Annotated in this window: 54 protein-coding genes and 1 other RNA gene (2 of these 55 cut by a window edge); 25 read left to right on the top strand and 30 right to left on the bottom strand. The window is 54.7% G+C overall.

Annotation, left to right across the window (positions count from 1 at the left end):
- Positions 1-690, bottom strand: the 5' portion of a protein-coding gene (locus KGP26_RS06545; protein WP_223665172.1) for a metal ABC transporter ATP-binding protein. 3 nt of this gene lie to the left of the window's left edge; only the first 690 of its 693 coding nucleotides appear in the window; its start codon is at positions 688-690; its stop codon lies beyond the left edge, outside the window.
- Between the two features lie 379 nt (positions 691-1,069).
- Between KGP26_RS06545 and KGP26_RS06540 the strand changes: the two genes are divergently transcribed.
- The 3 genes from KGP26_RS06540 to KGP26_RS06530 all read left to right on the top strand — a co-directional run bounded on the left by KGP26_RS06540 (position 1,070) and on the right by KGP26_RS06530 (position 2,202).
- On the top strand, positions 1,070-1,423 hold the full coding sequence (locus KGP26_RS06540) for a hypothetical protein (RefSeq protein WP_094981218.1): 354 nt from the start codon (positions 1,070-1,072) through the stop codon (positions 1,421-1,423).
- A gap of 156 nt (positions 1,424-1,579) precedes the next feature.
- The gene (gene tomB, locus KGP26_RS06535; protein ID WP_021180141.1) at positions 1,580-1,948 is read left to right on the top strand and encodes an Hha toxicity modulator TomB; all 369 of its coding nucleotides are present in this window, start codon (positions 1,580-1,582) and stop codon (positions 1,946-1,948) included.
- 50 nt (positions 1,949-1,998) lie between these two features.
- The gene (locus tag KGP26_RS06530; protein ID WP_021180142.1) at positions 1,999-2,202 is read left to right on the top strand and encodes an HHA domain-containing protein; all 204 of its coding nucleotides are present in this window, start codon (positions 1,999-2,001) and stop codon (positions 2,200-2,202) included.
- Positions 2,203-2,283: 81 nt separating this feature from the next.
- Here KGP26_RS06530 and KGP26_RS06525 read toward each other — a convergent pair whose 3' ends face one another.
- Complete coding sequence (locus tag KGP26_RS06525) at positions 2,284-3,210, bottom strand: LysR family transcriptional regulator (protein WP_059200026.1); 927 nt, start codon at positions 3,208-3,210, stop codon at positions 2,284-2,286.
- A gap of 137 nt (positions 3,211-3,347) precedes the next feature.
- On the opposite strand from KGP26_RS06525, the gene KGP26_RS06520 reads away from it, so the two are divergent.
- Entirely contained in the window at positions 3,348-5,135 is a 1,788-nt protein-coding gene (locus KGP26_RS06520; RefSeq protein WP_094981190.1) for an adenine deaminase, read from the top strand.
- A gap of 74 nt (positions 5,136-5,209) precedes the next feature.
- Here the strand turns inward: KGP26_RS06520 and ffs are convergent.
- An RNA gene (gene ffs / locus KGP26_RS06515) (signal recognition particle sRNA small type) lies at positions 5,210-5,306 on the bottom strand.
- Positions 5,307-5,515: 209 nt separating this feature from the next.
- On the opposite strand from ffs, the gene KGP26_RS06510 reads away from it, so the two are divergent.
- Entirely contained in the window at positions 5,516-5,830 is a 315-nt protein-coding gene (locus tag KGP26_RS06510) for an MGMT family protein (RefSeq protein WP_021180150.1), read from the top strand.
- Between the two features lie 53 nt (positions 5,831-5,883).
- On the opposite strand, the gene KGP26_RS06505 is transcribed toward KGP26_RS06510, so the two are convergent.
- A complete protein-coding gene (locus tag KGP26_RS06505) occupies positions 5,884-6,372 on the bottom strand; it encodes a YbaY family lipoprotein (protein WP_021180151.1) in 489 nt (162 codons plus the stop codon).
- Positions 6,373-6,607: 235 nt separating this feature from the next.
- Between KGP26_RS06505 and tesB the strand changes: the two genes are divergently transcribed.
- Entirely contained in the window at positions 6,608-7,471 is an 864-nt protein-coding gene (gene tesB, locus KGP26_RS06500; protein ID WP_021805471.1) for an acyl-CoA thioesterase II, read from the top strand.
- A gap of 53 nt (positions 7,472-7,524) precedes the next feature.
- Here tesB and amtB read toward each other — a convergent pair whose 3' ends face one another.
- From amtB to KGP26_RS06475, 5 genes are all read right to left on the bottom strand, one after another.
- Positions 7,525-8,811 (bottom strand): ammonium transporter AmtB, encoded by a 1,287-nt coding sequence (gene amtB / locus KGP26_RS06495; protein ID WP_021180153.1) that lies wholly within the window; start codon positions 8,809-8,811, stop codon positions 7,525-7,527.
- Positions 8,812-8,848: 37 nt separating this feature from the next.
- Positions 8,849-9,187, bottom strand: a complete 339-nt coding sequence (gene glnK / locus KGP26_RS06490; protein WP_004949337.1) for a P-II family nitrogen regulator — start codon at positions 9,185-9,187, stop codon at positions 8,849-8,851.
- A gap of 273 nt (positions 9,188-9,460) precedes the next feature.
- Positions 9,461-11,239 carry a SmdB family multidrug efflux ABC transporter permease/ATP-binding protein gene (locus KGP26_RS06485; RefSeq protein WP_223665171.1) on the bottom strand — a complete coding sequence of 593 codons (1,779 nt, stop codon included), beginning with the start codon at positions 11,237-11,239 and terminating at the stop codon, positions 9,461-9,463.
- Positions 11,232-13,007 carry a SmdA family multidrug ABC transporter permease/ATP-binding protein gene (locus KGP26_RS06480; RefSeq protein ID WP_223665170.1) on the bottom strand — a complete coding sequence of 592 codons (1,776 nt, stop codon included), beginning with the start codon at positions 13,005-13,007 and terminating at the stop codon, positions 11,232-11,234. Before KGP26_RS06480 ends, KGP26_RS06485 begins: the two co-directional genes overlap by 8 nt.
- Positions 13,008-13,087: 80 nt before the next feature.
- Positions 13,088-13,549 carry an Lrp/AsnC family transcriptional regulator gene (locus KGP26_RS06475; RefSeq protein ID WP_223665169.1) on the bottom strand — a complete coding sequence of 154 codons (462 nt, stop codon included), beginning with the start codon at positions 13,547-13,549 and terminating at the stop codon, positions 13,088-13,090.
- A 122-nt stretch (positions 13,550-13,671) separates the two neighbouring features.
- Between KGP26_RS06475 and KGP26_RS06470 the strand changes: the two genes are divergently transcribed.
- Positions 13,672-14,721 carry a PLP-dependent cysteine synthase family protein gene (locus KGP26_RS06470; RefSeq protein ID WP_094981194.1) on the top strand — a complete coding sequence of 350 codons (1,050 nt, stop codon included), beginning with the start codon at positions 13,672-13,674 and terminating at the stop codon, positions 14,719-14,721.
- 79 nt (positions 14,722-14,800) lie between these two features.
- Here KGP26_RS06470 and cof read toward each other — a convergent pair whose 3' ends face one another.
- Positions 14,801-15,622 (bottom strand): HMP-PP phosphatase, encoded by an 822-nt coding sequence (gene cof, locus KGP26_RS06465; RefSeq protein WP_223665168.1) that lies wholly within the window; start codon positions 15,620-15,622, stop codon positions 14,801-14,803.
- Positions 15,623-15,754: 132 nt separating this feature from the next.
- On the opposite strand from cof, the gene KGP26_RS06460 reads away from it, so the two are divergent.
- Both KGP26_RS06460 and queC read left to right on the top strand, forming a co-directional pair.
- The gene (locus tag KGP26_RS06460; RefSeq protein WP_223665167.1) at positions 15,755-17,461 is read left to right on the top strand and encodes an SgrR family transcriptional regulator; all 1,707 of its coding nucleotides are present in this window, start codon (positions 15,755-15,757) and stop codon (positions 17,459-17,461) included.
- A 164-nt stretch (positions 17,462-17,625) separates the two neighbouring features.
- Entirely contained in the window at positions 17,626-18,324 is a 699-nt protein-coding gene (gene queC, locus KGP26_RS06455) for a 7-cyano-7-deazaguanine synthase QueC (protein WP_024528383.1), read from the top strand.
- A 36-nt stretch (positions 18,325-18,360) separates the two neighbouring features.
- On the opposite strand, the gene KGP26_RS06450 is transcribed toward queC, so the two are convergent.
- The 9 genes from KGP26_RS06450 to bolA form a co-directional block, all read right to left on the bottom strand.
- On the bottom strand, positions 18,361-18,774 hold the full coding sequence (locus tag KGP26_RS06450) for a thioesterase family protein (protein WP_039995774.1): 414 nt from the start codon (positions 18,772-18,774) through the stop codon (positions 18,361-18,363).
- Between the two features lie 196 nt (positions 18,775-18,970).
- Positions 18,971-19,348 carry a ComEA family DNA-binding protein gene (locus tag KGP26_RS06445; RefSeq protein WP_223665166.1) on the bottom strand — a complete coding sequence of 126 codons (378 nt, stop codon included), beginning with the start codon at positions 19,346-19,348 and terminating at the stop codon, positions 18,971-18,973.
- 210 nt (positions 19,349-19,558) lie between these two features.
- Positions 19,559-21,439 (bottom strand): peptidylprolyl isomerase, encoded by a 1,881-nt coding sequence (ppiD, locus tag KGP26_RS06440; protein ID WP_223665165.1) that lies wholly within the window; start codon positions 21,437-21,439, stop codon positions 19,559-19,561.
- A 170-nt stretch (positions 21,440-21,609) separates the two neighbouring features.
- A complete protein-coding gene (hupB, locus tag KGP26_RS06435) occupies positions 21,610-21,882 on the bottom strand; it encodes a nucleoid-associated protein HU-beta (protein WP_004954599.1) in 273 nt (90 codons plus the stop codon).
- Positions 21,883-22,099: 217 nt separating this feature from the next.
- Positions 22,100-24,454, bottom strand: a complete 2,355-nt coding sequence (lon, locus tag KGP26_RS06430) for an endopeptidase La (protein WP_021805482.1) — start codon at positions 24,452-24,454, stop codon at positions 22,100-22,102.
- 193 nt (positions 24,455-24,647) lie between these two features.
- Complete coding sequence (clpX, locus tag KGP26_RS06425; protein WP_021180166.1) at positions 24,648-25,919, bottom strand: ATP-dependent protease ATP-binding subunit ClpX; 1,272 nt, start codon at positions 25,917-25,919, stop codon at positions 24,648-24,650.
- A 207-nt stretch (positions 25,920-26,126) separates the two neighbouring features.
- Positions 26,127-26,750: an ATP-dependent Clp endopeptidase proteolytic subunit ClpP gene (clpP, locus tag KGP26_RS06420; protein WP_021180167.1), complete on the bottom strand. Its 624-nt coding sequence runs from the start codon at positions 26,748-26,750 to the stop codon at positions 26,127-26,129.
- Between the two features lie 421 nt (positions 26,751-27,171).
- Complete coding sequence (tig, locus tag KGP26_RS06415) at positions 27,172-28,476, bottom strand: trigger factor (protein WP_021805483.1); 1,305 nt, start codon at positions 28,474-28,476, stop codon at positions 27,172-27,174.
- A 364-nt stretch (positions 28,477-28,840) separates the two neighbouring features.
- Entirely contained in the window at positions 28,841-29,155 is a 315-nt protein-coding gene (gene bolA / locus KGP26_RS06410) for a transcriptional regulator BolA (RefSeq protein WP_021805484.1), read from the bottom strand.
- Positions 29,156-29,508: 353 nt separating this feature from the next.
- Here bolA and KGP26_RS06405 point away from each other — a divergent pair, with 353 nt between their 5' ends.
- From KGP26_RS06405 to KGP26_RS06370, 8 genes are all read left to right on the top strand, one after another.
- Entirely contained in the window at positions 29,509-30,087 is a 579-nt protein-coding gene (locus KGP26_RS06405) for a lipoprotein (protein WP_021180171.1), read from the top strand.
- Positions 30,088-30,140: 53 nt separating this feature from the next.
- Positions 30,141-31,619 (top strand): muropeptide MFS transporter AmpG, encoded by a 1,479-nt coding sequence (ampG, locus tag KGP26_RS06400; protein WP_021805485.1) that lies wholly within the window; start codon positions 30,141-30,143, stop codon positions 31,617-31,619.
- 445 nt (positions 31,620-32,064) lie between these two features.
- Entirely contained in the window at positions 32,065-33,018 is a 954-nt protein-coding gene (gene cyoA, locus KGP26_RS06395; protein WP_037375261.1) for a cytochrome o ubiquinol oxidase subunit II, read from the top strand.
- A gap of 4 nt (positions 33,019-33,022) precedes the next feature.
- The gene (cyoB, locus tag KGP26_RS06390) at positions 33,023-35,014 is read left to right on the top strand and encodes a cytochrome o ubiquinol oxidase subunit I (RefSeq protein WP_021180174.1); all 1,992 of its coding nucleotides are present in this window, start codon (positions 33,023-33,025) and stop codon (positions 35,012-35,014) included.
- Complete coding sequence (locus tag KGP26_RS06385; protein WP_223665164.1) at positions 35,004-35,618, top strand: cytochrome o ubiquinol oxidase subunit III; 615 nt, start codon at positions 35,004-35,006, stop codon at positions 35,616-35,618. Before cyoB ends, KGP26_RS06385 begins: the two co-directional genes overlap by 11 nt.
- On the top strand, positions 35,619-35,957 hold the full coding sequence (locus KGP26_RS06380) for a cytochrome o ubiquinol oxidase subunit IV (protein ID WP_021180176.1): 339 nt from the start codon (positions 35,619-35,621) through the stop codon (positions 35,955-35,957).
- A gap of 17 nt (positions 35,958-35,974) precedes the next feature.
- Positions 35,975-36,865, top strand: coding sequence for a heme o synthase (gene cyoE / locus KGP26_RS06375; RefSeq protein WP_021180177.1), 891 nt, complete (start codon positions 35,975-35,977; stop codon positions 36,863-36,865).
- A 203-nt stretch (positions 36,866-37,068) separates the two neighbouring features.
- Positions 37,069-38,433: an MFS transporter gene (locus KGP26_RS06370; protein WP_024483938.1), complete on the top strand. Its 1,365-nt coding sequence runs from the start codon at positions 37,069-37,071 to the stop codon at positions 38,431-38,433.
- A gap of 32 nt (positions 38,434-38,465) precedes the next feature.
- Here the strand turns inward: KGP26_RS06370 and KGP26_RS06365 are convergent, their stop codons facing one another.
- Positions 38,466-38,957: a YajQ family cyclic di-GMP-binding protein gene (locus KGP26_RS06365; RefSeq protein ID WP_021180179.1), complete on the bottom strand. Its 492-nt coding sequence runs from the start codon at positions 38,955-38,957 to the stop codon at positions 38,466-38,468.
- A 169-nt stretch (positions 38,958-39,126) separates the two neighbouring features.
- Here KGP26_RS06365 and panE point away from each other — a divergent pair, with 169 nt between their 5' ends.
- Positions 39,127-40,038 carry a 2-dehydropantoate 2-reductase gene (panE, locus tag KGP26_RS06360; RefSeq protein WP_021805488.1) on the top strand — a complete coding sequence of 304 codons (912 nt, stop codon included), beginning with the start codon at positions 39,127-39,129 and terminating at the stop codon, positions 40,036-40,038.
- Positions 40,001-40,591, top strand: coding sequence for a protein deglycase YajL (gene yajL / locus KGP26_RS06355; RefSeq protein WP_094981200.1), 591 nt, complete (start codon positions 40,001-40,003; stop codon positions 40,589-40,591). Before panE ends, yajL begins: the two co-directional genes overlap by 38 nt.
- Before the next feature lie 40 nt (positions 40,592-40,631).
- Here yajL and KGP26_RS06350 read toward each other — a convergent pair whose 3' ends face one another.
- Both KGP26_RS06350 and thiI read right to left on the bottom strand, forming a co-directional pair.
- The gene (locus tag KGP26_RS06350) at positions 40,632-41,423 is read right to left on the bottom strand and encodes a DUF4198 domain-containing protein (protein ID WP_209554969.1); all 792 of its coding nucleotides are present in this window, start codon (positions 41,421-41,423) and stop codon (positions 40,632-40,634) included.
- A 173-nt stretch (positions 41,424-41,596) separates the two neighbouring features.
- Complete coding sequence (gene thiI / locus KGP26_RS06345; RefSeq protein ID WP_037375262.1) at positions 41,597-43,045, bottom strand: tRNA uracil 4-sulfurtransferase ThiI; 1,449 nt, start codon at positions 43,043-43,045, stop codon at positions 41,597-41,599.
- Positions 43,046-43,329: 284 nt separating this feature from the next.
- Here thiI and xseB point away from each other — a divergent pair, with 284 nt between their 5' ends.
- The 5 genes from xseB to dinQ all read left to right on the top strand — a co-directional run bounded on the left by xseB (position 43,330) and on the right by dinQ (position 47,954).
- Entirely contained in the window at positions 43,330-43,593 is a 264-nt protein-coding gene (gene xseB, locus KGP26_RS06340; RefSeq protein WP_024483932.1) for an exodeoxyribonuclease VII small subunit, read from the top strand.
- A 5-nt stretch (positions 43,594-43,598) separates the two neighbouring features.
- Positions 43,599-44,501 carry a (2E,6E)-farnesyl diphosphate synthase gene (gene ispA, locus KGP26_RS06335; protein ID WP_059200010.1) on the top strand — a complete coding sequence of 301 codons (903 nt, stop codon included), beginning with the start codon at positions 43,599-43,601 and terminating at the stop codon, positions 44,499-44,501.
- A 21-nt stretch (positions 44,502-44,522) separates the two neighbouring features.
- Positions 44,523-46,385: a 1-deoxy-D-xylulose-5-phosphate synthase gene (gene dxs / locus KGP26_RS06330; RefSeq protein WP_021805492.1), complete on the top strand. Its 1,863-nt coding sequence runs from the start codon at positions 44,523-44,525 to the stop codon at positions 46,383-46,385.
- 120 nt (positions 46,386-46,505) lie between these two features.
- Positions 46,506-47,480 (top strand): aldo/keto reductase, encoded by a 975-nt coding sequence (locus KGP26_RS06325; RefSeq protein ID WP_223665163.1) that lies wholly within the window; start codon positions 46,506-46,508, stop codon positions 47,478-47,480.
- Positions 47,481-47,858: 378 nt separating this feature from the next.
- A complete protein-coding gene (gene dinQ / locus KGP26_RS30390; protein ID WP_368443917.1) occupies positions 47,859-47,954 on the top strand; it encodes a damage-inducible type I toxin DinQ in 96 nt (31 codons plus the stop codon).
- Between the two features lie 57 nt (positions 47,955-48,011).
- Here the strand turns inward: dinQ and thiL are convergent, their stop codons facing one another.
- The 5 genes from thiL to nrdR form a co-directional block, all read right to left on the bottom strand.
- Complete coding sequence (gene thiL / locus KGP26_RS06320; RefSeq protein ID WP_179252240.1) at positions 48,012-48,992, bottom strand: thiamine-phosphate kinase; 981 nt, start codon at positions 48,990-48,992, stop codon at positions 48,012-48,014.
- 45 nt (positions 48,993-49,037) lie between these two features.
- Complete coding sequence (nusB, locus tag KGP26_RS06315) at positions 49,038-49,454, bottom strand: transcription antitermination factor NusB (protein ID WP_021180188.1); 417 nt, start codon at positions 49,452-49,454, stop codon at positions 49,038-49,040.
- Between the two features lie 21 nt (positions 49,455-49,475).
- Positions 49,476-49,946 (bottom strand): 6,7-dimethyl-8-ribityllumazine synthase, encoded by a 471-nt coding sequence (gene ribE, locus KGP26_RS06310; protein WP_021805495.1) that lies wholly within the window; start codon positions 49,944-49,946, stop codon positions 49,476-49,478.
- A 120-nt stretch (positions 49,947-50,066) separates the two neighbouring features.
- On the bottom strand, positions 50,067-51,173 hold the full coding sequence (ribD, locus tag KGP26_RS06305; RefSeq protein WP_024528648.1) for a bifunctional diaminohydroxyphosphoribosylaminopyrimidine deaminase/5-amino-6-(5-phosphoribosylamino)uracil reductase RibD: 1,107 nt from the start codon (positions 51,171-51,173) through the stop codon (positions 50,067-50,069).
- A gap of 10 nt (positions 51,174-51,183) precedes the next feature.
- Positions 51,184-51,633: a transcriptional regulator NrdR gene (gene nrdR, locus KGP26_RS06300; RefSeq protein ID WP_021180191.1), complete on the bottom strand. Its 450-nt coding sequence runs from the start codon at positions 51,631-51,633 to the stop codon at positions 51,184-51,186.
- 196 nt (positions 51,634-51,829) lie between these two features.
- On the opposite strand from nrdR, the gene KGP26_RS06295 reads away from it, so the two are divergent.
- The gene (locus KGP26_RS06295; RefSeq protein WP_037375327.1) at positions 51,830-52,372 is read left to right on the top strand and encodes a DUF3251 domain-containing protein; all 543 of its coding nucleotides are present in this window, start codon (positions 51,830-51,832) and stop codon (positions 52,370-52,372) included.
- 50 nt (positions 52,373-52,422) lie between these two features.
- Here KGP26_RS06295 and ttrA read toward each other — a convergent pair whose 3' ends face one another.
- The 3 genes in view from ttrA to ttrB are tightly spaced (each overlapping or abutting the next) and all read right to left on the bottom strand, a layout consistent with a single transcriptional unit that may run on beyond the window.
- Positions 52,423-55,506, bottom strand: coding sequence for a tetrathionate reductase subunit TtrA (ttrA, locus tag KGP26_RS06290; protein ID WP_179250776.1), 3,084 nt, complete (start codon positions 55,504-55,506; stop codon positions 52,423-52,425).
- Positions 55,499-56,557, bottom strand: a complete 1,059-nt coding sequence (gene ttrC / locus KGP26_RS06285; RefSeq protein ID WP_223665162.1) for a tetrathionate reductase subunit TtrC — start codon at positions 56,555-56,557, stop codon at positions 55,499-55,501. The genes ttrA and ttrC overlap by 8 nt, the downstream gene beginning before the upstream one ends.
- On the bottom strand, positions 56,554-57,139 hold the 3' portion of the coding sequence (gene ttrB, locus KGP26_RS06280; protein ID WP_021805500.1) for a tetrathionate reductase subunit TtrB. Its footprint extends 149 nt past the window's final position; 586 of the gene's 735 nt are visible here — the last part of the coding sequence; its start codon lies beyond the right edge, outside the window; the stop codon is at positions 56,554-56,556. The genes ttrC and ttrB overlap by 4 nt, the downstream gene beginning before the upstream one ends.

Below are 57,139 nucleotides of genomic sequence, written 5' to 3'. Positions count from 1 at the left end.
CGCTACCCCCCTCTGATTAGCCGCCGTCGAATAATGCGCTAACACGCGCTCGGCGTTATCCCAATGGCAGAGTTCAGGGGTGAGCAACAACGCTTCGGGGAAATGGTTGGCTACGGTAGACATATCGTGCAATACGGCAATCACCGTCCTTCCCTGCCGGTGTAACTGCGCAATGACCTGCAGCAACAGTTGAGTGGTTGCCGCATCGATGCCGGTGAAGGGCTCATCCAGTAAAATCAGTGGCGCTTGCTGGACCAGTAAACGGGCAAATAGTACGCGTTGCAGCTGCCCACCGGATAACTCCCCCACCGCCTCACGCGCCATGGAACTCATGCCCACGGTGTCTAACGCGCCAGCAATAAGCTGCATGGAGCGTTTATTCACACCGCCAAACAGGCCGCTTTGCGGCCAGCAGCCCATAGCGACCAAATCCTGAACCAGAATAGGAAATTGACGATCCAGCTCCGCCAGTTGTGGCAAATAGGCCATCGCCGGAGCCTTCCCGCCCGCAAAATATAGCTTGCCGCCCAGCAGCGGGTGCAACCCGGCCAACGACTTCATCAACGTAGATTTGCCGGCGCCGTTAACGCCAATCACCGCCGTTAATGAACCGGCGGCAAAACGACCGCATAACGGCGGAAACAGAGGAACGTGGTCATAACCCACGATGGCATTTTGTAGCGTTATCATGGCAGCGCAACCGCCCACGTAATGGCTAGCCATAGTAAGGTCAGCAATACGCTAACGGCTCCGCAGCGCAAGACTGCGGCTGAGGTAAACAGGGTAACGGGAAGGAAAGGCAGCATGGTTATCGCCAAAAATATTACGTAAATGTAATGATATAACATCACATAAATTGAAGATCCTCAAGTCGTTCAAGTGCCAATAATGCAACGGAACGTAACATTTCCAGGTTATCGAGCCGATGCTGCTGAGTGAGCGGCAGAACTATCGAGCGGTAAAAATCTCAAAGCTGGGTAAAAAAGCGTTAATCAGTGAAAAGTTTGCCCATCAAGGCTGGAAAAGGAGTAAGATAGAGGCATAGAATGTGATACAACCAGATATCCAAATGCTAGTAACGCTAAGCCGTTGTTCCGAAGTAGACACACTTTCTGTGAAACAATTAAGGAAAGTGGTCGATAATCAATTATCTGACTTGGTACCGGCGCTCACCAGTGGGCTAAGCTTTTACTCCGAGAATGCACGCTATGTGGAAGGCTCATTAGAAATTATTGAGATTAACTGCATCGGTAATAGCGAGTATTCAATGAGTTACCGCTATCAGTGGTCGATTTTTAACGCATGCCTGGATATCAGTGGTGACGAATACATAAATGATTCTGTCACTTTTACCGTGACGGAAAAGGGTTTGGTGTTTGAGGTTATCGACAACTCACGGCCATCAACCGCTGACGAATTGTAAGTTTCGGTAATAGTAACAGGCTAAATGGCAAAAAATGATTTATATTTAATATGCTGAAAGTTTATTAAGCCTGAGCTAAGCTTCACAACATATGATGTAAATCAATGTACTCACAGAGTGTTATCAACACCGAAATTAAGACTGACGGGGGATGATATGGATGAGTATTCGCCTAAAAGGCACGATATTGCTCAACTCAAATTTTTGTGTGAAAATTTGTACGACGAAGGCATCGCTACCCTGGGTGACAGCCATCACGGCTGGGTAAACGATCCAACGTCCGCCGTCAATCTGCAGCTTAATGAGCTGATCGAACATATTGCTTCGTTTGTAATGAGTTTTAAAATTAAATACATGGACGAAGGTGATTTATCGGAACTGGTCGAAGAGTACCTCGACGATACCTACACGCTGTTTAGCAGCTACGGTATTAATGACTCCGATTTGCGTCGCTGGCAAAAAACCAAGGCACGCACATTCAGATTGTTCTCAGGAGAGGGCGTCTGTACCACAATGAAAACTTAGGGGATAATTATCCTCAAATAAATTTATGGTTAATAAGACTAAAGGTTATCATGACAAAAATTGACTATCTGATGCGTTTGCGTAAATGCACCACGATTGAAACCCTTGAGCGCGTGATCGAGAAAAATAAGTACGAACTTTCTGACGATGAGCTAGAGCTGTTCTACTCTGCCGCCGATCATCGCCTGGCCGAACTGACCATGAACAAGCTATACGATAAAATTCCGGTCGCCGTTTGGAAATTTGTAAGATAATCAAAGTAGCCTTGCGTTGAGCCGATAATATTATCGGCTTCAATGGTCGCTCAGATTAAGCATTATCTTAAAAACTCAAGTTTACTTGCCCCTGAGTTGAAAATCGTGCAGTAGCAACTGGAAACAGTTTTCAATTAAAGGTGAGTGATTTTGTTTTGCGCTGCGCATAAGTGCCACAGTGCGGTTAAGTAATGGCTGTTGTAATTGAATAACGGTTAATTCTTCATCGTTTAAATGCGTCGTATAAAGCTGCGGCAAAATAGCCACCGCTAATTGTGACCGCACCAAACCATACAGCGTTTCCAGAAAATCGACCTGATAACGCGCCGTTAAGTTCAGACGATGGCTTTCCGCCAGTGCCGATACCAATCGACTGCTATTCCCTTTCGAAAATACCGCAATATCTCTGTTTGCCAATTGCCGCCAGGGCAGATGATATGGATCCGCCAAGGGATCGTCCCGGCGCATCACCGCCACAAACGGATCTTCCTGCAACGGATAAATCTCAAGCCGATCTGGCACCGAGCTGTCCAAAGCCCCTATGCCGAAATCTATCTGCCCATTTTCCAACTGTAGCAGCAGGGAATCATTGGTTTGATCGTGGAATTCTACGCGTAACCGCGGGAAATGTTGCGCCAGCAATCGCGGTACCGCAGGAAACAGCAGGTTGCTCACCGAAGGCACCAGACCGATACGTAACGTGCCATCCCCTCCGGCCAACATGACGCGCTGCATATCATCAAAGGTAGCGTGAGCCACATTCAGCAGCCGTTGCGCATGCGGCAGGATCGCCGTGCCTAGTTCCGTCAGGGTCACTGCAGAGGCCGTTCGATTGACTAACTTCCCGCCAAGCACGGTTTCGACTTGCCGCAGCGCACTGCTTAACGCGGGCTGGCTGATCGCCAGACGGCTGGCGGTATCAGTGAAATGTCGTAGCTGCGCCAGGGTTACAAAGTACTGAATTTGCTTGAGGGAAAGCGCGGGTAACCGTCGCCATGGCTCGGACATAGGCCTAACCTGCCAGGAAAAGAGGTAAACGTTTGCCACAGCATAAACGTTTCTTATCACACAATAAATTAAATCATCTGTGCAAAGCTTACGCCCCCGCCTACAGTAACTCCCTTACTCTTATTCCGGGGATTATCATGACCACCTTTTCTGTCAGTAACGGTGAACGCCAACGTGCCGTACAGGCTGCGCTGGGGAATACGCCGTTTGATCTCTTGCTGAGCAATGCCAACCTGATCGACATGGTCACCGGGGAAATCCGCCTGGTTGATATTGGCATTGTCGGCCCGCTAATCGCCAGCGTTCATCCTTGTGGTTCCTTGCCAACGGCACATCGGACGCAAGACCTGGCGGGAGCCTACCTTAGCCCTGGTCTGATTGATACCCATGTGCACGTTGAGAGCTCGCACCTACTGCCAGAACGCTATGCCGAGATCGTCGTCGCACAGGGCACCACCACCATCTTCTGGGACCCGCATGAATTGGCGAACGTGCTTGGCGTTGCGGGAGTGCGCTACGCGGTGGATGCCAGCCGCAACCTGCCTCTGCGGGTGATCTGCGCGGCGCCCTCCAGCGTGCCTTCGACACCTGGGCTGGAAATGTCAGGTGCCGACTTTGGCGGCAACGAGATGGATACCATGTTAGCCTGGCCCGAAGTGGGCGGCGTGGCGGAAGTGATGGATATGCACGGCGTGCTGCACGGCAGCGAACGAATGCAGGAGATCCTCAACGCCGGGCTTAACAGCGGCAAATTGATTGAAGGCCACGCGCGCGGTTTGAGCGGTCCGCAGTTGCAAGCCTATCTGGCCGCAGGCGTAACCTCCGATCATGAACTGACCTCTGCTGCCGATGCTCTGGAGAAACTACGCTCTGGGCTGACGCTGGAGATCCGAGGTTCTCATCCTTATCTGTTGCCTGAAATTGTTGCGGCATTAAAATCGCTGCCGCATTTCTCCTCTCAAATCACTCTCTGCACTGATGATGTACCACCCGATATGCTGCTGGAGAAAGGCGGCGTTATCGCCCTGCTCAATCTGCTGATTGAACACGGATTACCGGCTACCGATGCACTACGGATGGCTACGCTCAATGCCGCCATTCGCTTGCAGCGAAACGATCTTGGCCTGATTGCCGCAGGAAGGATCGCCGATCTGGTCGTCTTTGACTCCCTGGAATACCTCCAGGCCAGCCGGGTTTACGTTGCTGGTCAGTGTCTGGCAGAGCAGGGCAAAATGCTGGCTCCAGTACAAGCTACTCCAGGCGTATCCGCACCACGTGACACGCTCCATCTGCCACCATTGACCGCAGATGATTTCATCATGCGGGTTGCGTCCATTCGTCACGGACAGGCTACGTTGCGCCATATCAAAGGGGCGCGTTTCACCCAGTGGAATGAAACCACGGTAGAAGTCCGCGACGGCAAGGTACAGCTCCCGCCGGGATTCAGTCTGATTTGGGTACAGCATCGCCACGCCCGACACCCAGCCAAGCCTCAGTTGGCATTGCTGGAAGGTTGGGGCGAACTACGGGGGGCGATTGCCACCAGCTACTCTCATGATTCGCATAACCTGGTGGTGCTTGGCCGCGATCCTAATGACATGGCGCTGGCCGCTAACGCGCTGATCGCTACTGGCGGCGGCATGGCTCTCAGCCAGAACGGTGAAATATTGGCGCAGGTGGCCATGCCGATCGCCGGTATGCTTTCCGATCTTCCCGCCGCACAGCTGGCGCAGCAGTTTAAAAACCTGCGCGATCTGAGTGCCAAGGTTGCAGACTGGGAACCACCCTACCGGGTGTTCAAAGCGATTGAGGGCACCTGCCTGGCATGCAATGCCGGACCGCACCTGACGGATTTGGGCCTGACCGACGGCACAACACGCCAGATCGTTGATCCGCTGGTTGCCTGCTGGGAAACCCCGGCATAAACATCATATAGGTAAGGCATCGGCGGCTTGTCGGTGCTTTTATTGGGGGGGAGAAAGCTAGAAATTGGTGGAGGCCCTGCCAGCTACATCCCGGCACACACGTCACTCGCTACGGCTGCTTCCTTCCGGATCTGACCGAGTTCACCAGTTAGTGTTGCGGGAGAACCAACAGGGCCCCCATTGACGGCTTCTTGAATTGCGAAGCGGTGGGCATTATCGGTGATGGCCAGGCAAATAGCAAGCCAACCGGGAGCAACCGCTGTTTTCTTACCCATCTCCCCCTATCGCGCACTCGTTTGGATTGGTTACCAAGCAGCAATGTTGCTAAATTGTCAGGAGCGAAATATTCGCCGCCCAACTCATCACGCAGGAAGAGAGCCATGCAACCAGAAGACGCAACCTTCAGCCAGCGCGTATTTCATATCCTGGCCGCCATTCCTCCTGGCAAGGTCACCACCTACGGCGAAGTTGCACGGCTGGCAGGCTCACCCCGGGCGGCACGCCAGGTTGGCGGCGTATTACGGCGTTTACCAGAGGGCAGCACCCTACCCTGGCACCGGGTCATTAACCGCCACGGGCAGATCTCACAGCAGGGTGAAGATTTTCAGCGCCAACGGCAGGCGTTACTGGCAGAGGGAATTATTTTCGGCCCGCAGAGCACGGTTGATTTTGAACTGTATGGCTGGCACGGGTAAAAACACAGCCTTTGGCCAGGGGCGCAAAGGCTGAAAGATGCAGGCATTACTGCTTACGGAGCTGGGGTCGGAGTGACCTGAACCGGAACGTTTTGTACCGGTACCAGCAGCAGATCGGCCTGGGTCCCATTGCGGTTAATCACTTCCTGGATCGTGTCGGTGATAAACATCAACTGGCCATTCACCGTAATCGCCGCGCTCAGGATGATACGCGCATTAGGCTGAATGTCCGCAGGGTTATACGGTAGCGTAAAGCGGAACGGACTCTGCATACCCTCGGTACGTATCGCCTGCTGCGAAATCACTCGTGAAGGGGCATCAGCAAGTGATGCATCGGACAGGGTCACGGTCAGTACCGCATCCGGTGGCAGCGCGATACGCTGACGAATATTAACTGAGCCCTTGACCACCGGGCCTTGGATCTGCGTTTGCGAGGCCGCAGCGTTAGCCGTCTGCGTTGGCACATCCGCATTCTTGTGGGCACAGCCTGCCAGTGTGATCGTCAATGCAGCTGCTCCCCCTACCATTTGCCAGAGTTTCATGGGTCGGCCTCCTTTATTATTAGTTACATGTTAGTGGCTTAAACCACCACACTGATTAAACCTAGCACAAAATACTAACAACTGCCTATCGGACTAGACCTAAATAGCCCGAAGGGCTCATGACGCATGCCTCTGGCTGCAACAGCTTCCTTCGCCGAAATAACGCAATATATTGACGTCCTGCCATCATATTCAGCACACTGCGCAACATGATAACTAAAAGGATCGCCACTTTATGAGCCAGGCACTGCACAACCTCCTCGAACTGCTGGATTTGGAAAAAATTGAAGAAGGTTTATTTCGTGGCCAAAGCGAAGATCTGGGGTTACGCCAGGTCTTTGGCGGTCAGGTGGTCGGCCAGGCGCTGTATGCTGCCAAGCAAACCGTTCCTGCGGAGCGTATCGTTCACTCCTTCCACAGCTATTTCCTGCGCCCTGGGGATAGCAGCAAACCGATTGTTTATGACGTAGAAACCCTGCGCGACGGCAATAGTTTCAGCGCGCGGCGCGTTAGCGCCATTCAAAATGGCAAACCCATTTTCTATATGACGGCCTCTTTCCAAAGCCCCGAGCAGGGTTTTGAGCACCAAAACACCATGCCGGATGTTCCACCGCCGGAAGGATTGATGTCGGAGTCAGAAATTGCACAAAAGCTGTCGCATATGCTGCCGGAAAAGGTGCGCGACAAATTCATTGGCCCGAAGCCGATCGAAATGCGCCCGGTGAAATTCCACAACCCGTTGAAGGGCAGCGTGGAAGAGCCTTATCGCCATGTCTGGTTCCGCGCCAATGGCACCATGCCGGACGACCTGCGGATCCATCAGTATCTGCTTGGCTACGCCTCTGACTTCCACTTCCTGCTGACGGCGCTACAGCCGCATGGTGTCGGTTTCCTCGAGCCGGGAATGCAGGTGGCGACCATTGACCATTCAATGTGGTTCCACCGTCCGTTCCGCATGGACGATTGGCTGTTGTATGCGGTAGAGAGCACCTCAGCCTCAGGTGCCCGTGGCTTTGTGCGCGGCCAGTTCTACACCCGCGACGGTGTGCTGGTAGCCACGACAGTGCAAGAAGGCGTGATCCGCAAGCGCGATATTTAAATGAAAAAGGGGCGATGTTTCCATCGCCCCCTCAGGGTTTAATTCAACGTATTTTACTGGTTGTAAGCATTCTCGCCGTGGCTGTTCACATCCAGGCCTTCGCGTTCCTGCTCTTCCGGTACGCGCAGCCCCACCACGGCCCCGGCGACCTTAAAGGCGATAAACGCGGCCACGCTTGACCACACCAGCGTCACAACAACGCTCATCAACTGGACCCATACCTGATGCCCCATGGTAACGCCATCGGCATAGCCCGTTCCGCCCAGTGATGAGGCGGTAAAGACACCGGTCAACAGACAGCCAACGATACCGCAAACCCCGTGCACACCAAACACATCGCAGGTATCGTCTACTTTCAGCCATTTCTTCAGCGTAACCACGCCCCACAGACCAGCAATACCACCTACCAGGCCGATAATCAGCGCACCGCCTACACCCACGGTACCTGCCGCTGGCGTAATCGCAACCAGACCAGCGATACAGCCCGAGCAGGCTCCCAGCAGAGAAGGTTTGCCCCGTACGACCCACTCGGCAAAGGTCCAGGAGAGGATTGCACCGGCAGTGGCTATTACCGTATTGAGGAACGCCAGCGCTGCAATACCGTTGGCCGCACTGGCTGAACCGGCGTTGAAGCCAAACCAGCCGATATACAGGATCGAGGCTCCGGTAAATACCATCGGCAGGTTGTGTGGCTTGAAGGCCTCTTTACCATAGCCGGCACGTTTACCCAACAGATAGGCCCCCACCAGACCAGCGCTCGCGGCGTTGATATGCACCACGGTACCGCCCGCAAAATCCAACGCGCCGTCGGTTGCCAGGAAACCACCGCCCCAAACCATGTGCGCGATTGGCAGGTAGGAAATCGTGAACCAGATAGCGGCAAAAATAACCACCGCAGAGAAGCGGATGCGTTCGGCAAAGCCGCCCACCACCAACGCCACGGTGATACAGGCAAAGGAGCACTGAAACGCCACGTGGATCATCTGGCTAAAGGTGCCAGTCAGGCTATCTATCCCGATCCCTTTGAGCATCACCGTCTGGAAACCACCGAAGAACGCGTTACCTTCGCTGAACGCTAAGCTGTAGCCGTAAATGACCCACAGCACACACACCAGGGCAAAGGTGACGGTCACCTGAGTCAACATTGAGAGGACGTTCTTCGAGCGCAGCAGGCCGCCGTAAAACAGCGCCACTCCCGGTAAAGTCATAAACAGCACCAGCGCGGTGCAAATCATCATAAAGGCGTTGTCCGCCTTGTCTGCCACCGCCGGAGCGGCCAGAGCCAAAGAAGGAACCAGGGTTACCAAACTCAGGCCCAACGTGGATAACAGTCTTTTCATTATCAATCCATCCCCATTCAGTTGACTGAGCCTGCGATCACAGAGCCGCTTCGTCGGTTTCGCCGGTACGAATTCGAATCACACGTTGCAATTCAGCAACGAAAATTTTGCCGTCACCGATCTTGCCGGTGTAAGCCGCCTTGCTAATCACATCAACCACTTCATCCAGTTGGTCATCGGCAATAGCGATATCAATTTTGACCTTAGGTAAGAAATTGACGCTGTACTCCGCCCCGCGATAGAGCTCGGCATGACCCTTCTGGCGGCCAAAGCCTTTGACTTCGGTTACGGTCAGCCCCTGAATACCTACAGAGGATAAGGCTTCACGCACGTCCTCTAACTTGAATGGTTTGATCACCACGGTAACCAGCTTCATATTGCCTCTCCACGATTAAGCCCAAAAACTTACCCCCGGTACGAGTCATATAAAGCAAAGGCTGTGCCACAAATTATTTTTTATTTAAATTCAATTGATTATATAGGAACACCCACAACCAGAGGCCAGCACTGGACGAAAGCAGAGATCGCAGCCGGAAGATTGCGCACTTTTTTGGTGCATTACGCGTTGGGAAAGTGCAGTAGGAGGGAGTTGAAAAGCGCTATTGCCTGTTGGTGGTGCGGGCTCCTGGAGCGGAGCCCTTGCTTAAGATTATGCGGGCTGAGTTTCGTCGCGCGTCGTGGCTGCCAACTCTTCACCCACCAGTTGTAGCTGATACATTTGGTAGTAGCGACCCCGCTGTGCCAACAACTGCTGATGGTTCCCCTGCTCCACGGCATGACCGCGATGCAGTACCAGAATAGAGTCGGCATCCACAATGGTTGAAAGGCGGTGGGCGATCACCACCAGCGTCGTCTGCTCGCGGATCAGCCGTAGGGCGCGTTGGATCGCCTGCTCGGTGCCGGAATCTATATTGGCGGTCGCTTCATCCAGGATCAGGATCTGCGGTGCCTGGACCAACACACGCGCCAAGGCCAACAACTGCTTCTGTCCTACGGACAGATTATTCCCCTGCTCCCCCAGGCGCGTATGGATGCCCTGTGGGAAGCTATGCACCAGTTCACCCAGTTGCACCGTTTCCAGCGCCTGCCAGACCGCCTCTTCACCGATAGAGCGACCAAGCGTGACGTTCGCCAGCACCGATTCCGCCATTACCACCGGATCTTGCTGCACCATGGCAATGCCTTGGCGCAGGGTACGATGTGAAAGGCTGGACAACGGGCGGCCATCCAGACGAATTTCCCCTTCGCTCAGCGGGTAATAGCCCATCAACAGGTTAGCCAGGGTGCTCTTTCCGCTGCCGGTATGCCCCACCAGGGCAACAAAACCCCGTGACGGCACCTGCAACGAGATATGTTGCAGCACTTTTTTGTCGCTGCGGTAGGCAAAACTCAGGTCGCTGATATCAATACGGCCGCTCGCCAACGGGCGATCGTCACTGCCATAGCTCTGCTGGCTGCGATCCATCAGCTCGAAAATACGCTCACCGGCCACCACGGCCTGCTGCAAAATCGATTGCTGGGCGGTCAGCTCAATCAACGGTTCGTTCAAACGGCCAAGATAGTTGATGAAGGCATACAGCACCCCCACGCCAATCGCGCCTTCACCGCTGAAGCCAAACAGCATCAACAGGCCACATAGCACCAAGGCAGAGAACAGGCTAAGCAGTGGCCGTAACAGAAAACCATCCAGGCGCAGCGTCTGCATCCGGGCGGTGTAATGCGAGCGGCTGGCCGCACTCATGCGCTCGCCAAAACGGATCTGCTGACGGAACTGCTGGATCACCCCCATGCCGCTGATCACTTCGTTGAAGCCATCGTTGATATCCGCCAGGTAGCTACGCATCCGCCGCACGATCGGCGTGCTGTAATATTGATAGATCCCCATCACCACCATCACCGCCGGGAAAATGCAGATCGCCACCAGCGCCATGCGCCAGTCCAGGCTGAACATCGCCACCAGCATCGCCCCGATCAGCGCCGCACTTTTCAGTACCGTGGACACCACCATCACATACAGATCTTTGATCACTTCGGTATCGTTGGTCACCCGCGAGATCAATTGCCCAACAGGCTGGGTATCAAAGGCGCTCAGCGGTTGGCGCAGGGCTGCATCCATCACATCGGTGCGTAACCGTTGTACCACCCCGACCGCCACCCGATTAAACAGGATGGCCTGGAAATAGTGCAACGCCGCAGCAAGCAGTTCCAGCAGGATATAAGCCACCGCCAGGGAGCTGACGATCATCAGCGGCAGCTGTCCTTTGGCAACGTAGTTATCAATAAAGTAGCCGATCAGAATTGGCCCAGCGACTTCCGCAGCCGCCGCTACCCACAACATCAATACCGCCAATCCCAGGGGTTTACGATAAGGCGAGCCATAAGCCAGCAAACGTTTCAGCGTTGGCCACATAGTTTGTATCTTACTCATCGGCCAAAACCTCCTCGGAGCTATCAGGAGCCTCATCCAACGCCGCTTCCAATTGCTGATAACGATACATGTCGCGATACCAGCCAGGCTCACTAGCCAATTTCCCATGCTGCCCGCGCTGTACCACCGAGCCGTGTTGCATTACCAGGATTTCGCTGGCTTCCGTCAGGGCCGAAAGGCGGTGCGCGCTGATGATCACCGTGCGGTTTTGCCCCCAACTGCGCAGGTTATGCAGGATCTGGTGTTCGGTGCGCCCATCCACCGCCGAGAGGGCATCGTCGAGGATTAGAATTTCCGCCTCCAGCAGTAGCGCCCGCGCGATGGAAATACGTTGTTTCTGGCCACCAGAAAGCATCACGCCTCGCTCACCCACCTCGGTCTCGTAACCCTGGGGCAAACGCAGAATATCTTCATGCACGCTGGCCAGGCGCGCTGCCTGTTCAATCTGTTCCTGAGTGGCCGCCGGGTTGCCCAAGGCGATATTATTGGCCACGCTATCGGAGAACAGGAACGGCGTCTGGCTAACGACCGACAGGCGTGAACGCCATTCGTCGAGCTTGATCTGGGTAAGTGGCAAGCCGTGATAGCTGATATGGCCGTCATCAATATCAAACTGACGCTGGATCAACGAAAGCAACGTCGATTTACCCGAACCGGTAGGCCCACACAATCCCAACATTTGCCCCGGCTGCAGCTGTAACGCCACGTCATGCAGCGCGGGTTTGTTGGTTTGCGGATAATGGAAAGCGTTGATTTCCACACTCAGGTTGCCGCGCCCGGCGGGCAGATCGAGTTCACCATCCTTCACGGCCGGTGCCTCTTCCAGCAGGCTGCGGATACGGCTATAGGCGGCACTGCCGCGCTCGACGATGTTGAACATCCAGGCTAGCGCCAGCATTGGCCAAATCATCAGGCCGAGGTACATGACAAAGCTGGTCAGTTGCCCCAGCGTGAGGGAACCGTTAACCACCATCCAGCTACCGCCGCCGATCGCCAGCAGGTTAGCCGCACCGATAGCGATGTAAATCGTCGGATCAAAGCGCGCATCAATTCGCGCCACGTGCATATTCTTCGCGCCGGTTTGCGCTGCCACTTCGGCAAACTGGTTGGACTGATGATCCTCCAGGCCAAAAGCCTTGATCATACGGATGCTGGTCATGCTCTCCTGTGCCTGATCGTTAAGGCTGGAGAACGCGGCCTGCGCCGACTTGAAACGCTGGTGCAGCTGATCGCCATAGTATTTGATGACGATCGCCATGATCGGCATCGGGATCAGGGAAAGCAGGGTCAATTGCCAGCTGATCTGGGTGCTCATCACGATCAGCACCGCCAGCCCCATCACCAAAGAGTCCACCAGCGTCAGCACGCCTTCACCGGCCGCAAACACTACGCGGTCAACGTCATTGGTCGCTCTGGCCATCAGATCGCCGGTACGGTGGCGCAGATAGAAGGCCGGGTTCTGACGACTGAGTTGACGATAGAAGTTTTCCCGCAGTTCGACGGCCAGTTGGTAGGAAGCCCCAAACAGCAGCACTCGCCACACGTAGCGCAGCAGATAAACCACAATGGCGGTACCAATCATCAACCCCAGCCAGGCCATCAGTACCTTGTTGGACATCTGATCCTTGGTGACACCATCAACAATGATGCCAACCAGCTTAGGCGGCAGCAGTTGCAGGATGGCAATGGCAATCAGTAGCACCACGGCCCCGAGGTAGCGGCGCCACTCGCGGCGGAAATACCAGCCGATTTGAGCAAAGAGTCTCACGCAGTTTTATTCCAGACAGTATCCGACAAATTCCCGGCTGCAGCCCTGCAACCTTAACATTCAACAGTAGAGTGACGATTTCACTCTGGCACGGGTAGCGCCGTGGTGTATTTGATTTTTTCCATCGCGAAGCTGGAAGTGACATCAATCAGCCCCGGCACGCCGGTCACCAGGCGTTTATAGAAATTGTCATAGCTTTTCATGTCCGCTACCTCGACCTGCATCAGGTAATCATACTCCCCCGCCATACGGTAAAACGCCAACACTTCCGGCATCTGCGCGGTGAGATCGACAAATTTCTGATACCACTCGCTGCTGTGCTGCTGGGTTTTTATCAGCACAAACGCCGTCAGGCCAAGCCCGAGCTTTTCATTATCCAGCAGCGCGACACGCGCGCGAATGTAACCTTCATCTTCCAGCTTTTTTAGCCGTTTCCAGCAAGGCGTTGAGGTCAGATTCACCGCTTCGGCCAGCACTTGCAGCGATTGCGTACAGTCCTGTTGCAGCATGCACAACAGTTTACGGTCTGTTTTATCCAACATAAGGTGATTTCATAGAAAATATTTCTCCCATTAGGCGATTAAACAGGAAAAATGGCAATCCTTTTTTCTCGCTGAACCGCTATGCTACTGCATAAATTAAGACCCTATTTTGAGGCCAGATCATGACAAACGCTTGGGTAAAATATGCTATTGGTGAAATAGAAGCGGATTTCCAACGCTCCGCCGATACGCACTTGATCCGCTTGAACCTGCCGGAATTTCCCGGCATCTATCTTTACCTGAAAGATGAAAGCACCCATCCCACCGGCAGTCTGAAACACCGCCTGGCGCGTTCGCTGTTTCTTTATGGGCTCTGTAACGGTTGGATCAACCAGAACACGCCGATTATTGAAGCCTCATCGGGCAGCACGGCGGTATCTGAAGCCTATTTTGCTCGCCTGCTCGGCCTGCCGTTTATCGCGGTAATGCCTTCCTGCACGGCTAAACGTAAGGTCGAGCAAATCGCCTTTTACGGTGGCCGCAGCCATTTTGTCGATCATGCTGCCCAGATTTATGCGGTGTCAGAGGAGTTGGCCAAAGAGCTGAACGGCCATTATATGGATCAGTTCACCTTTGCCGAACGCGCCACCGACTGGCGTGGTAACAACAACATCGCCGACAGTATTTTCCGCCAGATGGAGCGCGAACCGCACCCGGTTCCGAAACACATCGTGATGAGTGCAGGCACTGGCGGCACTTCGGCAACGCTGGGGCGCTACATTCGCTATCAAGGGCATGATACCCAGCTCACCGTGGTCGATCCGGAAAACTCGGTGTTCTACGACTGCTTCCATCATGGCGATCGCACCCTCATCGGCAGCTGTGGCAGCCGCATCGAAGGGATTGGTCGCCCACGCGCCGAACCGTCGTTTATCCCTTCGGTGATCGACAACATGATGCGCGTGCCTGATGCCGCCAGTATCGCCACCATTTACTGGTTGGAAGGTATTCTTGGCCGCAAGGTAGGCGCGTCCACCGGGACCAACGTCTGGGGAGCACTGCAACTGGCCAGGCAGATGCGGGATAAAGGCGAGCAAGGTGCCATCGTCACCCTGCTATGCGACAGCGGTGAACGCTATCTGGATACCTATTACAACAGCGACTGGGTCAGCAACCATATCGGCGATCTGACGCATTACAGTACCCAACTGGCTAACTTGTTAGAAAAATAAGTTATTAAGTTATTAATGCGAAGTTCAGGGGATAAAAAAAGCCGGGTAGTCATACCCGGCCGGCTGTAATGCTAATACCTCAGAATTCGGGGGAATAGGTGAGGTGTGGTGAACGCAGCCAATGTTGTAAATAGTGAGCCACCGCCTGCTGTTCGCAGCGGCCGATAACCTGTAGTTGGGGTAGTAACGATTTCAACTGTGGCAGTGCATTGCCCATCACCACGCCGTGCCCGACTCCCGCCAGCATTTCCTTATCATTCATCGCATCGCCAAAGGCCATGCAATCAGCCAACGTCAGCCCCAGATGGCGGCTCAGCTTGTCCAATGCCGCACCCTTATTGCAACCCTTTGGCAGCACCTCGAGGCAATCATAGGCCGAGAAGCACAGATCGGCACGGGTGCCGAAATGTTCACTCAACTGTCCTTGCAGTTTGATGAGTTCTTCATGGGGAGCACAGAAACAGACCTTGCTGTTGCCAAATGCGGGCAGACGTCGCAAATCGGTGAGTTGGAAATGAAAGCCACTGAGATGATGTGCAGCCAGCATTTCCGGCACCGCGGTTTCGGTCAACCATCCCTCATCACGAAACACGTGCATGCTGGCAGAAGTACGCCAGTGGGTATGCAACACTTCTTCGGCAATCTCCGCCGGTAAGTCGGTAGCATGCAGTTGCTGCCCTTGCTGATCATGGACGCGAGTGCCGTTACCGGTGATCAGGTAACCTTGTAAACCCAGTTGCGCCATGATCGGCTGGGCATCGAGGTAATGCCGCCCGGTGGCAAAGGTCACCACCATCTCCCTGTCGATAAGCTGCTTTAACGCGCTCAGCGTTTCCGGCCCGACACGGTGATCGGGGGTCAGCAGGGTGCCGTCCATATCGAAAGCGGCCAGGCGATACATAGGAACCTCGTAAATGTGAGCACAATGGCAATCAACGCAGTATGGGGTGGTATTTGCGGAAGTAATAGTGAACAATTTGCCTAAACGCTTCCTGATTTATCTTTCATCGCTTGCAACACCTAGGATACCGCTATGCGCCTGGTTCATCGCCTCGGTCAGTATCAACGTTTGTACCACCAGCTAGGCAGCGCGCCGGTGGCGATCACGATCGGTGAATTAGCTGCGATCTTCTATTGTAGCGAGCGGCATGCACGCACTCTGGTGCAGCAGTTGCAGCAACAAGGCTGGCTAAGTTGGCAATCACAGGCCGGCAGGGGGAAACGCGCGCAGTTGCAGTGCCTGAAAACCCCCGATGAACTGCGGACTGCGCATCTCCAACGTTTACTGCAACTGGGCGATCATCAGGGAGCCTTGGAAATGGCGCAGCTGGCGCCACAGCATCTGCAAGAGTTGCTAAGCCCCCACCTCGGCGGCCAATGGCAGGAGGGCAGCCCTACGCTGCGTATCCCTTATTACCGCACATTGGAAAAGCTCGATCCGTTGACGCTAAGCGGCCGTGCGGAACAGCATCTGGTCGCGACCGTTTATGCCGGTTTGACGCGCTTCAATACCGGTTGCCCCGAGCCACAGCCCGATCTGGCCCATCATTGGCAGATTAGCGAAGACGGCCTGCGTTGGCAGTTCTTTCTGCGCAGCCAGCTGCGATGGCATAACGGCGAGGCCTTGACGGGCCAACAGCTATTGCAAACCCTCAACGCCCTGCAACACCATCCGCGCAGTCAGCCATTATTGAGCAGCGTGGCGGCAATCAGCCTGCCGCATGCGCTATGCGTCCAGTTCGATCTGCAAATGCCCGATTATTGGCTGGCGCATCGGCTGGCAGAACTGCCCTGCCTGATGACACATCCAGAGTTACCGACTCTCGGCGCTGGTCCCTTTAAGCTGGCACTAAACGAGCCGCATATGGTACGGCTGGAACAGCATCCTTACTACCATCTGCAACATCCTTATCTTGAAAGCATCGAATACTGGATCACGCCAGAGCTGCCAACTCGCAGTACCGACACCAGTTGCCAGCACCCGGTACGCATCACCATCGGCCAGCAGGAAGAACTGGCACTGGCGCGGCCGGTACAACGCAGTATGAGCCAAGGGTGGTGCTACCTGGCAATTAACCAGCGCCGTGGCGTACTGAGTGAGGCACAAGGGCAAAAGCTGCTGATGCTGATCCAGCGCTCAGGGCTGCTGGCCAGTTTGCCCATCCAGCAGGGCGTGATTATGCCAAGCCATGAAATGCTGCCGGGCTGGGCGATCCCTGAGCATGATGTCAGACAGGATGTTGAGCTGCCCCCTCGATTGACGCTGCTGTACCATCCACCGATCGAACTAGAGAGCGTGACTCAGGCTTTGCAACAATTGCTGGCGGAGCATGGCTGCCAATTAGAGGTCCGCTATTATTCCGGCAAACGTTGGCAAAGTACCGAGCAGGTAGCCCAAGCCGATCTGTTGCTGGCCGATAACCTGATTGGTGAAGCTCCGGAAGCGACGTTAGAAAGCTGGCTACGTCGCGATTTGCTGTGGCAAGGGATTTTGCGAGAAGAGGATTGGCAATACCAACAGCGAACCCTGCAACAGATCCAGCAATGCCCAGCACCACTGCAACGCTACAGCCAGCTAAAAGCGTATTATCAACAGTTGATGGGGGCGGCGATCCTCACGCCCCTATTCAATTATCAGTATCAGGTCAGTGCCCCTCCCCGCATACAGGGCGTGATGCTCACCGCCTACGGCTGGTTTGATTTTTGCCAGGCTTGGCTGCCACCACCGCTGGATGATTAGGTTGCCCTACGCTGTGGCGAGCATTTCTGATAGCATCCCCGCATGTGTGTTATAAAGCCCAATAGCGCCAGGTTCAGGCCAGTAACGCTGTAACCTGGCAGTAAAGGGCATAAACCGGCCGCCCGAATGTGCATCGGGAATGGCCCTAGCCAGAAGGTAGATTTATGAAACGCGCAGTCGTCGTTTTTAGCGGTGGACAAGACTCCACGACCTGCTTGATCCAGGCATTGCAACAGTATGATGAAGTTCACTGCATCACGTTCGATTACGGCCAGCGTCACCGCGCCGAAATCGAGGTGGCCCAGGCCCTATGCCAAACCCTGGGAGCCAAGGCGCATAAGGTTTTGGACGTTGGGTTGCTCAATGAGCTGGCCATCAGCAGCCTGACTCGCGATAACATTCCGGTCCCCACCTACGACAGCTCGCAGACCGATGCCTTGCCAAGCACCTTTGTGCCGGGACGCAACATCCTGTTCCTCACCCTGGCGGCGATTTATGCCTACCAGGTGGAAGCCGAAGCCGTGATCACCGGCGTGTGCGAGACGGATTTCTCGGGCTATCCGGATTGCCGCGACGAGTTTGTTAAGGCTCTGAATCAGGCCATCGTGCTGGGGATCGCCCGTGATATTCGCTTTGAAACTCCACTGATGTGGCTCAACAAGGCTGAGACCTGGGCGCTGGCGGACTATTATCAACAGTTGGAACGTATCCGCCATGAGACGCTCACCTGTTATAACGGCGTTCAAGGCGACGGTTGTGGTGAATGTGCAGCCTGCCACCTGCGCGCCAACGGATTGCAGCAGTATCAGCAGGACAAGGTCGGCGTGATGGCCAGCCTGAAGCGGAAAACCGGCTTGGTTTGAACTCGTTTATGGGCGGCGATAGCGTCGCCCAGTCAATCAGGCCTGCTGATCCTTTTGTTGTAGTGCCACCAGGTGTTCACGCAGTGCGCCTTCAATCGGCAGTGCCCGCTGGGTTTTCAAATCGATACAGACAAAGGTCAGCGTCGCGTCGGCGACCACGGTCCCCTCCGGCTCCAGCAATACCTGCTGGCTCAGCACGCCGCTCTTGCCATTGAGTTGCAGCATCTGGCTATCGATGCGCAGCTTATCCCCCAATACGGCAGGCTTACGATAATTGATATTGATGTTCACCACGATAAACGCGATGTTGTTTTGCGTCATCCAGTGGAAAGCATCCAGATCCTCCAGCCATTCCCAGCGCGCCTCCTCCAGAAATTCCAGATACCGGGCATTATTAACGTGTTGATAGACATCAAGATGATAGCCACGAACTTTGATATAAGTCTGCATAGTGAAACGACCGCTCCTGCTCTGGTGATAACAAATTAATACCGGCATACCCGTTCAGTGATATCCCTCCTTGCAGACCGCATGCTGATACCGCAGGGCTTGGCAAAGAGTTTGCGATGGACGACTGGTATGACCTGTAAAATGTAGCAGAGCAGCGCGGCTGCGAGGGCACTTTGCCACGCAGCCGCGAGCGGGATCACATTTTCAGCCGATCACGATTTCTTTCCACCAGGGAGGGGCCGATCCCCGGCACCTCCTGTAGCTGGTCTATTTCGCTAAACGGCCCGTTCTGTTCGCGGTAGCGCACTATGGCCTCTGCCTTTTTCAGCCCTACGCCGTTCAACACGGTGGCTAGCGCCTCTGCATCTGCCTGGTTAATGCTGACCTTGGCTTCACCCTCGCTTGGCGCTTCAGGGCTGACCTTAGGTGACACCACCGCGGCCTGTGGTTGCCCCTGAGAGGGTTTCTCTGCAGCAATGGCCGAGCTCCCTACCAGGCCAAACAGCGCCGCCGCCAAGAGTAGCTGGCGGATAACGGTAAAACGGATAATGGCTTTATTTTCGCTAAGTTGCATGCTGTATCCTCCTTGTGTTTGACAGCAAGGTTACCTTGCCGCAGCGGCGGAAGATCGGCAAATGGCAGAGTTTAAATGTGGAAAAGGCCGCGAAAGCGGCCTTTGAGTATTGCAAGCTGTTGCAAAGAAATGCGGTGCTTATTCCCGTCCACTGTAGGGAGGAATACGGGCGCAGCATGCTGCACCCCCTACAAAACCAGAGAGCGGAGATTACGGCTGTTGCTGCTCAGCGGCACCCATTTTGATCTTGGCTTCTTTGCGCAGGTTAGTCAGCAGGGCATCGAAGGTCACGCTAGCGCTTCCTTTCTCCATGTTGCTGACGAAGGTTTTCATTTCGTCTGCTGGCAGAGTGCCTGGCTTAACGCTATCCAGAGCGATCAACACCACGTTCCCTTGAGCATCCTGTGACATACCGTAAACCACTTTACCGGCTTCCGGGTGCGGCAGTGCGAATACGGCTTCCACCAGTTGGCTGTCTTCCGGGGCGCGTGCCATTTTCTGTACGCTGCCGAAGCTCAGACCAGCGGCTTTCATCGCCTCATCGCCTTTGCCCTGCTTCAGCTCAACCAGCAGTTTTTCACCCTGCAGCTTGGCTTCTTGCAGTGCCTTGTTGTGTTTGACCATCGCGGTTACGCGATCTTTCACCTTGTCGAAAGGTTCAATCCCTTCCGGCTGATGGGCCACAACGCGAACCACGAATGCACGGTCACCGTCAACGGTGATGACGTCAGAGTTGCTGCCTGGTGCGCCGTTCTCGCCAATCAGCGAACCATCGAAGATGGCCTGCACAACCGGCTTGAAGTTCAACGCAGCAGGTACCGAGTCACGGGTAAACCATTCGGTGTTAGCCGCCTTGATACCCGCAGCTTCTTCCGCTGAGGCCAGGGACTCGTTATCGCTGGTCGCCGCCTCGCTGACTTTCTGCTGCAGCGCATAGTAGGCATCTACCGCTTTTTCCTGCTTGAGCTGCTTGGCGATAGCATCATGCACTTCGCTCAATGGCTTCACCAGCGCTGGCTTGATATCGTCCAGGCGCACGATCAGGTAACCCACTGAAGACTTCACTACGCCAGACAGTTGGCCTTTCTCGGTCAGGTTTGCCTGTTTCATTTCGTCTGCCGTGGTATCTGGTTCCATCCAGTCCATTTCGCCACCGGTACGGCGCGAGATGATGTCGGTAGATTTCTCTTTCGCCAATGCAGCGAAATCGCCACCGTTTTTCAGCTCTTCCAATACCGCTTTGGCATCCGCTTCGGTTTTCAGCTGGATCACGCTGAATTTTTTGCGTTCCGGCTGGCCAAAGCTGCTCTGGTGCCCATCGTAATAGGCGCTGATATCCGCTTCGGTAACGGTCACAGTATCCTGCAATGCCGCGGCATCCAGCGGGATAAAGCTCACTTTCACCTTCTCTGGCGCGATGAAGCTGTTTTTATTCTGCTCGAAGAAGGCCTTCAGCTCTTCGTCGGTGACGGTTTGCTTGGCCATCATGGTATTGAGATCGATCGTCGCCAGACGCACGTCGCGCTCTTGCAGAACCAGGGCAACCATAGACTGTGCTTCGCTGGGTGTGACGATATCGGAACCGCCAAAGCCCTGGATCATCTGCTGGTTGATTAACCGCTGGCGTGTATATTGCGCATATTGATCGGCGCTAAAGCCCGAACGGGTAATCAGGTCGAGATATTTGGCGTTGTCGAATTTGCCGTCCGTCTGGAAATAGCTTTCTTGACGGATGGCCTCTTTCACCTGATCGTCACTGGCGCTCAGGCCCAGCGTCTTCGCGTACTGGTCCAGCAGCGACTTGTCGATCAGTTGAGACAGCACCTGCTGGCGCATCTGCTGCATGTAGCCTTCGTTGCCAGCCATGGCAGAGAAACGGTCACCCAGTTCCTGCTGCATCCGGCTACGTTCACTCTGGAAAGCCTGTTCCAGCTGGGCGCGTTCGATCACCTGGCCATTTACTTTCGCAGCGTAATCGCCGGCACTTCCCTGATAGCTGACTACTCCAGTCAAAAGAAATGACAAGATAATCAGCCCCAGGATGATTTTTAGCACGACGTGGTTAGCAGCCGCGCGTAAATTGTCCATCATAGTGTGACAACACTCCGCTGTGATGTGGATTAACAACCCTTGTGCAGGCGCGTTCCCTGCGACAAAAATAAAAAAAGCGCATCAACCTGATGCGCCTTATATCTTACCTTACCAATACCGCTGCGTCAGGTGATTGTTTACCGGCGACGCGATGCGATTAAACGCCGTAATCAGTTTACTGCGTCTTTCAGGGCTTTCCCTGCACGGAAAGCCGGAACTTTGGCTGCCGCGATTTTAATCTCTTTACCCGTTTGCGGGTTACGGCCGGTACGAGCTGAACGCTCACGCACGGTGAAAGAACCGAAACCAACCAGAGCCACGTCATCCCCTTCTTTCAAGGAATCGGTAACGGAAGCAATAATGGCGTCCAAAGCACGCCCTGCTGCCGCTTTAGAAATATCAGCACCCGCGGCAATTTTGTCGATCAGTTGTGACTTATTCACTCTATCATCCCCTCTAGAATTCAAAACGTCGCACCGAAAAAATCCCTACGGTTACGACAGCGCTGCTGTTATATCAATCCCGTCGTGCCTTGGCAAGCCACCAAACGGCAGCGAAACGCGAGCCGACAGGGATCTAACTTAGCGGCACAAAAAAATACTGGCAAGTCCGAATTGGCTTGCCAGCATGAGTTTTATCAATGGTTTTTGCTATACGTCACTATTTTACCGCTACCGGCTGTGCGCCGAAGGCCGGATTAACCAGTGCGATGTTCAAAACTTCATCGATCCGCTGTACCGGATGGATCTCCAGATCGGCAATGACGTTGTCCGGGATCTCTTCCAAATCGCGCTTGTTCTCGTAAGGGATCAGCACGGTTTTGATACCGCCACGGTGTGCCGCCAGCAGCTTCTCTTTCAGGCCGCCAATCGGCAACACATGACCACGCAAGGTGATCTCGCCGGTCATCGCCACATCGGCGCGCACCGGGTTGCCTGTCAGGCAGGAAACCAGCGCGGTACACATGGCAATACCGGCGCTTGGGCCGTCTTTCGGCGTCGCCCCTTCGGGCACGTGGACGTGGATATCACGTTTTTCATAGAAATCGGCGTTGATGCCCAACTTCTCTGCACGTGCACGTACCACGGTCAACGCGGCCTGGATCGACTCCTGCATCACTTCACCCAAAGAACCGGTGTAGGTCAGCTTGCCTTTGCCCGGTACGCAGGCAGTTTCGATGGTCAGCAGATCGCCGCCCACTTCCGTCCACGCCAGCCCGGTTACCTGGCCTACGCGGTTTTCGGTGTCTGCACGGCCGTAATCAACACGCTGAACGCCCAGATAGTCCTTGAGGTTCTCGCCGTTGATCTCGATGTGTTTGAGCTTCTTGTCCATCAGCAGCGACTTGACCGCTTTACGGCACAGCTTGGAAATTTCACGCTCCAGGCTACGCACCCCGGCTTCACGGGTGTAATAGCGGATGATGCCGATAATGGCACTGTCATCTACCGTCAATTCGCCTTTCTTCAACGCGTTGCGTTCAAGCTGCTTCGGCAACAGGTGCTGTTTGGCGATGTTCAGCTTTTCGTCTTCGGTGTAGCCAGAAAGACGGATCACTTCCATACGGTCCAGCAGCGGTGCCGGGATGTTCATCGAGTTCGAGGTCGCCACGAACATCACGTCGGACAGATCGTAATCCACTTCCAGATAGTGATCGTTAAACGCCACGTTCTGTTCCGGATCCAGCACTTCCAGCAGGGCTGAAGCCGGATCGCCACGCATGTCGGATGACATCTTGTCGATCTCATCGAGCAGGAACAGCGGGTTTTTCACCCCAACCTTGGCCATTTTCTGGATCAGTTTACCCGGCATGGAGCCGATGTAAGTCCGGCGGTGACCGCGAATCTCTGCTTCGTCACGTACGCCGCCCAGCGCCATACGGACATATTGGCGGCCGGTCGCGCGAGCGATCGACTGCCCCAGCGAGGTTTTACCCACGCCAGGAGGCCCTACCAGACACAGGATCGGACCCTTGATTTTGCTGACGCGGCTCTGCACTGCAAGATACTCAAGGATGCGGTCTTTGACGCGTTCCAGGCCGTAGTGATCGGTATCGAGCACTTCCTGCGCCTTGAGCAGGTCTTTTTTCACCTTGCTGCGCGCATTCCACGGCACCTGGATCATCCAGTCGATATAGCCACGCACGACGGTCGCTTCCGCAGACATCGGCGACATCATTTTCAGCTTTTGCAGTTCCGCTTCGGTTTTCTCACGCGCTTCTTTCGGCATTTTGGCCGCTTCGATCTTGCGCTTCAACGCCTCGTGTTCATCCGGCGTGTCGTCCATCTCGCCCAGTTCTTTCTGAATCGCCTTCATCTGCTCATTCAGATAGTACTCGCGCTGGCTCTTTTCCATCTGTTTCTTGACGCGGTTACGGATGCGCTTCTCAACCTGTAGCAGGTCAATTTCCGACTCCATCATCGCCATCAGGTACTCAAGACGCTCGGTGATATCGAACATTTCCAGCACCGACTGCTTGTCGCTGAGCTTCAGCGGCATATGCGCAGCGATGGTATCCGCCAGGCGTGCAGCGTCGTCGATGCTGTTCAATGACGTCAGCACCTCCGGTGGAATTTTTTTGTTCAGCTTGATGTAGCCTTCAAACTGATTGATCGCCGTGCGCACCAGGACTTCCTGCTCACGCTCGTCGATAGCCGGTGATTCAAGATATTCAGCCTGGGCAGCGAAGTGTTCGCCGCTGTCGGAGAGCGTGGTAATACGCGCACGCTGTAAACCTTCGACCAGCACCTTGACCGTGCCGTCCGGCAGTTTCAGCATCTGTAAAATCGATGCAACGGTACCGACCGAGAACAGATCGTTAATGCCAGGTTCATCCGTCGAGGCCTCTTTCTGCGCCACCAGCATGATCTTTTTATCGTGATCCATTGCGGCTTCGAGGCACCGAATCGATTTTTCCCGGCCAACAAACAACGGGATCACCATGTGCGGATAAACCACCACGTCGCGCAATGGCAACACGGGGATTTCAATGCGTTCGGAACGCTCAGGGTTCATAGAGCTCTCTCTTAGTTTAATTTCCGCCAGGATTAGGGGGATCTCATGAGACGCCAGCATCAAACGTTTCACAAAATCTGGATTATGAGTATATGGGGATGAATCTCTGACATTCAACGGTAACAATGTAGAGAAAAAGAAAAGGGGGATAAAATCCCCCTTTTACGATTAACTTTCTGGTTTGACTGGCTAATTATTCGCCAGAAGCCTGCGCTTCCGGTTTGCCGTAAATCAATAACGGCTTGGATTGGCCAGCGATCACCGATTCGTCGATCACCACTTTATCTACGCTTTCAAGCGACGGCAGATCGTACATGGTGTCCAGCAGCGCGCCTTCGACAATCGAACGCAGACCACGGGCACCCGTCTTACGCGTCATGGCCTTCTTGGCGATGGCGTTCAGCGCTTCCTCACGGAATTCCAGATCGACCCCTTCCAGATTGAACAACGCCTGATATTGCTTGGTCAGGGCGTTTTTCGGCTCTTTCAGGATCTGGATCAGTGCCTCTTCGCTCAGTTCGCTGAGGGTGGCAACCACCGGCAGACGACCGATGAATTCCGGGATCAGGCCAAATTTGATCAAGTCTTCCGGCTCTGCCTGCAACAGCAGTTCGCCTTCGGTGGCTTTTTCAGATTCACCCTTCACCGTGGCACCAAAACCGATACCGGAACCGGTGTTAACACGCTGGCCAATCACCTTATCCAGGCCGGCAAACGCACCGCCACAGATAAACAGGATCTTGGAGGTGTCCACCTGCAGGAATTCCTGCTGCGGATGTTTACGCCCACCCTGTGGTGGAACCGCCGCAATCGTGCCTTCGATCAGCTTCAGCAGCGCCTGCTGCACGCCTTCGCCCGAAACGTCACGGGTGATGGACGGGTTGTCTGACTTACGTGAAATCTTGTCAATTTCATCGATATAGACGATGCCGCGTTGGGCTTTCTGCACGTCATAGTCGCATTTCTGCAACAGTTTCTGGATGATGTTTTCCACGTCCTCACCCACGTAACCGGCTTCGGTCAACGTCGTGGCATCGGCCATGGTGAAAGGCACATCCAGGAAACGTGCCAGCGTTTCTGCCAGCAAGGTTTTGCCGCTACCGGTTGGGCCGATCAACAAAATATTGCTTTTGCCCAGTTCGATGCCATTGCTGGTATCGCCGTTACGCAGGCGTTTGTAGTGGTTATAGACCGCCACCGCCAGCACTTTTTTCGCCTGTTCCTGGCCGATAACATAATCGTCCAGGTGGTGACGAATTTCGTGCGGTGTCGGCAATGAATTACGCTCGCGATGCGGCGCAACTTCTTTAATCTCTTCGCGAATAATGTCGTTACACAGATCAACACATTCATCGCAGATATACACTGACGGACCGGCAATCAGCTTACGCACTTCATGCTGGCTTTTGCCGCAGAAAGAGCAGTACAGCAACTTTCCTGAACCGTCTTTGCGCTTATCTGTCATGAGTCAAACCTCTTCTTTTGTCTTTGTCCCGCACCATTACGCGGCGACAATGCGCCCAAACTTTATACCGGGAACGCCGATAACGCTGTTTAAAGCGAGCCAGGCTCGCTCTGAATACTATAGCCTATCGGCCCGCAAGCCGCGCGCTACCCATAACCCTTCAGGCGGCAGGTACGCTCTACAGCTTGCGGCCCTTTGGATATAGTTTTAGCTGCGGTGCGTCAGAATGCTGTCGACCAGACCGTATTCTACCGATTCTTCCGCCGTCATGAAGCGGTCACGTTCGGTATCACGTTCGATCTGCTCCAACGATTGGCCGGTATGCTGTGCCATCAGCTCATTCATGCGAGCCTTCACCTTCAGGATCTCACGCGCATGGATTTCAATATCCGTTGCCTGGCCCTGGTAGCCGCCCAGCGGCTGGTGGATCATCACTCTGGAGTTTGGCAGGCAGAAACGCTTGCCCTTGGTGCCTGCCGTCAGCAAGAACGACCCCATGGAACACGCCTGCCCCATACAGATGGTGCTGACGTCCGGTTTGATAAACTGCATGGTGTCATAGATTGACATACCCGCCGTGATCACGCCGCCCGGTGAGTTGATATACAGGAAAATATCTTTTTCTGGGCTTTCTGCCTCGAGGAACAACATCTGCGCCACGATCAGATTAGCCATATGATCTTCAACCTGGCCGGTCAGGAAGATAATGCGCTCTTTCAGCAGGCGGGAATAAATATCGTAAGAACGCTCCCCGCGCGAAGTCTGCTCTACCACCATCGGCACCAGTGCCATGTTAGGTGCAAATTGGTCTCGTTCGCCACTGTATGACATTACCGTCTCCTAATAGAAATTGCCTTGGCGCCATTGTCTGTCGATTCTACTTGAGAACGGCCATCATGACTACGTTCAAGCCATCGACAGGCTCCACACTGATTTGACGGCGCTATCATTCCGCCAGGCGGATAAAGCGGCCCATACTGTTGTAGGAATTGGGGGGTCACAGAGCGAATTTCAAGCCCGGTGAACAATTTCACCAACATCCCTGTGTGGCAGGCAAGGTCACAACCACTGGCCTTCCGCTACCGCCATTCATCCTCGTCCCAATAAATATAGTGCATATTGCCACAGTTAAGCCGAGATTAATCAGTCACGTGGCAAAAGAAAAGCCCGTAACCAAAGTTACGGGCCTTGTAAGGAACTCCCTGCTACGGCAATGGACCTGCCATCAGGCCGTTCCTGGCATCAACCAGCATTAAGCTTGTTGAGTCTGGTTCATCAGCTCGCTGAAGGTAGTGGCTTTTTCAGTCACTTTCGCTTTAGCCAGCAGGGCTTCTACCGCTTGTTCTTCCAGAGCAACGTTACGCATGTTGTTCATCAGCTCTTTGTTTTTGCTGTAGAACTCAACAACTTCGCTCGGATCTTCGTAGGCGGAAGCCATTTCTTCGATCAGGGTCTTGACGCGCTCTTCATCGGCTTTCAGATCGTTGGTGCTGATCACTTCGCCCAACAGCAGGCCGACCACAACGCGACGTTTGGCTTGCTCTTCGAACAGTTCGCGTGGCAGTTCCAACGCTTGCTTCTCGTTGCCACCAAAACGCTGTGCAGCCTGACGACGCAGAACGTCGACTTCGCCGTCGATCAGTGCCGCTGGCACGTCGATTTCGTTAGCGTTGACCAGACCGTCGATAGCCTGAGTCTTGATGCGGTTACGCACGGCGCCTTTCAGTTCGCGCTCCATGTTTTTACGCACTTCGGTACGCAGACCGGCGAGAGAACCATCAGCCACGCCGAAACGCTTGATGAACTCTTCAGTCAGTTCTGGCAGCTCGCGCTGTTCAACTTTCTTCAGCACGATAGCGAACTTGGCCGCTTTCCCTTTCAGGTTTTCAGCGTGGTAATCTTCTGGGAAGTTGACGTCGATGGTGAACTCTTCACCGGCTTTATGACCCACCAGACCTTCTTCGAAGCCCGGGATCATGCGGCCCTGGCCCATGGCCAGAACGAAATCGGCAGCTTTACCGCCTTCAAACTCTTCACCGTCGATAGAGCCGGTGAAGTCAACGGTCACGCGGTCTTCAGCAGTGGCTGCGCCGTCGGTGTCTTTCCAGGTCGCCTGCTGCTTACGCAGAGTTTCCAGCATGGTATCAACATCGGCGTCGTTAACTTCAACTACAGGTTTTTCAACCTCGATGCTTTCCAGGCCTTTCAGCTCAACTTCTGGATAAACTTCGAATTCCACGGTGAAAGCGAAATCTTCGCCTTCTTTATACTCGCCCGGTACGTAGTTTGGTGCACCGGCCGGGTTGATTTTCTCTTTGATGATCGCGTCAACAAAGTTGCGCTGCATCAGATCGCCCAGCACGTCCTGACGGACGGAGGCGCCATAACGCTGTTCGACGATGTTCATTGGCACTTTGCCTTTACGGAAACCGTCGATACGTACGCTTTTAGCTGCGTTGATCAGCTCTTTCTTTACTGCCTGATTGATAACATCAGCGGGTACAGTAATAGAGAGACGGCGCCCAAGGCCTTGAGTGGTTTCTACTGAAACTTGCATCTTGTTACCTCAAAAAAATCACAGTGCTCGGTCAACTCCGTTCCAAGAACCAGGACGGCTACATTAAAAACCGAGTTCCCTGATGTCGAGAGCGTTCCGAAACCATTCCGGAAAAAATAGACGCGACATTATAGCGGCGCAAGCGCAGCTAGTCGAGGATGGCAAGGCAGCACTGGCGCGTTAAAAATCACACTTTTGCCGATTTTTCGCCCAAATACCTTGATGCCATGGCCATCAGAGCTGCAAACGCCTTCGGCTTTGTCGTCGTCAAAAACAGCAACGGCCCGCAGGCCGTTGCAAAATTCGTCAGTAGTAATACCTTAAATACGGGTAAAAGTTCCACTGATACCGTAAATTTTAGGTATTAAGCCAGTGTGCCCGCCCCACGACAAGGTGGTGAGGCCGGAACGGTATCCTGCAGCCCTTCCCACTCTTTCAAGGTATAGGTATGCAATGCCAGCGCGTGTACGCCGTTTTCCAGTTCCTCCGCCAACACGCCATAAATGGAGCGATGGCGGGTCAGGAACCGTTCGCCGACAAAGCGGTCGCTCACCAACACCACTTTGAAATGACTTTCGGATCCAGCGGGAACATTATGCCGATAGCTCTCATCAGTCACTTCCAGATACGCGGGTTCAAACGCCGCCCTTAACTTTGCTTCTATTTGCTCGCGGATCATAGGATCTCCTTACAACACCGGCAGGCTACCAGGTTCTACTTTAATATTAGTCGGTTTTGCCCCCTGCAGAACATGGCTATCGTAAATCCCACCGCTCTTTGCTGTAAAAAGCATCAACAAAAGCGGCTCAGTTGAGGTTTATCCGATTGAGCCTCGCAAAAAAGCCTGTTTTTATTCTGGTTGAGGAAAAATTTACGTCACGGCCACCTTCAACACTTCCCCCCGTTGTTGGCAATGCTATGATGGCGGCAATTTATCGTTGACTCTAGCGCTTTGATTATCAAGCACCCACAACCCTGCCCGCGGGCTTGAACAGCACCGGGTATAAAACCACGATTGATGAGACAGTCATAATGTTAAAAAAACTTTGTCTTCCGCTGCTGGCTGCACTGCTGTTGGCTGGCTGTGCTACCAGCACCAATACCCTGAACGTAACCCCGAAGATCGTGTTGCCACAGCAGGACCCAACCCTGCAAGGGATCACCATCAGCATTAACGGTGCCGATCAACGCCCAGACCAGGCGCTGGCCAAAGTGAACCGTGACGGCCAACTGATCACCCTGACCCCATCGCGCGATCTGCGTTTCCTGCTACAAGAAGTGCTGGAAAAGCAAATGGGCGCGCGTGGCTATATGATTGGGCCATCAGGTGCGGTTGATTTGCAGATCGTGGTGAATACGCTGTTTGCCGACGTTTCCCAAGGCAACCTGCGCTACAACATCACCACCAAAGCGGATATTTCAATCATCGCGCAGGCGAAAAACGGCAACAAGCAGGTGAAGAACTACCGGTCTACCTATAACGTGCAGGGGGCCTTCACCGCCAGCAATGAAAAAATCACCGATGCGGTCAACACCGTGCTGGGTGACGTCATCGCCGATATGGCTCAAGACACCAGCGTCAACGACTTTATCAAGCAAAACGCACGTTAATCAGGCAATGCCTCGCGCTGCTCGGTTTACAGGGCAGCGCAGATCGGGATCTCATGTCGAAACAGTATCTGAATATTTTTACCCAGCGTAATTCCGTCATCCTGTTGGTGTTGGGCTTTGCCTCGGGGCTGCCGCTGGCATTGACCTCCGGCACGCTGCAAGCCTGGATGACCGTCGAAGGCCTAGATCTGAAAACCATTGGTATCTTCTCACTGGTAGGTCAGGCCTACGTGTTCAAGTTCCTCTGGTCTCCGTTTATGGATCGCTACACTCCCCCGTTCCTTGGGCGGCGGCGTGGCTGGCTGTTGATCAGCCAGTTGCTGCTGGTAGTGGCCATCGTGGCGATGGGGTTTATGAATCCGTCACAGCACCTGTGGTGGCTGGCCACGCTGGCGGTGGTGGTGGCATTCTGTTCTGCCTCACAGGATATTGTTTTTGACGCCTACAAAACCGATCTGCTGGCGGCCGAAGAACGCGGTGCCGGGGCCGCAGTCTCGGTACTGGGTTATCGCCTGGCGATGCTGGTTTCCGGCGGGCTGGCCTTGTGGCTGGCCGATCGCTATTTCGGCTGGCAGGCGACTTACTGGTTAATGGCCGGGCTGATGCTAATTGGCGTAGCCGCTACGCTGATGGCACCAGAACCGGACGACAGCATTCCTGCACCGCGCACCCTCGAGATGGCGGTAGTCGCTCCGCTGCGTGACTTTTTCGCCCGTAACAATGCCTGGCTGATCCTGTTGCTGATCGTGATGTATAAGATGGGTGACGCCTTTGCCGGGAGTTTGAGTACCACCTTTCTGATCCGCGGCGTCGGATTCGATGCTGGCGAGGTCGGTCTGGTGAACAAAACGCTCGGTCTGTTTGCCACCATCGTCGGGGCCCTGTTCGGCGGCGTCTTGATGCAGCGTCTCAGCCTGTTCCGGGCACTGATGCTGTTCGGCATTTTGCAGGCAGTATCCAACATCGGTTACTGGCTGTTGGCAATCACCGCTAAAAACATCCTGACGATGGGCAGCGCCATTTTCCTGGAAAACCTGTGTGGCGGTATGGGCACGGCAGCCTTTGTCGCCCTGCTGATGACCCTGTGCAACAAATCCTTCTCCGCCACCCAGTTTGCCCTGCTCTCGGCGCTCTCCGCCGTTGGCCGTGTTTACGTCGGGCCGATTGCCGGTTGGTTCGTGACCGCCCATGGCTGGCCACTGTTTTATCTGTTCTCCATCGCGGCTGCGGTTCCAGGCCTGTTGCTGCTGTTAATCTGCCGCCAGACATTGGAGTACACGCAACGCACCGACAACTTCATGCCACGCACTGAGTTTCGTGCCGCCTACCGCTGGGCATTGCGTCTGTTGGGCATCGGCTGCTCGCTGCTAGGCGTATGGCTGCTGTTGCTGATCGCCAACGCGCTGAATTGGACCAACTGGCCCGACCTCGCCGTGCAGCTCCTGCAAACCGGTGCCATGCTGAGTCTGGTGGGGATTATCATGGGCAGCCTGTTGGACTACCTGGCGTTGCGCCGAACGCAATTAGCGTGATTTTTTTGTTGGCCGATAAAATTCGGCCAACAAAAAAGCATCAGAAAAACGAATTTATTTCGTTAAAAATTTAATATTTTCGCCAAAGCTATTTTTTTACCCGAGTAAAACGCTCGGAAATAGATTTTAATTCACCTCAACAAAACAAAAATTTTACATTAAATAAACCTTTTTGCGCCTATTCAAACATCGCCACCGCTGACGCCATATCCTGACATACCCTTGGTTTTCCATGACATAGCATCCCCCCGGAACGATTCAGCTCGCCAACACGTTGTTGCCATTAGTAAATTGTCACCTTACGTTACATGTGTGACCCCCTTAACAGAAAGTGTCAACAAGCCGCTGACACTCTCTTAAGTATGTTTACAGTACTGCAACCTTCCCGTAAAATGCCCGCACACATGAAACGACAATATAGAGCCTTGGTAATTGGGGTCGTTAGATGAGACTTAAGAAATACAATAAAAGTATTGGGATGTTATCCTTAATTGTCGCCACCGTTCTGCTAAGCGGTTGCGATATGGTGTTGATGGATCCCAAAGGAGCAATAGGTGTTGAGCAACGAAGACTGATCCTCACGGCAATCGGCTTGATGCTGATCGTTGTGGTGCCAGTGATCTTCATGGCATTTGCCTTTGCTTGGAAGTATCGTGCTTCCAACAAGAGCGCCAAGTACAGTCCGAATTGGTCACACTCCAACAAGATTGAAGCGGTCGTCTGGACCATTCCAATCATTATCATCGCCATCCTTGGCACCATAACCTGGAAAACAACCCACGCGCTGGATCCATTCAGGCCGATTGTCGCCGACAAAAAGCCAATGACTATCGAAGTGGTATCGTTAGACTGGAAATGGCTGTTCATCTACCCAGAGCAGGGGATCGCGACCGTTAATGAGCTGGCTTTCCCGAAAGATGTTCCCGTCGAATTCAAAGTCACCTCTAACTCGGTAATGAACTCGTTCTTTATTCCTCAGTTAGGTGGGCAGATTTATGCGATGGCCGGGATGCAGACCAAACTGCACCTGATCGGCAACGAAGCAGGCAAATACGATGGTATTTCCAGCAGCTTCAGTGGCCGTGGGTTCTCCGGCATGAAATTCACCGCCATTGTCACCCCGACCGAAGGCGACTTCGATCAGTGGGTAGCCAAGGTGAAAGAATCGTCTAATACCCTTAACGCCACCAGCGATTTTAACAAACTGGCAGAGCCGAGTGAAAACAACCCGGTTGAGTACTTCTCCAGTGTCAAACCGAATTTGTTCAAAGAGACAATTGGCAAATTCATGGGTGATATGCACATGCACAAAGGCGCAGAAGCTTCCGCGCATCAGGGCATGGACATGAGCCAGGGTATGGACATGAGTGAACATGCTCACGCCGGAGCCGAGGAATAATCTGATGTTGGGAAAATTAACACTTGATGCGGTTCCGTTGCATGAACCGATCATCATGGTCACCGTTGCTGCAATCATCGTTGGCGGGCTGGCCCTGCTGGCGCTGATCACGTATTTCGGCAAATGGAAGTGGCTGTGGAGCGAATGGCTGACTTCGGTCGACCATAAAAAAATCGGTATCATGTACATCATCGTGGCTATGGTTATGCTGCTGCGTGGTTTTGCTGATGCCATCATGATGCGTAGCCAGCAGGCGCTCGCGTCTGCCGGTGAGGCCGGATTCCTGCCGCCGCACCACTACGACCAGATCTTTACCGCGCACGGCGTCATCATGATCTTCTTCATGGCGATGCCTTTCGTGGTAGGTCTGATGAACGTGGTAGTGCCGTTGCAAATCGGTGCGCGCGACGTTGCCTTCCCGTTCCTGAACTCCCTGAGCTTCTGGTTCTTCGTGGTCGGCGTGGTCTTGATCAACATCTCGCTGGGTGTTGGTGAATTCGCGCAGACCGGCTGGTTGGCCTATCCACCGTTGTCGGGTAAGGAATACAGCCCTGGCGTCGGGGTCGATTACTGGATCTGGAGTCTGCAGATCTCCGGTCTGGGTACCCTGTTGACCGGTGTGAACTTCTTCGCCACCATCCTGAAGATGCGTGCCCCTGGCATGCCGATGATGAAGATGCCTGTATTCACCTGGGCAGCACTGTGTACCAACGTGCTGATCATTGTCTCCTTCCCAATTCTGACCGTCACCGTCGCGTTGCTGACCCTGGATCGCTATCTGGGCACCCATTTCTTTACCAATGATATGGGCGGCAACATGATGATGTACATCAACCTGATTTGGGCCTGGGGTCACCCAGAGGTGTATATCCTGGTTCTGCCAGTGTTCGGTGTGTTCTCTGAAGTTACCGCCACCTTCTCGAAGAAACGCCTGTTCGGCTATACCTCACTGGTATGGGCAACCATCGCGATCACCGTCCTGTCGTTTATCGTTTGGCTGCACCACTTCTTTACCATGGGGTCAGGCGCCAACGTTAACGCCTTCTTCGGGATTGCCACGATGATCATTTCCATTCCGACCGGGGTGAAAATCTTCAACTGGCTGTTCACCATGTACCAGGGCCGTATTCAGCTTAACTCCGCGATGCTGTGGACCGTGGGCTTCATCATCACCTTCTCCATCGGTGGGATGACCGGCGTGCTGCTGGCGGTACCGGGTGCCAACTTCGTGCTGCACAACAGCCTGTTCCTGATTGCCCACTTCCATAACGTCATTATCGGTGGTGTGGTGTTCGGTTGCTTCGCTGGCCTGACCTACTGGTTCCCTAAATCCTTCGGCTTCCGTCTGAATGAGACCTGGGGTATCCGCGCATTCTGGTTCTGGATCATCGGTTTCTTCGTCGCCTTTATGCCGCTGTACGCACTGGGCTTCATGGGGATGACTCGCCGTATCAGCCAGAATATCAATCCTGAGTTCCACCCTCTGCTGCTGGTTGCGGCTGGCGGTGCAGCGCTGATTGCCTGCGGTATTCTGTGCCAAGTGATCCAGGTTTACGTCAGTATCCGCGACCGCGAGCAAAACCGCGATCTGACCGGTGACCCGTGGGGTGCACGTACGCTGGAGTGGTCAACCTCTTCACCACCTCCGTTCTATAACTTCGCCGTAGTGCCAGAAATTCACGATCGTGATGCGTTCTGGGACATGAAAGAAAAAGGCGAAGCCTATAAGAAACCCGCGAAGTACGAGCCGATTCATATGCCGAAGAATACCGGCGCCGGTGTGATTATTGCTGGCTTCAGCCTGGTATTTGGTTTCGCGATGATCTGGGATATCTGGTGGATGGCGATTGCTGGCTTCGTCGGCATGATCGTGACCTGGATCGTCAAGAGCTTCGATGAAGATGTTGATTACTATGTGCCGGTTGATGAGATCGAGCGCATTGAAAACCAACACTATGAACAAATCAGCAAAGCAGGCGTGAAACATGTCAACTGATACTCTGACCAACCATAGCGCAGCCCATGCCGAGCATGGGCACCACGATGCAGGAGAAACCAAGGTCTTCGGATTCTGGGTTTACCTGATGAGCGACTGTATTTTGTTTGCGAGCTTGTTCGCAACCTATGCAGTACTGGTGAACGGGACCGCTGGCGGTCCCACTGGGAAAGATATCTTCGACCTGAATTTTGTACTGGTTGAAACTTTCCTCCTGCTGTTCAGCTCCATCACCTACGGTATGGCGATGATCGGCATGAACAAGGGCAAGGTCAGCAGCGTTAACACCTGGCTGTTCCTGACCTTCCTGTTTGGCCTCGGCTTCGTGGCGATGGAGACCTATGAATTCCATCACCTGATCGCCGAAGGTTACGGCCCAGACCGCAGTGCGTTCCTCTCCAGCTTCTTTGCGCTGGTAGGTACTCACGGTCTGCACGTAACCACCGGCCTGATCTGGATCATCATCATGATGATTCAGGTGAGCAAGCGTGGCCTGAACCCAACCAATAAAACCCGTCTGATGTGTCTGAGCCTGTTCTGGCACTTCCTGGACGTGGTCTGGATCTGCGTATTTACCGTTGTCTACCTGCTGGGGGTAATGTAAATGAGCCATTCATCCCATGATACCTCTCACGGCGGCGCAAGCCACGGTAGCGTGAAGTCATATCTGACCGGCTTTATCCTGTCGGTCATCCTGACGGTAATTCCATTTGCGATGGTGATGAGCGGCAGCGCCTCTCACTCCACCATCCTGGCGGTTGTGGTCGGCATGGCGGTTATCCAGGTGATCGTTCACCTGGTTTACTTCCTGCATATGAACACCTCATCGGAAGAGCGCTGGAACCTGGTGGCATTGCTGTTCACCGTTATGATCATCGGTATCGTTGTTGTGGGTTCACTCTGGATTATGTACAACCTCAACATCAACATGATGGTCGATTAAGAGCAGAGCTGGACGTGATGATTAAGCAATACCTGCAAGTAACTAAACCAGGAATTATTTTCGGTAATTTAATTTCTGTCGTCGGGGGATTCCTGCTCGCTTCCAAAGGGAGCATCGACTATCCCCTGTTTCTCGCCACCCTGTTAGGGGTCTCGTTGGTGGTTGCCTCGGGCTGTGTATTTAACAACTACATTGACCGCGACATCGACAAGAAAATGGAGAGAACGAAGAACCGGGTGCTGGTAAAAGGCCTGATCGCGCCGAGTGTGAGCCTGGTTTACGCTACCTTGCTGGGTATTGCTGGTTTTGCACTGCTGTATATCGCAGCCAACCCGCTGGCCATGTGGCTGGCGGTGATGGGCTTTGTGGTTTATGTCGGCGTTTACAGCCTGTACATGAAACGCCACTCGGTATATGGCACGCTGATCGGCAGCCTGTCTGGGGCCGCGCCACCGGTTATTGGCTACTGCGCGGTCACTAACGAGTTTGACGCTGGTGCGTTGATCCTGCTGGCTATCTTTAGCCTGTGGCAGATGCCGCATTCTTATGCGATTGCCATCTTCCGCTTTAAAGATTACCAGGCAGCCAATATCCCGGTGCTGCCGGTGGTGAAAGGCATCTCCGTTGCCAAAAACCATATTACGCTCTACATCCTGGCGTTTATGATCGCCACGCTGATGCTGACCCTGGGCGGTTATGCTGGCTACAAATACCTGATCGTCGCAGCGGCGGTGAGCGTGTGGTGGCTGGGCATGGCGTTACGCGGCTACAAAGCGGAAAATGACAGCGTCTGGGCGCGCAAACTGTTTGTGTTCTCAATCGTGGCCATTACTTCACTTAGCGTAATGATGTCGATCGATTTCAGTGCCAGTGCTACACCAGAAACCCTGTTAACCTACGCTTGGTAAACAGCGGATGTCTGCGAATGGGCCGCTCAGCGGCCCATTTTATTTGTTTCAGAGAAAAGCACGCCAACTGTAATATCTGTTAAACAACATTCGATTTACCCCCCCTGCCCTTCGCACTAGAATGACGCAACTTTGCCGAGGCTATTCCAACGGGCTAAGTCCCCCCTACTTAGCCCGTTGGAATAGGCTTTACTGAGGTCAAGATGAACGACAATATAATGACGCCCCAAGAACGCCGTGCGACCTGGGGCTTGGGAACCGTATTCTCACTGCGCATGCTTGGCATGTTTATGGTGTTACCGGTACTGACCACCTATGGGATGGCGCTGCACGGTGCCAGCGAGGCACTGATCGGCCTGGCTATCGGTATTTATGGCCTGGCGCAGGCGGTATTCCAGATCCCCTTCGGCCTGATTTCGGACCGCGTTGGCCGTAAGCCACTGATCGTCGGCGGGCTGCTGATCTTCGCCCTTGGCAGCGTGATCGCAGCCTTAAGCGACTCTATCTGGGGCATCATTCTTGGCCGTGCATTGCAGGGTTCCGGGGCGATAGCCGCTGCGGTAATGGCGCTGCTGTCGGATTTAACCCGCGAACAGAACCGTACCAAGGCGATGGCGTTTATCGGCATCAGCTTCGGTATCACCTTTGCTATCGCCATGGTGGTGGGCCCGATAGTGACCCATGCTTTCGGTTTGCATGCGCTGTTCTGGATGATTGCCGTGCTGTCACTGGCTGGTATCGCGATTACCTTACTGGTCGTCCCTTCTGCCGACGAACACGTGCTGAACCGGGAATCGAGCATCGTGCGGGGCAGTTTTAGCAAGGTGCTGAACAATTCGCGGCTGTTGAAACTCAACTTTGGCATCCTGTGCCTGCATATCTTGCTGATGTCCAGTTTCGTCGCCTTACCGTTGGCGATGGAAAAAGCTGGGCTAGCCGCTGCGGACCACTGGAAAGTCTATCTGGTCACCATGCTGGTTTCCTTCATTGCCGTAGTGCCGTTTATCATCTATGCGGAAAAATACCGCCGTATGAAGCAGGTCTTTATGGGCTGCGTGGCGGTACTGTTTTGCGCCGAGGTAGTGCTGTGGTTTTCTGGCCAGCATCTATGGGGCATCATTGCCGGAGTGCAACTGTTCTTTATGGCGTTTAACGTCATGGAAGCCATCCTGCCTTCGCTGATCAGCAAAGAGTCCCCGGCGGGTTATAAAGGCACGGCGATGGGGGTTTACTCCACCAGCCAGTTTATTGGCGTGGCCATCGGCGGCAGCGTGGGCGGCTGGTTATATGGTTTTCAGGGAGCAGGATTGGTCTTTATCGCCGGTGCGGTACTTGCCGCCGTCTGGTTTGTGGTCAGCAGCACCATGAAAGAACCGCCTTACGTCAGCAGCCTGCGTATCACGTTGTCTGAACTGGCGGTAAAAGATTCGGCGTTGCAAAGCCGTTTGCTGGCTCAGCCGGGCGTAGCGGAGGCGGTCGTGGTTCCCGAGGAGCGCAGCGCTTACGTGAAGGTAGATACCAAACAGACCAATCGCGGTCAGTTGGAAGCCCTGATCGCAGCGCTGTAAACAATAGGGCCGGTTTACCGGCCCTGCACAACTTAATCGCGGAAGTTTTTAAACTGGAACGGCTGTCCCAGATCGGCACCACGGATCAGCGCCATCACGCTTTGCAGATCGTCGCGTGCCTTACCGGTAACGCGGATTTCATCACCCTGGATCTGCGCCTGTACCTTCAGCTTGCTGTCTTTGATCAGCTTGACGATCTTCTTCGCCATTGAGCTTTCGATCCCCTGCTTGAGCTTGGCATCCACGCTGTAGGTTTTGCCACTGTGGGTCAGTTCTTCCGGGATTTCCAGCGCACCGCCTTCAATGCTGCGTTTCATCAGTTTTTCGCGCAGGATATCGAGCAGTTGCTGCACCTGGAAGTCAGACTCGCTGGCGACCTTAATGCTTTGGTCTTTCTCGTTCAGCTCAAAGCTGGCCGGTACGTTACGGAAATCCCAACGGGTGCTGAGATCGCGGGTAGCGTTATCAACGGCGTTGCGAACTTCCTGCATATCAATTTCGGAAACGATGTCGAAAGATGGCATACTTCTCTTCCTCCTGAATGGGTGCTGTATGATTTCGTTGCCGTGCATGATACCCGCTTTGCGGTTTCAGGCAAAATTCAGATATACGCCTGAACAAGACGTTCAACAACAGAAAAGCCTATAATCAAAAGGATGCATCAGTGGTCTTTCCGAAAACCAGGGAGATGAAATGAAAATAACCATTCTTGGTTGCGGCGCGCTCGGACAACTGTGGCTAGCCAAACTCTATCAGCAGGGCCACGATGTACAGGGATGGTTACGGGTGCCCCAGCCATTTTGTGCGGTCAACGTCATTGAACCCGACGGCACCTCGTTTAACCGTAATTTACCCACCAACGATCCTGAACACCTGCGGCAAAGTGAGTTGCTGCTGGTCACGCTGAAAGCCTGGCAGGTTTCCAGCGCGGTGACGGCATTGCTGCCCAAATTAAACCCTCGCTGTGCCATTTTGCTGCTGCATAACGGCATAGGGACTCAAGAGGAATTGCCACCGCACAGCCAGCCGGTGCTTCAGGGAATTACCACCCATGCCGCACGCCACGATGGTAACACCATTGTGCACGTCGCCAACGGCACCACCCACATCGGCCCAACGACCCAGCAAGCCACCCACCTCAGCCATCTGGCAGAGATCCTGCACCAGGCTCTGCCCGACGTTGCCTGGCATAACAATATTGCTTCGGCCAGTTGGCGCAAGCTGGCGGTCAACTGCGTCATTAACCCGCTAACCGTGCTGTATGACTGCCGTAATGGCGATCTGCAACGCTATCCTGAGCAGATAGAGCTTATCTGTCGTGAAGTGGCTAGCGTGATGGAGATGGAAGGTCACCACACCTCGTGCGAAAGCCTGGTGTTCTATGTGATGCAGGTGATCCAGTCAACGGCGGACAACATCTCCTCAATGCTCCAGGATATCCGTTCTCAAAGGCACACCGAGATCGACTACATTACCGGTTATTTGCTGCGTCGCGGACGCAGCCACGGCATTCCGTTGCCAGAAAATACCCGGCTGTTTGAAATCATTAAACGCAAGGAAAATAGCTATGAGCGTATCGGTATTGGTCTGCCTGGCACCTGGTAGTGAAGAAACCGAGGCCGTAACCACCATCGACCTGCTGGTTCGCGCCGGTGTCAAAGTAACGACCGCCAGCGTTGCCAGTGATGGTGGCCTGACCATCGTCTGCTCACGCGGCGTCAAGCTGCTGGCAGACGCCCCCTTGGTGGCAATTGTTGATGACCACTTTGACGCCATCGTCTTACCTGGCGGTATCAAGGGAGCAGAGTGTTTTCGCGATAGCCCGTTGCTGGTGGAAAAAGTTCGCCAGATGCATCTGCAAGGCAATATTGTCGCCGCCATCTGTGCGGCACCGGCCTTGGTATTGCAGCATCACCAACTGTTCCCGATCGGCAATATGACCGGCTTCCCTGGCCTGAAAGAGCAAATTCCGGAAGAGCAGTGGATGGAAAGACGCGTCGTGTTCGACCCACGCGTCAACCTGCTCACCAGTCAAGGGCCAGGCACCTCGATGGAATTTGCCCTGAAACTGATCGATTTGCTGTTGGGTAAGGCCAAAGCGGCTGAGATAGCGGCACAGCTGGTACTGATCCCCGGCATGTACGACTTCCGCGATTGAAGCAATATTGGCAGGCCGGCTGGCCTGCCAAGCCAATGGCTTATTCGCTGATGGTAAAGGTCAGCGTTGAAAGCAACACGGATTCATCACATTTCGCCTTATCCGCATAAGGCAGTTTATGTTCGGTTTCGACTACCCAATATCCTGCCTTCAGCGGGTAAACGTTGACTTTGCCCTTGCCGTCGGTCTGATTCAAAAAGGCTTTGGCATGACTATGCGTATGCCCGTGGTGCTCGTGTTGGTCGCCAAAACCGGCAAACGTCGCCGTCACATCGGCATTCTTTAGCGGTTTCCCGTCATACAATACCTGTATTGGCAACGGCTGCCCTGGCTTGATGGTGGCCGGGTTGGCTAACGGGATAATTTCCAGCTGCAACCCCTGCGGCTGGCTGATGACTGCGGTCTCTGTCGCCCCATCGATGTTCACAATGGTTTTGCCAAACATGGAGGCCCGCTCGCAGTAAAGCGCGTCTGGCATTTCCGTCCTGCTCTGCTGTTGCCATCCCGATTTATTTTTCGACCAATAGGTGGGGTTATAGATAGCGATAGCGGCATAGCTACCCTTGGCTAACGGTTTATCCGTCACGAACTGGTAATTCTCTTTACCAGGCTTCAGCATCAGATCCCCATTCTTACCGATCAGCTGTGCCGGTGCGAAAATGTGCAGGCGATCTTCAGGGATCGCTTCTGCGGTAGGGAACTCATCTCCATAACCAAGCTCTATCGTGCTCTGCCCGCCCGCAGCGGGTAACGCATTAACCCATAACGAATGGGCCTGCGAATGGCTGACAAACCAAAAAGGCAGTATCGCCGCCAACTTTTTTAACTGCATTAACCTGCTCCTTTCCCAATCAAAAGATATGTTATAACGTAACAATAAATAAACCAAAGTAAGCCACTATGTCAAAGTTATTCGAGGGGAAAGAGAAAAAAAGAGGATCAAGCAGAGGAAGTGGTCAAGGATAGCAACACCAGAGAAACGGCATTGCTACCCTGCAACGCAGATTACGGGCGGTAGACTTTAACGTTAGCGTAGCCCTGCTCCAGCAGGTACAGCGCTTGCAAACGGCTCATTACGCCGCGCTCACAGTACAGCAGATAGGTTTTGCTCTGATCGAGATCGGCAAACTGCGTGCCTAACTTGTAGAACGGCAGCAGTTTGACTTCCACCTGCGCCAATTGCAGCGGCTTCTCTTCCTGCTCGTCCACCGAGCGGATATCCAGGATCACTTCGTTAGCGCTGAATTCAGCCACGGTTTCTACTTCGGCGACCTGCTGACTGGTTTCTTCTGCGATAGTGCGGATATCGACGTTACGCGCTTCGCGCACCACGCGATTGAGGATCTCGAAGTCAAAGTGCCCTTCTTCCTCTTCAATCCTGGTTTTGATTGCCTTGACCGTCGGGCTTTTTGAGATCACACCACAATATTCCGGCATGGTCTTGGCAAAGTCTTCAGTGCCGATTTCACGCGCCACGTTGATGATGTGCTCTTTATCATGCGAGATCAGCGGGCGCAGGATCAGGGTATCGGAGGCGTTATCGATCAGACGCAGGTTGGTCAGGGTCTGGCTGGAAACCTGGCCCAGCGCTTCGCCGGTCACCAAAGCCTGCACATCATAACGTTCAGCAACCTGGGAAGCGGCACGTACCATCATGCGTTTGAGCACCACGCCCATTTGACCATCGTCGACCTTTTCCAGGATCTCACCGACCACCGGTTCGAAATCGATCGCCACAAAGCGCACCTTGTGTGAGCTGCCGAAGCGGTTCCACAGATAGTAGGCAACCTGCTTGACGCCAATTTCGTGCGCCGCGCCACCCAGATTAAAGAAGCAATAATGTACACGGCAGCCACGGCGCATCAGCATATAACTGGAAACACCAGAGTCAAAACCGCCGGAAATCAGTGACAGCACATCTTCCTGAGTGCCAATCGGGTAGCCGCCAATGCCTTCGCGGCGCGCCTTGACCAACATCAGCTTGTCGTCATCGATCTCCAGATTTACCGTCACCTGAGGGCGAGAAAGTTTGACGCGCGCGCTTTCAATATGCTGGTTCAAACCGCCACCAACGTAACGCTCTACATCCTGCGAGCTGAACTCATGCTTGCCGCGGCGTTTCACCCGCACGCAGAAGGTCTTGCCTTCCAGTTGCTCGCGGTAGGTTTCCAGCGTCTGTTCAAAGATGTGGTGGACATCGGTATAGGCGCGATCTTCCACTTCCAGGATATGGTGAATACCGGGAATACGCGTCAGAGCATCGGCAATCACCGGGCGCTGATCTTCGTTTTTGGCACGCACCTCGATAAAATCCCAGTGACGGACAACCGCCAGAGTTTCATCATACTGCTTCAGGACGTTACGGATGTTGGTAGTCAGGATCTTAATAAAGCGCAAGCGCACAGATTGACTCTTGATGGTGATTTCCGGGAACAATTTAATGATAAACTTCATGGCGGTCTTTATAGTCTGATGAAAATTAGGCAATACCTCTGCCCTATGGGTTTCAGCGGCCGTGGTTAGCTGCCACTGCAAGGCTATTAGGTATACAATGGCGATAAGATTGATAAAATCGCGGGCTGGCCGAGCTTTTATCAATCTTATCTGGGCGCGAAGTATATCACTATCTGTATGCGCGCCGTGCACAAAACCACATAGACGTGCCATGATTTGCTAATCAAGATCCGCTAGGATAGGCTCGGGCCCCACTGTTCACATGATGATGTAAAAAGAAAACTATGGCGAAAAAACCTGCACAATCAGACAGTAAAGAGCAAAGCATCAGCTTTGAGAATTCTCTGAGCGAACTCGAGAGTATCGTAACCCGGCTGGAATCTGGCGAGTTGCCTCTGGAAGATGCGCTTAATGAGTTTGAGCGTGGCGTCCAATTGGCTCGCCAGGGCCAACAGAAGCTGCAACAGGCGGAGCAGCGAGTACAGATCCTGCTCAACGACCAGAACGACGATGCCGCACTGACCCCTTTTACCCCGGACGCTGAGTAATTACGATGTCTGAGTTCCACGATCAGTTACAGGCCTTCCATCAGCGCAGCGATCGCGCACTGCTTGGCTATATCGCTCCGCTGCCGTTCAATGATGGCAAAATGGTTGAGGCGATGCGTCACGGCGCCTTACTGGGCGGTAAACGACTACGGCCTTTCCTGGTTTACGCCACCGGGCAAATGTTTGGCCTGAGCCTGGAGAATCTGGATGCCCCAGCGGCGGCGGTGGAATGCATCCATGCCTATTCGCTGATCCATGACGATCTGCCAGCGATGGATGACGACGATCTGCGCCGCGGCCAGCCAACCTGCCATATCAAATTCGGGGAAGCTAACGCGATTCTGGCGGGCGATGCCCTTCAAACGCTGGCTTTCTCGATCCTGGCCGACGCAGACATGCCCGATGTAGCCCTGCGCGATCGGCTGGCGATGATTTCCGAACTGGCCAAAGCCAGCGGCGTTGCCGGTATGTGCGGTGGCCAGTCGCTGGATCTGGAAGCCGAAGGTAAGCAGATCGATCTACAGGCACTAGAACAGATCCACCGCCATAAAACCGGCGCGCTGATCCGTGCCGCGGTTCGCTTGGGGGCTTTGGCCGCCGGTGAGCCGGGCCGTGCTGCACTCCCTGAACTTGACCGTTACGCGGCCGCCATAGGGCTGGCGTTTCAGGTGCAGGACGATATTCTCGACGTCGTGGGCGAAACCGAAAAAATCGGTAAGCGCCAAGGCTCCGACCAACAGCTTGGCAAGAGTACCTACCCTGCACTACTTGGGCTTGACAGCGCCAAGTTAAAAGCGTGGGATCTCTATCAGGAAGCCTTGGCCGCATTAGACTCGTTGGCCACACAATCTTATAACACCGCACCGTTACGTGCATTGGCCAACTTCATTATTGAACGCGACAATTAACTCCTCTGATATGAGTACTGAATGAGTCTTGATATAGCCAAATACCCGACCTTGGCCTTAGCGGAAAATCCTGAAGAGCTCCGCTCATTGCCAAAAGAAAGCCTGCCGAAGTTGTGTGATGAACTGCGGCAATACCTGCTGGACAGCGTCAGCCGCTCCAGTGGCCACTTTGCGTCTGGGCTGGGTACCGTCGAGCTGACGGTGGCACTGCATTACGTCTACAACACTCCTTTCGATCACCTGGTTTGGGACGTTGGCCATCAGGCTTACCCACACAAGATCCTGACCGGTCGGCGTGACCGCATCTCGACCATCCGCCAGAAAAACGGCCTGCACCCTTTCCCGTGGCGCGCCGAAAGTGAATATGACGTGTTGTCCGTTGGCCACTCTTCAACCTCGATCAGCGCGGGTCTTGGTATGGCCGTGGCCGCCGCGCGTGAGGGCAAAAACCGCCGTACCGTCTGCGTGATAGGCGACGGTGCCATCACCGCAGGCATGGCGTTCGAAGCCATGAACCACGCTGGCGACATCACCCCGGATATGCTGGTGGTGCTGAACGATAATGAAATGTCGATCTCCGAAAACGTCGGAGCGTTGAATAATCATCTGGCGCAGCTGCTGTCTGGCAAGCTCTACTCCACGCTACGCGAAGGCGGCAAGAAGGTACTCTCCGGCGTACCGCCGATCAAAGAACTGCTCAAGCGTACCGAAGAACACCTCAAAGGCATGGTGGTCCCCGGCACGCTGTTTGAAGAGCTGGGCTTTAACTACATTGGCCCGGTAGACGGGCATGACGTGCAGGGATTGGCCGCTACGCTAAAAAACATGCGTGACCTGAAAGGCCCGCAGTTACTGCATATCATGACCAAGAAAGGCCGTGGCTATGCTCCGGCAGAAAAGGATCCGATCAGCTTCCACGCGGTGCCAAAATTCGATCCGGCCAGCGGCACCCTGCCAAAAAGCGCTGGCGGCCTGCCAACCTATTCCAAGATCTTTGGTGAATGGCTGTGTGAAACGGCGGCCAAAGACAGCCAACTGATGGCGATCACGCCAGCCATGCGCGAAGGTTCCGGCATGGTGCAGTTCTCCCGCGACTATCCGCAGCAATATTTCGACGTGGCGATCGCCGAGCAGCATGCGGTGACTTTCGCCGCCGGATTGGCGATTGGTGGATACAAGCCGGTGGTGGCGATTTACTCTACCTTCCTGCAGCGCGCCTACGATCAGGTGATCCACGACGTGGCGATCCAGGAGCTGCCGGTGATGTTTGCCATCGACCGCGGTGGGATTGTCGGTGCAGACGGCCAGACCCACCAGGGCGCCTTTGATCTTTCGTTCCTGCGCTGCATCCCGAACATGGTGATCATGACGCCAAGTGATGAAAACGAATGCCGCCAGATGCTGTACACCGGTTATCACCATAACACGGGCCCAAGTGCGGTACGCTACCCACGGGGCAACGGTACGGGTGCAACGCTGGAACCTCTGGCCGCATTGCCGCTCGGTAAGGGCATCGTGCGTCGCGAAGGGGAAAAGATTGCCATCCTCAACTTTGGTACCCTGTTGGCGGAAGCCGCTCAGGTCGCCGAAGCGATGAACGCTACGCTGGTAGACATGCGTTTTGTCAAACCACTGGACGAACAGCTGGTGCTGGAAATGGCCGCCAGCCACGAAGTGTTGGTGACGCTGGAAGAGAACGCCATTATGGGCGGCGCTGGCAGTGGGGTTAACGAACTGCTGATGGCCAAACGTCGTGTCGTGCCCGTACTGAATATTGGCCTGCCGGATTACTTTATCCCACAAGGAGGCCAGGAAGAGATCCGCAGCGATCTGGGCCTGGATGCGGCCGGTATTCAGCGCCAGATCGAAACCTGGTTGGCATGATTTAACCAAAAGGGCGTCCCACTGGGCGCCCTTATCAATCCCACCCTTCAACGCCACGCCCATCATTTCTGCATCATTTTCCGCTACAGTTATTTTTTGAACGGTACACAGGAGAGAGGCATGAAATATCTAAAGTTAGGTAACACCGATCTCAACATTTCCCGCATCTGTTTGGGTTGTATGACCTATGGCGAACCCTCACGTGGCAACCACGCCTGGACGCTGCCGGAGGAAAGCAGCCGCCCGTTGATCAAGCAGGCGCTGGATGCGGGCATCAACTTCTTTGATACCTCCAACAACTATTCCGATGGCAGCAGCGAGGAGATCGTTGGCCGGGCAATGCGCGACTTTGCTCGCCGCGACGAGGTGGTGATTGCCACCAAAGTCTATAACGCCATGAGCAACCTGGAGCGCGGCCTGTCACGCCCCAAGATCATGCAGTCGATCGACGACAGCCTGCGGCGTTTGAGTACCGACTACGTCGATTTACTGCAAATCCACCGTTGGGACTATGAAACCCCGATCGAAGAAACGCTGGAAGCCCTGCATGACGTAGTAAAAGCGGGTAAAGCACGCTATATCGGGGCCTCTTCGATGTACGCCTGGCAGTTTGCCAAGGCGCTGTACACCGCCGATCTGCACGGCTGGACACGTTTTGTCAGCATGCAGGATCAGTACAACCTGATCCAACGGGAAGAAGAGCGCGAAATGCACCCGCTATGCGCCGCCGAAGGGATTGCCGTACTTCCCTGGAGCCCGCTGGCTCGTGGCAGACTCACACGCCCCTGGGGCGAAACTACAGCGCGTCTGGTCAGCGACCTATATGGCAAAACCTTGTATGACGCTACCGAAGGGGTTGATGCCCTGATTGCCGAGCGCGTAGCCACTATTGCTGAAGAGCGCAGCGTTTCGCGAGCGCAAATCGCCCTGGCATGGCTGCTGAGTAAACCAGTGGTTACCGCGCCGATTATTGGTGCCTCACGCAGCGAACACTTGGTCGATGCCTTAGCCGCCGTTGATCTGGAGCTAACATCGCAAGAGATTGCAGAATTAGAAACGGCCTATGTGCCACATCATCTGGTCGGCTTTGAATAGCAACTGAGGCGTACTCCAAAATGCAAAAACCCGACTGGTGAGGTCGGGTTTTTGCGTTTCGGCCGATACTCTGACCAGGGTAGAACTATCCCTAACTAACACGGGCCAGTATAAGACAAAAGATTGAGAGGTGCAAATTCGTACAATTTGACGCTCGTTTTTTACTCACCCCTCCGATATAATCAGGAGGTTAGTCATAGTGATAGTTAAACTTTGGCCTTTCGCAGCGTGGGATAGACGTCTTCAAGTCCTGGCTGAAATACAGGTGGTGCTGATTTCAGTGCTCTGGCCGGAGTTGAACTATCCCTAACTAACATTCGGGATAAACCGTTGTGACAGGCAGCGTATGAGTAAGCAACGGCGTTCTCACTCCACTTGATGGAGAAACGGATGAAAACTTTGATTGATAAAGTTCTCATCGTTCTTAAAGCGCTGGTTGCGCTGCTGGAACTGATCCGCCGGCTCATCGATTGATGACTGTGGAAACGTAGCTAAGGTCGGGGGTTTGCCGCCTCCGACCTTTAATAATAACTATTGAGCGCTCCCGAAGTGATCGTAACCACTCCAAGGCAGTTCAACCTCTTGCTGATCGCGGTAGAACTTCATCCCTTCAGACTGCGGGCCGATCTGGCCAATACAGGTGTAATCCGCACCTAAATGGCTTAATGCCACTTCCAGCGCACCCCGATTGATCTCTGGCACGGTGAAGCACAGTTCATAATCTTCACCGCCGGTCAGCGCCCAGCGCAACGCCTGATCTTCATCGGTATTGCTGGTCAGCGTCTGCGACAGCGGCAACTCATCCAGCTCGATACGGGCACCGCACTCAGAGGCGTTCAGCACGTGTCTCAGATCGGAAATCAGACCGTCGGAGATATCGATCGCCGAGCTGGCCAAATCACGCAGCGCCTGGCCTTGCAGCACACGCGGATGCGGGCGCAGATGGCGCGCCAACAGATATTGTTGAGCAGCCCGATCGCTCACTTGCAAACGATCCTGCAGGATTGCCAGCCCGGCGGCGCTGTCGCCCAGCGTACCGGTCACGTAAATCCAGTCGCCAATACGCGCGCCGCTGCGGGTTAGCGCCCGCCCGACCGGGATATGGCCGTGGATCGTCAACGTCATGCTCAGCGGGCCACGGGTAGTGTCGCCGCCAATCAGTTGCATGCCGTAGTAATTCATCTGTTCGAACAGGCTATCGCTGAACGCCTTGAGCCACTCTTCGTTCACTTCCGGCAACGTCAACGCCAGCGATAGCCACGCGGGATCGGCGCCCATTGCGGCCAGGTCGCTCAGGTTAACCGCCAGGGCTTTATAACCGAGATCGGCGGGATCGATATCCGCCAGGAAGTGAATACCCGAAACCAGGGTATCGGTACTGATGGCTAAAAGCTGTTTTTCCGGCACTGTAAGCAGTGCGCAGTCATCGCCAATGCCGAGCTGTACGTCGCGGCGCACACTTTTGAACCGGTCAAAATAGCGGGCAATGAGATCAAATTCGCCACATGCCATAATTCGTCTTCCAAAGAAGTAAGGCCGGTTTCCCGGCCTTATATTTTATTTTTTCCTACGGATGCTGGGGGCTGCTTTATCCAGCACGCCATTGACAAACTTGTGGCTATCTTCTGCGCCGAAGGTTTTCGCCAGTTCGATCGCTTCGTTGATGGCCACTTTGTAAGGGACGTCTTCACGCATTTTCAGCTCGAACAGCGCAATGCGCAGTACGGCTCTTTCCACCTGGCCCAATTCTTCGAGCTGGCGCGACAGGAAGGGGGCCATCAGGCCATCCAGCATACCTGCGTTGACTGCCACACCGGACAGCAGCTCACGAAAATAGGCGACGTCAACATCTTTGACATCCTGCTCCGTCAGGAACTGGTGTTCAACATCGGCAATGTCATTTTTAGACAACTGCCAAGAGTAAATCGCTTGAACAGCGCACTCACGAGCGCGACGACGAGCAGCAGGTTTCACGGAATTCCCCTTAAACTAAATTCAGGCTTTAATAGCTTTGATTACATTAATCATTTCAAGTGCGGTCAGGGCGGCTTCTGCGCCTTTGTTGCCCGCTTTGGTGCCGGCACGCTCGATCGCTTGTTCGATGCTTTCGGTGGTCAGCACGCCAAAGGCAACCGGGATCTCGGTATTCATAGAGACTTGGCCCAGACCGGAGCTGGCTTCGCCCGCCACATATTCGAAGTGCGCGGTGCCCCCACGGATCACCGTACCCAGAGCAATCACCGCATCGTATTTACCGGTGTTAGCCAGCACGCGTGCGGTTAATGGCAGCTCGTAAGCGCCTGGGACCCAAACAACGGTGATGTTGTCATCAGCAACCTGGCCGATACGCTTCAGTGCATCAATGGCACCTTGCAGCAGGCTGTCGTTGATGAAATTGTTAAAACGTGCAATTGCGATCGCCACACGGGCATTTGGAGTAGCAACAACACCTTCGATAACTTTCATGGGCTTTCCTTAAAAATGGGTTCAATACCCCGCAGGGGGGCGGATTCTATCATATTCTTTGCCCGGCTGCGCGGCGCTTTTGTAAAACGCGGCTGCACCGGCAGGCAAAGGTTACATTCTCTATTTGGCGGTTAACCGCAAGCGCAGATCGGGGCCAATCTGACGCACCTCGCTAAAGACAAACTCAGGCGCATCGGCCAAGTGCGTCAGCCCCGGTAGTTGACACAGCCCACGGGCATTATCCCCCAATAGTTTGGGCGCGATGTACAAGACGAGCTCATCCACCAGCCCAGCCTGCAGCAGCGCACCGGCAAGCTGTGCGCCCGCCTCGACCCAGATGCTGTTCACCTGGCGCTTGGCCAGTTGCATCATCATTACCACCAGATCGATACCGCCGCCGTGCAGTGGGAAAGATAATTGCTCTACCCCTGCTGGCCAAACCCGATCGTCTGGCTGCTGGCGTGCCAACCAAGTCATCCCCGGTTGCTGCACGACCCGGTGCTGAGGCGTGACCCGGTTCTGGCTGTCCAGAATAATCCGTAGCGGCTGGCGCAGGCTGTCACGCGGATAAATCTGCTGGGTTTCACTGCTCAGTTCATCCCAGCGCACCGTTAGCGAAGGATCGTCGGCCAACACGGTTGCGCTGGTGCTGAGGATCGCCGAACTGGCCGCCCGCAACTCCTGTACATCCCGCCGGGCCTGCGGTGAGGTGATCCACTGGCTTTCCCCCGAGGCCATCGCCGTACGGCCATCCAGTGAAGCGCCCAGCTTGAGCTGCACATAGGGAAACCCGGTGCGCATACGCTTGAGGAACCCCAGATTGACCGCTTCCGCCTCTGCCAGCATTACGCCGTGGCGCACTTCGATGCCCGCCTGTTGCAGCTTGTATAGTCCACGCCCGGCAACCTGCGGATTAGGATCTTGCATGGCTGCCACCACGCGGCTGACTCCCGCGGCAATCAAAGCATCTGCACAAGGTGGCGTACGGCCATGGTGGCTACAAGGTTCCAGCGTGACATAGGCCGTGGCCCCCCGCGCCTTTTCCCCCGCCATGCGCAAAGCGTGTACTTCCGCATGCGGCTCACCGGCCCGCAAATGGAAGCCTTCACCCACAATGCTGCCATCGCGCACGATCACGCAGCCCACGTTCGGGTTCGGCGTGGTGGTAAAACGCCCCAGGCGCGCCAGCTCAAAGGCGCGCGCCATATAGAATTCGTCGTTTTGCATGCGGATCCTGTTAATCCTGCAGTTTGGCGATCTCTTCGCCGAATTCGCGAATGTCTTCAAAACTGCGATATACCGAAGCGAAGCGGATATACGCGACCTTATCCAGCTTCTTCAACGCATCCATCACCAGGTTGCCGACCATTTTGGTGGGCACTTCACGCTCGCCGGTAGCACGCAGCTGGGATTTGATGTGGTTGATGGCGTTTTCTACGTCGTCGGAGCTGACCGGGCGCTTTTCCAGCGCTTTCAGCATGCCACGGCGCAGTTTATCTTCGTTGAACGGTTCGCGAACCTCATCACTTTTGATCACTCGTGGCATTACCAGTTCGGCCACTTCAAAAGTGGTAAAACGTTCATTACACACCAGACATTGGCGACGACGGCGCACCTGCGATCCATCACCCACCAGGCGGGAATCAATCACTTTGGTATCAACGGCAGCGCAGAAAGGGCAATGCATAACTCGTCCTGATAAGCGTTTACATAGTTGAGCACAGTTTACCCCGAACTAACGCCACAACAAAGACCGCCGGGCATTTGTTGCGAATTGCGTCCATCATTGAGTAATAAAGCACCCCTAAAAGGCACTGGACATGACTTTGGCCAGCGATCGGTCTAAGCTGGTAGCCAGTGTGATTGAAGAGGAAATTGCCGTTATGACAATCCGTTATCGTCAGGTTTGTCTGCTCACCGCCATGATCCTGCTGGCCGGTTGTGCACAGAACCGCGAAGTGCCGAAACTCACCAACCAGGTGGTTGAGCTGAAACAGGTGCTGGGGGAGTTGACCGAGCAGGCGACCGCCCTGGAGCGCCAAAATCGGCTTAACCAAAGCTCAACCAGCGGCGTCTACCTGCTACCAGCCGCCAATAATGCCGCCAGATTACACAGCAGCGTGGGTGAGCTTAGCCTGTCGCTCAACTATGTGAAGAGCGAGGCCAACGGCAGCCAGGCAATACTGTATGTGCGTACGCTCTCAGGCCAATATCTGCCAGGCTTTACCGCTACGTTGGAGTGGGGCCAGCTGGATGCCGCAACCGGTATGCCTCTGACCGCGCAGGCGCAGTCGCAACAAATTCAGAGCGCCAGTTCGCTGCTGCCAAAAACCGAGCAAATCTTTGAACTGCGCCTGAGTGGCGTAACGCCATCGCAACTGGGCTATATCCGTGTGCATAGCATAGAGCCCATTGCTCAACGTTGATACGACGAGTCACCCAATCCCCGTTGTTCACGGGGATTGGGCCAGCAAGATTAACCCAAACGCTGCAGCTTTGCTGGTAACCCCTGCCGTACCGCCGCCCCGCTGACCCAGTCCAGCCAGCTATTACCGACTTCGCGAGTCGGATCGGCCAGCCCCAGATCGTTGAGGTTGATCCCTGCGGCAATGCGTGGATCCGATGCCAATGCCTGCCCATCCAGCGAATGAACCCGAGCCCCCATTTCACGATGCCCATAACCGTGTTCAATGGCAATCACGCCCGGCATGACCCCGTCGAGCAAGCTGATTTGCGCTTCCACGCTGCCGCCCGGCGTCTGCAACCTGACCCGGTCGCCATGTTGTAACCCATAGCGCTCGGCATCTAGCGGGTTGAGCGCGACCAGATTAACCGCCTTCACGGCCCGCAAACGCTCGATAGGAGCAGTTGAGCTGCTCATCAGGTGCGACTTGAACGACATCAGCCGGAACGGCCACGCCTCGCTCGGGTAGTGCTGCGCCACGTCGGAGCCGTCGGCAAAACGTGGTGGATAATAGGTTGGACAGCCGCTATAGCGCTCCCCGGTCATGGCATGGCGATGGCGTGCCACCTCTTCATTCCAGATATTCAGCCCCTGCTTCCACTGCGGACCGGTCGCCTCCCCTTGCCAAGCCTGCTCATGAGGCGCGAAACGGCCACCACGCGCCAGCACATAGCCCACCCGCAGCCGCTCGTCCGGTTTCAACACCTGATTCAGCGCCGGTTGCAGACGATCAACGCCGGTCAGGCGCAGCTCGCTCTCCGTCGCCTCAGGCACTGGCTCACCGGCAAACGCCACGTTGGCCGCTGCACGCAGGTAGTAATCTTCGGCACAATGCAGCCCGCAAGGGTTACCTTGCGCATCCTGCAACGCCCCGTCGCCGAATCCCGGCAGCCCCATGGCCTTCGAGAGCGCAATAACAAAGCTCTCCAGCGCGATCGGCTGCCCATCCGCCGTCTTGGCTGTTCGCGCAGGCACCACTGGCCAACGGGCGGTACTGGCCTTGACCATTACGCCAGACCAAGGGGAGGTAAATCCCCAACTTTCAAAGTTATGCGTATCCGGCACGATATAGTCCGCCAACGCGCTGGTTTCGTTAATAAAGGCGTCGACGGAAATGAACAGCGGCAGATGCTGCGGATCCTTCAGCCTGCTCTCCACCACGTCGCGCAACCCAGCTACACCATAGAGCGGGTTGCCCATGTGATTGATCCAGGCTTTCAGCGGATAAGGGTATCCCATCAGCGCCGGAGCTAGCTGCTCGGTAAACTGACCAGCCACAAAGGGATACCACGGCCCCCGCGCCGGATAAGGATTGACACCTTGTTCCACCTTGCGGCGATATTCATCTGACTTTTCGTACGCCTGCTTACTGCGCGACAGCACCAATCCTTTCGGCTTCACCATCTCAGGGAAAGTGGCGAGATTGTAGCGTGGCCCTTCGGCAAACTCCTTGAACTTGCCGCCGCCTACTGAAACGCCCCCCTTGAGATTAAGGTTACCGATCAGCGCATTGAGCATCATCACCGCCCAGCTGCTATAGAAACCGTTGCCGCTCATCATGCCGCCATGGGAGATCACTGCCGCCTGCCGCTGATAGGACGTAAACTCCTTGGCCAACGCCGCAATGGTTTCAGCGCTAACGCCACACTGGGCGCTGTATTCAGCCAGAGTAAAGCGTTGCGCCGCCAATTGCAGACAACGCAAGCTGGAGCGCACCCGTACCGATGAGCCATCGGCCAGTTGAACCTGCTGCTCAACCAGCAGTTGTCCACGCATGGCCTCGGTGGCGGGCATTGGTTCGTTTCGCTGTGCGTCCCACACCAAGGCAGGGCTTTCCTCATCACCGCCAGCCCCACCTACCAGATGTGACTTACGCAGGAACTGGCCGCACAGAGGATGATCGTCATCGATCACCACCAGATGCGTGGCATTCGACCAGCTTTTTTCACCGGCCGCCTGCATGGCCGCCTCGCCGGGTAACGCCAGATAATCGGCGTTATAACGCTCCTGGTCGATAATCCAACGGATCATGCCCATCGCTAGCGCTGAGTCCGTCCCCGGCAGTACCGGCACCCAGCGGTTATGATCGTTGGCCAGCGTGGTGGTCAACGGCAGCGCCGGGGCTACCACCACATAGCGGAACTCATCGCGCAGGCGGGCATTGGCTAACTGACGCCCCTGCCGTTTGAACGGGTTACCGGACTGTGCGGGTGACGTCCCCAGAAACAGTGCAAAGCGCAGATGATCCCAGTCGGGTTTCACATGGGCGTTTTTGTCCAGATCGCCCATCAGCGCTCCGGAACCTGCCCGATAGGCTAGACCACAGTAAGCGCCATGATGGCCGAAGTTGCGCGTGCCAAAGGCGTTTTGTGCAAAGCGTTTGATAAAGGTATCCCGCCCCTCATCACCTGCGTTGGTGACCAGCAGTTGGTTAGCCTTCGGCCCAAGCGTTGGCTGTGCCGGATCGAGCGGCGTTTGCAGATCGCGGATGGCCCGTAATCCCTCCACTGGCCCTTCACCAAACAGATCGCCGCCTTCAACCACTTCCTTGATCAGTTGTTCAAAACTGATGCGCTGCCACTGCCCGCCACCGCGCGGCCCTACCCGTTTCATCGGTTCCAGCACCCGGTAGGGGCTGGTCAGCCCTTCCAGCAGAGTGGCACCGCGAGCACAAGCGGTTGAGCGCTGTTCCAGACCAGCATCACCGCCTAGCCGGTTGAGCGCATCACTCACGGGCAAACGATAAGGAAAATGATGATCGTGCGACAGCGGATGATAGGGGTTACCCGCTACGCGCAGTATCTGATTGCTGTCACGATCGACCCGCACCCGTAGGCCGCACAGCGTCCAGCAGCCAAAACATTGTGTCATGGAAACTGCCTGCTGCGGATTGGCCTGCCAGCCTTCGGGATGCTGACGGCCTTCTGGCGGTAACGCATTGGCACTGATCCGGTCCAGCGTCAGTTTTCCACTGCTGCCGTCACGCAGGCCGGTAAACACCTTTTGCACCATTTCGCTGTAGCTGGCACCAAACACGGCCAGCCCACCCAAAGCGAGCCCGCCTTTCAACCACTGACGACGCGTTGACTTAGCCATAGCGTTTTTTCTCCATCAACCCATGCTGTAATTCACGAACCCCGATGATCAATGCCAGCCACAGCCCGAAGGTTCCGAGGATGGCCAATAGCCCCTCGCTGCCGAGCGGTAACACATAGGGGTTGAACAATATATTGAACTTGGGCAGTGTCTGGGTTTGCATCAGCAGCATCCAGCGCACGCCCCAACAGAGCAACAACGCTGCCACGCATTGTGCTAACAGACCTGCCGTCCCTAGCGCCCGATGACGCGATCGCCAAGCCGAAACCAGCAATAGCAGGATCAAGACGGCAAATGTGCTGCCAACCCATGACCAAGCGCTCCCCTGGGTGGGTAACTGACGCAACGCAGCAGCGGAGTCACTACCGTCCAACCACCAGCCCAGGCTGGAGAGGCACAGCAACAGCAGAGAGATCCCTTGATAGCGTGCCAAGCGCGATTGCCATTGCGGTTCGTGACGTAACCAGTAGGCCAGCATTGGCGGAACGGCCTGCATAGCGGTGAGCAGCAATAGCCAAGGCAACCACAGGCTGTACCACAACGGTTGTGAACGCAGCACGGACACTTCGCGGCCGGTATAGAGCAAGATGCTGACGGCTGAAAGCAGCGTGGACAAGGCTATCCAGCGCAACCATTTCTCTTCTTGCCAAGCGGGCCAGATCTGTAACCAGCGCGCCCAAAATGGCAGGGCTTTTGCCCTCAGTTGGCAACGCAGCAGCAAAATGAAATAGGCCATTACCAGCAAGGTAAACAGCGGCAAAAACACCGAGCCAAGAGACATCCACGACCAAGGTGCAAAATGGGCATAGAAGTGCCAGATTCGAGCGGGCTGATGTAAATCCGCACTCAGAGCCAACGGAGCCACGGTGCCGCTCACCACCGCCAACGAAACGGCGGTCAACTCCAGCCGAGATGCCTCAGACGCTGAACGCCAGCGTAGCCAGGCCGCAATGGCAATGCTGCTACATGCCAGGCCGATGAAAAAGAAATACTGTACCGCCCAGGGCAACCAGGCGATCTCCTGTGGGCGAGCCATCACTTCGCGGATCATGAGTGTACCTCCTGCCACAGCGCCGGTTGTCCCCGGACATGGCTGACAAAAGCCTCATCCAGCCCCAGATAAAACACCTGCGGGTGCGTCCCCTGCTCGGGTTTCAGCACCTTTAGTTCCCCTCGATGCTGTTCCAGCATGCGCCTTAAAGTGCCTTGTTCATCGTTGAGATCGCCGATCATGCGCGCACCGCCGACGCAGGATTCCACGCAGGCAGGCAACAGTCCGGCATCCAGGCGGTGGACGCAGAAGGTGCATTTATCCGCGGTTTGGGTTTCATGGTTGATAAAGCGCGCCTCATAGGGGCAGGCTTGCACACAGTAGGCGCAGCCGACACAGCGCGTGTTATCAATCACCACAATGCCGTCCTCACGCTGGAAGGTCGCCTGTACCGGGCAGACCGGCACGCATGGCGGGTTATCACAATGATTGCACAGGCGCGGTAGCAGCACGTTGGTGGGGATACGCTGGCTATCCGTGACGACCTGATACTGCAGCACACTGGTGCGAAACTGCCCCTGCGGCAGCTGATTTTCTATCGCGCAGCTAACCGTGCAGGCCTGGCAGCCAATACAGCGGCGC

The organism is Serratia sp. JSRIV002, assembly GCF_019968725.1.
Taxonomy (GTDB): domain Bacteria; phylum Pseudomonadota; class Gammaproteobacteria; order Enterobacterales; family Enterobacteriaceae; genus Chania; species Chania fonticola_B.
This window is presented reverse-complemented; position numbering and strand designations above follow the sequence as displayed.

What these genes read in the sequence shown, in the direction of transcription:
- KGP26_RS06540 (WP_094981218.1), top strand. Translation starts at nt 1,070, where the DNA reads ATGCTAGTAACGCTAAGCCGTTGTTCCGAAGTAGACACACTTTCTGTG.
- tomB (WP_021180141.1), top strand. Translation starts at nt 1,580, where the DNA reads ATGGATGAGTATTCGCCTAAAAGGCACGATATTGCTCAACTCAAATTT.
- KGP26_RS06530 (WP_021180142.1), top strand. Translation starts at nt 1,999, where the DNA reads ATGACAAAAATTGACTATCTGATGCGTTTGCGTAAATGCACCACGATT.
- KGP26_RS06525 (WP_059200026.1), bottom strand. Translation starts at nt 3,210, where the DNA reads ATGTCCGAGCCATGGCGACGGTTACCCGCGCTTTCCCTCAAGCAAATT.
- KGP26_RS06520 (WP_094981190.1), top strand. Translation starts at nt 3,348, where the DNA reads ATGACCACCTTTTCTGTCAGTAACGGTGAACGCCAACGTGCCGTACAG.
- KGP26_RS06510 (WP_021180150.1), top strand. Translation starts at nt 5,516, where the DNA reads ATGCAACCAGAAGACGCAACCTTCAGCCAGCGCGTATTTCATATCCTG.
- KGP26_RS06505 (WP_021180151.1), bottom strand. Translation starts at nt 6,372, where the DNA reads ATGAAACTCTGGCAAATGGTAGGGGGAGCAGCTGCATTGACGATCACA.
- tesB (WP_021805471.1), top strand. Translation starts at nt 6,608, where the DNA reads ATGAGCCAGGCACTGCACAACCTCCTCGAACTGCTGGATTTGGAAAAA.
- amtB (WP_021180153.1), bottom strand. Translation starts at nt 8,811, where the DNA reads ATGAAAAGACTGTTATCCACGTTGGGCCTGAGTTTGGTAACCCTGGTT.
- glnK (WP_004949337.1), bottom strand. Translation starts at nt 9,187, where the DNA reads ATGAAGCTGGTTACCGTGGTGATCAAACCATTCAAGTTAGAGGACGTG.
- KGP26_RS06485 (WP_223665171.1), bottom strand. Translation starts at nt 11,239, where the DNA reads ATGAGTAAGATACAAACTATGTGGCCAACGCTGAAACGTTTGCTGGCT.
- KGP26_RS06475 (WP_223665169.1), bottom strand. Translation starts at nt 13,549, where the DNA reads ATGTTGGATAAAACAGACCGTAAACTGTTGTGCATGCTGCAACAGGAC.
- KGP26_RS06470 (WP_094981194.1), top strand. Translation starts at nt 13,672, where the DNA reads ATGACAAACGCTTGGGTAAAATATGCTATTGGTGAAATAGAAGCGGAT.
- cof (WP_223665168.1), bottom strand. Translation starts at nt 15,622, where the DNA reads ATGTATCGCCTGGCCGCTTTCGATATGGACGGCACCCTGCTGACCCCC.
- KGP26_RS06460 (WP_223665167.1), top strand. Translation starts at nt 15,755, where the DNA reads ATGCGCCTGGTTCATCGCCTCGGTCAGTATCAACGTTTGTACCACCAG.
- queC (WP_024528383.1), top strand. Translation starts at nt 17,626, where the DNA reads ATGAAACGCGCAGTCGTCGTTTTTAGCGGTGGACAAGACTCCACGACC.
- KGP26_RS06450 (WP_039995774.1), bottom strand. Translation starts at nt 18,774, where the DNA reads ATGCAGACTTATATCAAAGTTCGTGGCTATCATCTTGATGTCTATCAA.
- KGP26_RS06445 (WP_223665166.1), bottom strand. Translation starts at nt 19,348, where the DNA reads ATGCAACTTAGCGAAAATAAAGCCATTATCCGTTTTACCGTTATCCGC.
- ppiD (WP_223665165.1), bottom strand. Translation starts at nt 21,439, where the DNA reads ATGATGGACAATTTACGCGCGGCTGCTAACCACGTCGTGCTAAAAATC.
- lon (WP_021805482.1), bottom strand. Translation starts at nt 24,454, where the DNA reads ATGAACCCTGAGCGTTCCGAACGCATTGAAATCCCCGTGTTGCCATTG.
- clpX (WP_021180166.1), bottom strand. Translation starts at nt 25,919, where the DNA reads ATGACAGATAAGCGCAAAGACGGTTCAGGAAAGTTGCTGTACTGCTCT.
- clpP (WP_021180167.1), bottom strand. Translation starts at nt 26,750, where the DNA reads ATGTCATACAGTGGCGAACGAGACCAATTTGCACCTAACATGGCACTG.
- tig (WP_021805483.1), bottom strand. Translation starts at nt 28,476, where the DNA reads ATGCAAGTTTCAGTAGAAACCACTCAAGGCCTTGGGCGCCGTCTCTCT.
- bolA (WP_021805484.1), bottom strand. Translation starts at nt 29,155, where the DNA reads ATGATCCGCGAGCAAATAGAAGCAAAGTTAAGGGCGGCGTTTGAACCC.
- KGP26_RS06405 (WP_021180171.1), top strand. Translation starts at nt 29,509, where the DNA reads ATGTTAAAAAAACTTTGTCTTCCGCTGCTGGCTGCACTGCTGTTGGCT.
- ampG (WP_021805485.1), top strand. Translation starts at nt 30,141, where the DNA reads ATGTCGAAACAGTATCTGAATATTTTTACCCAGCGTAATTCCGTCATC.
- cyoA (WP_037375261.1), top strand. Translation starts at nt 32,065, where the DNA reads ATGAGACTTAAGAAATACAATAAAAGTATTGGGATGTTATCCTTAATT.
- cyoB (WP_021180174.1), top strand. Translation starts at nt 33,023, where the DNA reads ATGTTGGGAAAATTAACACTTGATGCGGTTCCGTTGCATGAACCGATC.
- KGP26_RS06385 (WP_223665164.1), top strand. Translation starts at nt 35,004, where the DNA reads ATGTCAACTGATACTCTGACCAACCATAGCGCAGCCCATGCCGAGCAT.
- KGP26_RS06380 (WP_021180176.1), top strand. Translation starts at nt 35,619, where the DNA reads ATGAGCCATTCATCCCATGATACCTCTCACGGCGGCGCAAGCCACGGT.
- cyoE (WP_021180177.1), top strand. Translation starts at nt 35,975, where the DNA reads ATGATTAAGCAATACCTGCAAGTAACTAAACCAGGAATTATTTTCGGT.
- KGP26_RS06370 (WP_024483938.1), top strand. Translation starts at nt 37,069, where the DNA reads ATGAACGACAATATAATGACGCCCCAAGAACGCCGTGCGACCTGGGGC.
- KGP26_RS06365 (WP_021180179.1), bottom strand. Translation starts at nt 38,957, where the DNA reads ATGCCATCTTTCGACATCGTTTCCGAAATTGATATGCAGGAAGTTCGC.
- panE (WP_021805488.1), top strand. Translation starts at nt 39,127, where the DNA reads ATGAAAATAACCATTCTTGGTTGCGGCGCGCTCGGACAACTGTGGCTA.
- yajL (WP_094981200.1), top strand. Translation starts at nt 40,001, where the DNA reads ATGAGCGTATCGGTATTGGTCTGCCTGGCACCTGGTAGTGAAGAAACC.
- KGP26_RS06350 (WP_209554969.1), bottom strand. Translation starts at nt 41,423, where the DNA reads ATGCAGTTAAAAAAGTTGGCGGCGATACTGCCTTTTTGGTTTGTCAGC.
- thiI (WP_037375262.1), bottom strand. Translation starts at nt 43,045, where the DNA reads ATGAAGTTTATCATTAAATTGTTCCCGGAAATCACCATCAAGAGTCAA.
- xseB (WP_024483932.1), top strand. Translation starts at nt 43,330, where the DNA reads ATGGCGAAAAAACCTGCACAATCAGACAGTAAAGAGCAAAGCATCAGC.
- ispA (WP_059200010.1), top strand. Translation starts at nt 43,599, where the DNA reads ATGTCTGAGTTCCACGATCAGTTACAGGCCTTCCATCAGCGCAGCGAT.
- dxs (WP_021805492.1), top strand. Translation starts at nt 44,523, where the DNA reads ATGAGTCTTGATATAGCCAAATACCCGACCTTGGCCTTAGCGGAAAAT.
- KGP26_RS06325 (WP_223665163.1), top strand. Translation starts at nt 46,506, where the DNA reads ATGAAATATCTAAAGTTAGGTAACACCGATCTCAACATTTCCCGCATC.
- dinQ (WP_368443917.1), top strand. Translation starts at nt 47,859, where the DNA reads ATGGAGAAACGGATGAAAACTTTGATTGATAAAGTTCTCATCGTTCTT.
- thiL (WP_179252240.1), bottom strand. Translation starts at nt 48,992, where the DNA reads ATGGCATGTGGCGAATTTGATCTCATTGCCCGCTATTTTGACCGGTTC.
- ribE (WP_021805495.1), bottom strand. Translation starts at nt 49,946, where the DNA reads ATGAAAGTTATCGAAGGTGTTGTTGCTACTCCAAATGCCCGTGTGGCG.
- ribD (WP_024528648.1), bottom strand. Translation starts at nt 51,173, where the DNA reads ATGCAAAACGACGAATTCTATATGGCGCGCGCCTTTGAGCTGGCGCGC.
- nrdR (WP_021180191.1), bottom strand. Translation starts at nt 51,633, where the DNA reads ATGCATTGCCCTTTCTGCGCTGCCGTTGATACCAAAGTGATTGATTCC.
- KGP26_RS06295 (WP_037375327.1), top strand. Translation starts at nt 51,830, where the DNA reads ATGACAATCCGTTATCGTCAGGTTTGTCTGCTCACCGCCATGATCCTG.
- ttrA (WP_179250776.1), bottom strand. Translation starts at nt 55,506, where the DNA reads ATGGCTAAGTCAACGCGTCGTCAGTGGTTGAAAGGCGGGCTCGCTTTG.
- ttrC (WP_223665162.1), bottom strand. Translation starts at nt 56,557, where the DNA reads ATGATCCGCGAAGTGATGGCTCGCCCACAGGAGATCGCCTGGTTGCCC.